Source organism: Sporosarcina thermotolerans (assembly GCF_042658975.1).
GTDB lineage: Bacteria > Bacillota > Bacilli > Bacillales_A > Planococcaceae > Sporosarcina > Sporosarcina thermotolerans.
The window spans coordinates 1-57,671 of the sequence record NZ_JBHSRM010000017.1 but is presented as its reverse complement, the minus strand read 5'-3'; the positions used below and the strand labels follow the sequence as shown (position 1 = coordinate 57,671).

The following is a 57,671-nucleotide window of genomic DNA, read 5'->3' as shown; positions in this document are numbered from 1 at the left end:
GGACTTAAATATAAGCGGATGGCCGATTCCTGGTCATCCGCTTTTTGTTATTACTATTTCTTCTTTGTGGATAAACTCTTAAGTTAGTATGTTTACGACTAGACTTCGGGCGCCAGAGGCTCGGGTCATAAGTCAAATCTGCTATGTGGCAAAAAGCGCCACGTCGCATCTTCGCCTTATGCCCGTCGCCTCTAGGCAGGCGCCCTGCGCTTTTGTTTATTCTTCTCCTACAATCTTTACTTCCAGTTCCAAGTCAACGTCGAATTGCTTCTTCACTTCGGATTTCACCATATTGATCGTAGCAATGTAATCGGATGCCGTTGCACCGTTTTTATTAATGATAAAACCTGCATGTTTCATCGATACTTCTGCACCGCCGCAACCCTTTCCTTGCAATCCGCAATCTTGGATCAACTTCCCAGCAAAGTAGCCTGGTGGCCTTTTGAATACACTTCCTGCAGAAGGGAATTCCAAAGGCTGCTTGGACTCGCGTTGGAAAGTCAGGTCGGCTACTTTCGCAAGTATTGCTTCTTGGTCACCTTCCACCAACTCAAAATCGGCTGATAATACATAGTACCCTTCGCTAACAATGATGCTTTTCCGATAGCCAAGTTCTAGTTCATCCTTGGATAAAACAAGCCGCTCTCCAGATTTCGTCAAGACGGTACATTGGTAGATAATATCTTTGATTTCCCCGCCATAGGCACCAGCATTCATGGCCATTGCACCGCCAATCGAGCCTGGGATTCCACAAGCGAATTCCAAGCCTGTCAAGGATTCTTCCGTTGCCCGCTTCGACACATCGATGATGAGGGCCCCTGCTTCCGCATGTATCCGATTACCGTCCACTCGAATTGCATCCAATTTGGACAAATGGAGAACGATTCCGCGGACTCCTCCATCCCGAACGACCATATTCGACCCGTTTCCTAATAATAAGAGAGGAATTTCATTCTCATATGCATACCGCACAATCGCTTCCGTTTCCTCGATTGTTCCAGGAATGGCAAGTACATCCGCTGCGCCGCCAAGTTTTGTCATCGTATATTTATTTAATGGTTCATCTATCAGTAGAATGCCCTCTGAAATAATTCCGCGTAAATCCTTAAACCACTGATGCTTCGACATCAACATCCAGTCCCTTCAATTCTAATGCGTTGAAACTTACTTCCAATTTCGATGAAAATATAGGCTTCACCATTATATAAGTATGCTGGGTATTGGTTGTTTTGACAAGAAATAATAATCGTGGATTTTTTAAAAGGAAATGAATGACTGTTCATCGAATAGTATATTGGGAGGGATGAAACGTGAAAAGGAAGAGAATGGGGAAGTGGACAAAATTATTGTTATCCGTCTTTGGCGGGATAACAGCAATCCTTGTTATCGGGCTGATTGCCATCAATTTGTACATAGGAAAATCGAAACCGTTTATCGACGGAGAGAGAAATGTAAGTTTCCTTGATAATGACGTTGAAATCGTCAGGGATGTGAATGGTGTGCCTCATATAGAGGCAGGATCGGATGCTGATTTGTATCGAGCCCAGGGCTATGTGCAGGCGCAGGACCGTTTATTCCAAATGGATTTGGCACGTAGGCAGGCAAGTGGTCGACTATCAGAGGTAGTGGGGGCTGCAGCTGTTGACACCGACAAGAATTTTCGGACTTTCAGTTTACGTAATGCCGCTGAAGCATCATACGACGGATATGGGGATGAGGCGAAAAAGGTTTTAGCCTGGTTCGCGGAAGGTGTCAACGCTTTTATCGAGCAGGCTAGGGAAGAGGGGAAGCTGCCATATGAGTTCAAAATTTTTGGCTATGAACCTGAACTATGGACACCGATTGATTCACTAACGATAGGAAAGTATATGGCCTACGACTTAGGAGGCAACTGGCACAGCCTTGCTGTCAGGCATTGGGCGCTGAACAATTTCCCTGAGGAGCAGGCACGTGAATTATTCGTCAGCTATCCGGATAATGCCCCTTCAATCATCGAAGCGAATTTGAAGACGCCAGTTGAAGTGGCGGGCCGCTTCAATTCGGATTTGGTACCGCATGAATTCAACGGGAGCAATAACTGGGTCGTATCTGGTGATAAAACTGCGTCTGGTAGGCCGCTCCTTTCTAATGACCCTCATCTTGGATTAAATACGCCATCCATTTGGTACCAAATGCATTTACAATCGCCTGAGCAAAATGTCGGTGGGGTCATTTTCGCAGGTGTTCCGGGCATCATCCTCGGCCATAACGAGGATATCGCGTGGGGTGTTACGAATGTTGGCCCAGATGTGCAAGATTTGTATATCGAAATTCCGAATCCGGAAAACCCGACACAATTTCGCTATGACGGCAAATGGGAGCAGGCCGAAGTTAGAGATGAGACGATTAAAGTCAAAGGCGATAATGATGTCCCATTTAAAGTAATTGTCACTAGGCATGGACCGATCATGTCGAACATATTATATAAATCGGAGGATCCGGGTGCGCTATTCTCCATGCAATGGACTGCGCTTGAACCGACGAAAGAGCTTGAAGCAATTATTAGGATGAATAAAGCGTCGAATTGGGAAACGTTCGAGGCGGCCTTAGAGGACTTCCATGCACCAGCACAAAACTTTGTGTTTGCAGCGAAGGACGGGACGATTGCTTATAAAGCAAACGGCAGAATCCCGATACGTAAAAAAGGAGATGCTCAACTACCCGTTCCAGGAGACTCATCTGAATATGGGTGGGCGGGTTATGTCCCTTATGATGAACTACCAAGAGTCGTCAACCCGAAGGTGGGATTCATCGCCACGGCAAACAATGAAGTCGTAGATGATTCATACCCGTATCATATAACGAAATACTGGGCACAGCCTTATCGATATATGAGGATTGCTGAAGTCTTGGGTAAGGGAGATAACTTCACGGCGGAAGACATGATGGAACTGCAGATGGATCAAGCGAATTTGTATGCGCGGGAGTTTTTGCAAGACTTGATTGGATCTGTAGAGGCAACGGATAAAGAAGGTAGATATACAGATGTAATTAGCATGTTAAGGGAATGGAATCAGATTGATTCACCTGAAGCGGGAGCGCCGCTCGTTTTCCATAAATTAATGAGGCAATTGCCGAAAACGATGTTAAGTAGTGAAATGCCGGGAGACGTATATAGGCTTATGCCGGGCAAAGGGCAGATTGTCGACCAAATGCTGAGGGATGCATACAGCGGCAAGTTAGGCGTGTGGGTGTCCAACTATGGAGGCGTCGACAAATGGGTCTATGATGCATTCGAGACGTCCATTGCGGAAATTGAAGAGCGGTTCGGGAACGATTCGGCAAAATGGAAGTGGGGAGATTTCCACCAATTAGCTTTCCCGCATTCCCTATCGGCGGCATCACCGATTTTTGCCTATTTCCTAAACCCTGAAAAACAGGCAATAGGCGGCTCGAACGTGACTGTGCAGGCAGCCGCATTCAATGATAATGGAACGGTGTATCACGGGGCTTCATGGCGCTTCGTGGCGGATTTATCCGATTTGTCCACCACGTACCATATTGTTGGACCTGGTCAAAGCGGACATATGAAATCGAAATGGTTCCACGACCAGGCTGAAGATTGGGCAAATGGTATCTACCATGAAACCGTTTTAGACGGTAAGGTGGAAAAAGGCTATACATTGAAATTAAAAGCAAAATAGTAGTAGGAAGCCTTGTAATAGGGAGTCTAATCAGGGAATTGTAAATAAATCGTAAAGATAAATAAATTTTAATTAAACTATCTTGACTTCGAGATAAAAAAGCGTTAGTATCAATATACACTTTGAAATCGAGATAAAAGAAGATTATCTTGATTGAAATAGGGTATAAGGATACGAGGAATAAATAAATTAAAAATAGAAGGGTTGGATTTGACAATGGCAACATGGAAATTAGACGCATCACATACGAGTGTAGGTTTTTCAGTAAAGCATATGATGGTTTCAAAAGTAAAAGGTAGCTTTTCAGGAGTAGAAGGTACACTCGAGGGGAATCCAGAAGACCTAACTGGTGCTTCAATCAATTTCACAATTGATGCATCAACAATCAATACAAACGCTGTAGATCGTGACAACCATTTACGTTCAGCTGATTTCTTTGACGTAGAAAACTTCCCTTCCATCACTTTTGTCTCAACTGACGTCGTGAAAACAGGCGAAGGCGAATACGATATCACAGGTGATATGACAATGAGAGGCGTGACTAAGAAAGTTACGTTTGAAGCAGAGTACGAAGGAACTGGAGTAAACCCATGGGGTGTACAGGTAGCTGCTTTTGAAGTAGAAGGTAAAGTTTCCCGTAAAGAATTCGAACTTACATGGAACCAAGCACTTGAAGCAGGCGGCGTTCTTGTAGGCGACGACATCAAGATCTCAATCGACCTTCAATTTAACCCAGCACAATAACCAAAAGCGAAGGGTGGCGGTAAGCCTCGACAGTAATGGCAAAGACGTGCTCGTAACGCTTCGCTTTTACTCGCAAAAGCCGTTCTTCGTAACGGCTTTGGCTGCCACCCGGAGTCTGGACGAAACCAAATGCGAAGGGCGCCCGCATAGAGGTGCTGGGCATAAGGCGAAGATGCGGCGTGGCATTTTTTGCCACAGAGCAGATTTGACTTATGACCCCGAGCCTCTGGCGCCCGGAGTCTGGACGTAAATAAAAAAAGTGCCACGCATGAATGAAAATTCAAGCGTGGCGTTTTTTCATTTGGGGGGAATCCCAAAATGGCTCATCACTTATTAATATGGCTATTCTAAAACTTTTTAAACACACCTTGCTTAATACTGCAACTGATCACTCAATAAAAGGCCAACGTTCCACAACGCGTTCCTTCCTACCAATTGTTGTTTGTGCGTGGATCATCGACTGGTAAACAGCTTCCTCTGTTGCTTCAATGACAGCCTGGAAAAGCTTATTCATGATTGGTGTGTCGTCACGCAATATCGTATAGCTATTCGTTACCTCTTCACTCCTATGCGAAATGGTATAGGCGTTTGAGAACGCAATGATGATGTCGCCGCTCCCGTTATGTACGGTAGATCCTGTTCGTGCAAGACCAATGGAAGCTCGTTTTGCAAGTCTCTTCAATTGCCTGTCATTTAAAGGTGCATCTGTCGCGACGATGATCATAATCGAGCCATCGGGTTTTTCATGCTCCATTTCCTCGGATGTCGTCAAGTCGTTTTCAACTGTTAACGATTGCTTTGAATTCTTCGCAAGCCATTCATTAATGCGACATTCTTCGGATATTCCGAAATTGGTCAATGTCAACACACCAACAGTAAGTGAACTTTTCCCTTCATCGGAAATCGTTCTTGAAGAGGAACCGATTCCACCTTTCCTGCCAAAACAGATCATTCCTTTCCCTGCACCAACAGCACCTTGTTCGAGTGGGCCGCCTTCTGCGTTCCGTATTGCTTCAACAGCATGATTGGCTCGTACCTTTAACTCACGCATCGAATTCAAATAGCTGTCATTGCATTCACCGACAACGACGTTCAATGAACTTGTGGAGTCTCCGATTGCGGTATTCTCCATAAGCATATGCTGCAAAGTCCCCTCAAGCACAGCCCCTACGCTAAAGGTGTTTGTCAACATGATGGGGGATTCGATGACACCTAATTCCTCCACTTGAATAAGTCCAACTGATTTGCCAAAACCGTTCAAAACAAAACTTGCTGCAGGCACCTTCTCTTCGAATAAATTCCCTCCATGTGGCAATAGAGCTGTTACGCCTGTACAAGCCCTTTCTGGACCGCTTTCTTCGTATAAAGTTACATGGCCCACTTTCACTCCGGGAACATCCGTTATGGCATTATATTTTCCTCGTTGCAATTCAATTTTCCCCTTTCTACTTCATTTGACGATCAAAACGGGTGCAATGACGCGTTTTGCTACTTTATGACTGACGCTTCCTAACAACATCTCTTGAAATGAGTTTAATCCTCTGCTACCAATGACGACAAGGTCGTATTTATTTTCATTTGCGTAAGCGATAATTGTCGGACCAGGTTCGCCATGACGAATCACCAGTTCATGCTTCACTTGATGTTTTATGAAAATGTCCAATATAGGTTCAATCCGTTCCTTACGCCTTAGATGAAGATCGGCGATATCTGCGTCAAGGAGGACATCGGTCCGTGTCCGATCATAATTCAGCACATATAGCGCCGTAATGGATGCGTTTGAGTTAGTGATCGCTAACTTAGCTGCATGAAGGGCTGCACGCTGCGAGTTTTCTGATCCATCGACTGCAATAAGTATTCTTTTGTACAAAGGAACCACCCTTTCTCCACGGCTATATTCATGCAATTCGACTGAAATAGAAGTATTGATATAATCTTCAATAAAAATCCCGAAAACCCTTTATTTTCAAGGCGAAAAATTCATTCAAAGATCTGTTTGAATAACCTTGCATTAGGGGAATAAGATGCATATACTGTACTTACAATCAAACGAGTATTTGAATGAGGTGAGTTCTGTGAAGGTGAAGGATACATGTGAAATAACAGTTGTCCATGAAGAAGTCGTAGAAACAGTACAAAAGAACTTGCCGGATGTCAGCGGAATGGTACAAATATTCAAGGCGCTCGCTGATGAAACTAGATTGAAAATTGCATATGCGTTAACGCTTGAAGAAGAAATGTGCGTCTGCGACGTGGCGGCTGTAATCGGTGCGTCAAATGCCACCGCATCGCATCATCTTCGCTATTTACGTGAACACGCCCTCGCAAAATCGGAACGCAAGGGGAAAATGGTTTACTACTCACTATCGGATTCACATGTGTCCGATCTTGTCAGGATCACCCATGAGCATGCGAATGAAGGGAAGGGAAATGAACATGGCTGAAAAAACAGAGTACAGACTTGAGAATCTAACATGCGCCAATTGCGCGATGAAATTTGAAAGCAATGTAAAAAGCATCCCTTCCGTATCGGAAGCGACCGTAAACTTCGGAGCATCAAAATTATCTTTCACGGGAGATGCGACAGTGGAAGAGCTACAAGCCGCTGGAGCGTTTGATGGCATTAAGGTTGTGCCTCTAACAAAAAGGAATCCAAATCCAAAAATACCTTTTTTCAAAAGAAAAGAGAATATCGTTACACTGTTAGCCCTTATTTTTGTCATTGCGGGTCTTTATTTCACACATCGCGATTTGCCGAACACGACAGTTGCTACAGGTCTTTTCGCAGCTGCCATTTTGGTCGGGGGGCTTGGGATGTTCATTACGGGCGTAAAAAACCTCGTAAGATTTGACTTCGACATGAAAACGTTGATGACAATTGCGATCATTGGGGCAGTTATCATCGGGGAATGGCAAGAGGCGGCTGTCGTTGTCTTTTTATTCGCAGTAAGTGAAGCCCTTGAAGCGTATTCTATGAATAAAGCACGACAATCGATTCGGCAGTTGATGGACATTGCTCCACCGTCTGCAACTGTGCGCCGCAATGGAACCGTAGAAGAACTTCCGACTGAAGATATACAAATCGGTGATATCCTTCTCGTGAAGCCGGGTCAAAAAATAGCAATGGACGGAATTGTGTTAAGCGGTCAATCGACTGTCAATCAAGCACCTATCACAGGGGAATCGGTTCCGGTTTTAAAGAAAAAAGATGATGAGGTTTTTGCAGGGACGTTGAATGAAGAAGGTGCACTTGAAGTGACAGTGACGAAACTTGTCGGAGACACGACAATCGCTAAGATCATTCATCTTGTCGAAGATGCCCAAGCGGAAAAAGCACCATCTCAGAAATTCGTCGATAAGTTTGCAAAGTATTACACGCCAATCATCATCGTGATTGCAATTTTAGTTGCCATCATTCCACCACTTTTCGGTGGGGAATGGCATACATGGATTTACCAAGGGCTTGCAGTCCTTGTAGTTGGCTGTCCTTGCGCCCTCGTTGTCTCCACCCCGGTCGCAATAGTAACGGCGATTGGCAATGCCGCTCGTCAAGGCGTCTTGATCAAAGGCGGAGTCCATCTTGAAGAAATGGGTCGCATCAACGCGGTTGCCTTCGATAAAACAGGGACATTGACGAAAGGATATCCGGAAGTCACGGATTTCATTATGGATAAAACTGCCCGTAATAATATACTTGATGCGGTTGCTGCCGTCGAATCGATGTCCCAACATCCGCTGGCAAGGGCGATTGTCACCTACTCTGAAAGCCAAGGTGTTCAAAAAGTGGACATGGTAAACTTCCAATCGGTCACTGGAAAAGGAGCGTACGGTGAAGTAGGAGGTTCTCTTATCCATGTCGGTAGCCTGAATTGGGCAATGGAACTATCAGAAATCCCTTCAGAATTGAAACAGCGTGCTGAAGCATTGCAAAAAGAAGGGAAATCCGTCATGGCTGTCCTCTTGGATAAGACTTTCCAAGCCTTAATAGCAGTTACTGACCCTTTAAGAGACGAAAGTAAAGATGTGCTTCGTAAATTGAAAGACATCGGTATCCGTCACACGGTTATGCTGACTGGAGACGATCAACGTACCGCTGAAGCAATTGCATCGACTGCGGGTGTAACGGATGTACGTGCTAACTTGATGCCTGAAGACAAATTAACGGCTATAAAAGGTTTAATCGGTGAATACGGTCGTGTCGCTATGGTAGGGGATGGGATAAACGATGCACCGGCACTTGCGGCTTCATCGATTGGAATCGCGATGGGAGGAGCTGGAACGGATGCTGCTTTAGAAACTGCGGATATCGCGTTAATGGCAGATGATTTAAGACAATTGCCATATACGATGAAATTAAGCCGAAAAACGTTGCAGATTATTAAAGAAAATATTATGTTTGCATTAGGCTTAAAAATTGTAGCGCTGCTTTTGATCATCCCAGGATGGTTGACTCTATGGATTGCGATTTTCGCGGATATGGGTGCGACATTATTAGTCGTACTGAACTCCTTGCGATTGATGCGGATTCATAAATAATAACGCAGCCCGAACGGGGGATTTAAAATGAAATTACGTGAGTGGACAATGGAAGAACAGGAACAACTTATCCATTTCTTAACAAATAACACATGGCCCTTTCATGGGAACGCGCATCCTGAACGCGAACTGATCGAGAAGACGATAGAAGAAGGCGGCTATGAATCGGATGAAGTGAAGACGTTTTGGGTGGAAAACGAAGAAGAAGACATTGTGGGAATCGTTAAAATCTACGATTTGCAGGATGAGATACCACTTTTTGATTTGCGGATTGCAGATCGATATAGAGGTTTCGGATATGGCCCAAAAGCGCTTAGACTCATTACCGAATTCGTATTCGGCTTGCCGGAGGAGAAAATCCGTTTAGAGGGTCATACAAGGCAAGACAATTTGGCAATGCGGAAAACATTCGAAAGGGCTGGCTTTGTTAAAGAGGCCCATTTACGGAATGCCTGGTTCTCTCCAAAAGAAATGTCCTATTATGATGCAGTGACATACGGTATGACTCGGGAAGACTTTCTGGCAGGAACAACAACACCAGTCATGTGGGAAGATGAAAAGCAACCGAAAAAAGCGAAGCGTATTCCTAACATACCAAGTGAAATTGAATCCGAACGCTTACTGATTCGCATGCCTGAAGTGGAGGATGCTTTGGACTTGTGGAATGCGAAACGCAATTCGCACGCCTCATTGAAGGAATGGATGCCATGGGCGCAAGAGGAAGCGGAACTTCATTCGACAGAAGAAAATCTTCGTCAGGCAATTGCTGATTTCATAACGAGAAAAGATTTGCGTCTGCATATCTTTTTAAAAGAGACGGGAGAGCTCGTTGGATCTACGGGCCTTCATCGAATCGATTGGTCCATTCCAAAATTTGAAATTGGGTATTGGTTAGATACGAAATTCGAAGGGGCCGGGCTCATGACTGAAACGGTGGAACGATTGACTCGGTTTGCATTCGAAGAGTTAGGCGCCCGCCGTGTTGAGATTCGTTGCGATGAAGAAAATGTCAAAAGCCGATCAGTGGCTGTCCGAACTGGTTATGAACTTGAAGGAGTTTTGAGATCCGATTCATTATCTGCTGACGGTAAACAATTACGAAATACATGTATATATGCTAGGGTGCAATGAGGATTCTATTAGATAACATAAGACAAAAAGGGTGCCGAAAATGGCACCCTTTCTTTAAACCGACCGTCGACCGGTCAACAATTGGACAACAAAGATGATACCGGCAATGACCAATAGAAGATGAATTAGTCCTCCACCGATTTTCATCACAAACCCAAGTAACCAAAAAGCAACCAATGCCACTATGATAAACCAAAGTATTTTACCCATACATTTCACTCCTTTGAAGTGGTATAGTGAATTTACCCATTCGTTGGAAAAAGTAAACAATCCGATGCTACACTTGGGACTAAGACGGTTCAACACCCCGAAAAAGGGGAAAGTACATACTGGAGGTGGAACGTTTGGCAACACCAAGTATGGAGGATTATATTGAACAGATTTATTTGCAACTTGAAGCCAAAGGAGAAGCACGGGTTTCCGATGTTGCGGAAGCATTGTCCGTACTCCCTTCATCCGTTACTAAAATGGCTCAGCGACTCCATCGCGAGGACTATGTAATCTACGAACGGTATAGAGGCCTTGAACTAACTGAAAAGGGGCTCAAGTTCGGAGAGAAGCTTGTACGAAGACATGACCTCCTTGAACAGTTTCTGAGAATAATCGGTGTTGAAGAGCATAATATTTATGGTGATGTAGAAGGCATTGAGCATCATTTGAGCTGGAATGCGATGGATCGCATAACGGATCTTGTAGCAGCGATGAAAGATGACACGGAATTTGTACGAAAATTAAAAGAGCGGCAAGACTTTTGACGGAAGAGGTAGATGAACAAATGACAGAACTAAAACCGGGCTATATTGCCCAGTTGACCGTAAAAGGACAGGAAGGCTCCAGATGGATATTGGATGGAGGAGAGCATGACATTTTTGTCAATGCATCCGAATTCGATGAAACGCCGGAAATCGGGAAGAAAATCGAAGTTTTCCTTTATATGAATAGACGTAGTGAATTGGCTGCTACAGCGCATAAGCCGAAGATGACAATTGGCACATTCGGCTGGGGGCGTGTCATTCGGATTGATGAAAAAGAAGGTGCCTACGTTGACATCGGCTCATCATTCGAAGTGCTTGTGAACAAAGCAGATCTACCTAGAGTAAAAGCGTTATGGCCGAAGATGGATGATGAGCTGTTCATGACATTGCGTACGGATTTAGGTGGCAATATTTTTGCTCGACTCGCAACTGAGGAACGGGTGCTGGAATTGATAGAGGAGGCACCTAAGGATTTATTCAATAAAAAGTTGAATGCTAGGGCATACAGGTTATTGCCGGTAGGGTCGTTCTTTTTGAGCATTCCTGAAAACTACAGAATTTTTGTCCATAATACCGAACGGGAACAGGAACCGCGCCTTGGTGAGGAAGTGGAAGTTCGAGTTATCGACGTACACGATGACGGTACATTGAACGGTTCATTGTTGCCACGAAAAGAAGAGCGCCTTGGTGATGATTCGGAGACAGTTTATCAGTATCTAACAGATGTGGGAGGGAAAATGCCTTTTTCGGATAAATCTACTCCTGACGAAATTAGTGAAATGTTTGGCATGAGTAAAGCGGCGTTCAAACGAGCCCTTGGTAAATTGATGAAAGAGGGCAAGGTAACTCAAAGCGACGGCTGGACTTCTGTGAAATAAAGCAATCATAAGGCATGTATAAGGGGAACTTTTCCGGATTCCATGACGTACTACTTCATAAGATAAGGAGGGGTAAATTATGAAGAAAATGGTGATGGCGATTTGTGTTTTATTGCTTGCTGTTGGAGGATTGCAGCCGACGCTAGCAAAAGCCGATACAGCTATCGACGAAAAGTTAGGACTGCCAATTGTTGTATTGGGCGCTAATCTGACTGATGCAGAAAAGGAAAGTGTGAAAGAAAGCCTGAAAGTCGAAAAGGACACTGAGGTCGAAGAGATAACAGTCGACGGAAACGACCTTACGAAGTATATAAAAGATGGCAATAGCCAGGCAAGAATGTATTCATCCGCTAAAATTACAAGATTGGACAAAGGGAAAGGTCTTGTTATCAAGATTGTTACTCCTGACAATATTACACAAGTCACAAATAGTATGTATGCAACGGCTATGCTGACAGCAGGAATTGAAGATGCGGTTGTTGAAGTGGCGTCGCCAAAACCCGTCACCGGTCATTCAGCCTTGGTGGGCATCTACAAAGCATATGAAGTTTCTGGCGAAACGCTTGATACAGAACGGACGGATGTAGCGAATGACGAATTGAACTTGGCAACAAAGTTCGCGAAAGACTCCGGTATCGACGAGGATAAAGTGGCCGAATTATTGACCGAAATCAAGAAGGCGATTGCGGACAATAAACCTAATACAAAAGAGGAAGTCGAGAAGATTGTAAACGAGCAACTAACAAAAATGAATATCAATCTTAGCGAAGCCGATCGTCAAATGTTGATTGAATTGATGGATCGTATTCGAGGATTGAATATCGATTTTGGGAAGTTGTCTGATCAATTATCCGAAATGGCAACGACGATTAAAGAGAAATTCGGAGAAATTGATCCTAGTTTTTGGGAGAAAGTGAAGCAATTCTTCGAGAACTTAATTGACTCCATTAAGGCATGGTTTAAGTAAGAATGACCTGAAATGTGGTAATATACTGTCAAAGGAGAGGATTTCATGGACTTTGAATTTGTAGAGCTTGGCGGTGACGCATTCGCGTTCCAACATAAACAAGATGGAAAGATGTTGGCTGAAATAACATGGACGCTTCTTGCAGATGTCATGGTAATGGATCATACGTATGTATCCGAAAACCTACGCGGACAAGGCGTAGCAAAGAAATTACTCGATCGTGCAGCAGAATACGCACGTGAAAAAGGATATAAAATGGAAGCTGTCTGCTCATATGTTGTCACAGCATTTGAGCGGTATAAAGAATATGATGATTTAAAAGCTTGATAAAAAATACAAAGGCAATCCCGTTATTTAGTGGGATTGCCTTTGTAAATACTGTGATATTCAATCTAAAGCCCCCATGCTAAAGTTACGACATAGACGAATCCTGTTAATACAGATGCACCTGCGACGGTATAAAGCATGTCTGACGAAGTGAACATTATCTTTTTTCCCATATTTCATGCTCTCCTTTCGCTTCCTACTAATTAATGTTATTAAAAATAGATTACCCTAACTACAATAATTTGAAACTTCGAAAAAATGGTTTAAAAAAATTAAACGAAACTATTGGTTTTCATCTTCGTATACTTGTTATGATAGAAAAAATAGAAAGAGAGAGGTGCTTTTCTTGAAACGTACAGCAGAAAAAGTTTTGTCTGTAATTGCGGTCATTTTGACGGCGATAGGGACAATTATGGGATTCCTTGTTATGGCAGTATTTAATCTCCTTAGAAATGACCCGACCTTTAAACAGCAAATTGAAATGGATTTATTAGCAGACCCTGCGTTGTCTCCAGCGGATGTAGATATGGTTTTATCCCTGTTGAATTCTGCAGGTGGATTTCTTTGGATAGTAATCATCCTAACAATCATCAGTATTATCTTGAATATCATTGGAATCGTAAATATTTGGAAAGATAAAAATGCTAAACTTGCAGGAATCATGTTCATCATCGCAGGCTTATTGGCAGGAATCCTTTCAATACCTTCTATTCTTCTTTATATCGCTGCTATTTTATGCTTCACAAAAAAACAGCCATTGCAAGATGATCTGCAATTCGAAGACCAATCATATAATAGTGATGGAATGAGATCGTTATAATGAATAAAAGACGCTTTCCCTTTTGTTAGGGAATAGCGTCTTTTATTAATAGGCAAGCACAGGTTTAGGAATATAATAGACATATTGTGCGGTTTCAACGGGATACCCTTCAAAGGTTTCTTCAAAGACATCTATCAACTCAAAACCTTGTTTTTCATAAAAGGACCGTCCGACCGTATTTCTGCTATCCACATAAACAAAGAGCTGTTTGGCGTCTTCTAACATACAAATTGATTGATCAAAAAGCTTTTTTCCGAATCCAGAATGTTGGTAAGTTGGCAGTATGTACATAGCCGTCAATTCCGAATCGCCATCCTCGTCTTTTTTAGTGAAATTCAGAAAGCCGATCGGTGTACCTTTTTCACACTCAGCAACAAGCAAATGCGTCTTTTCCATGCGTTTCATCATCATGGCATCGGAATAGGAGCTTTTGATAAAAGCTATTTGAACGTCCTCAGGAATGATTCCTGCATATGTGTCATTCCATGTAACATGGGCAATTTGTTGTATATATCCAATATCTTCGACAGTCATAGGTCTGATCATGATGAATCACCTCCGCTATTGTTATTATAATAGCAAAATCTTTGACATTAAACTATGATTGTCATCATAATGAAATATAAAAAAACGAAATTATCTAAAAAGTGAGTGAGGATTTAATGAATCAACAACTAGAATGGACAACATCGGAATTTCATCAGCTCAGTGGTATCGAAGTATATGAGATGTTGGCGTTAAGGGTAGCAGTGTTTGTCGTCGAACAGAACTGCCCTTACCAGGAAGTCGATGGGCATGACGAAACGGCGCTACATGTATTCGGTAAAGACGAAAATGGGATTATTGCCTACGCGCGACTTCTCCCAGCAGGAGAAAAATACGACTGTCCGTCAATCGGAAGGGTAATTATCAGATCGGATCATAGAGGAAAGGGAGTCGGTCACAATTTAATAGAAAAATGTGTTAGTCTAATAGACGAAAACTGGAAACCAGAACGAATAAAACTGCAAGCACAAGCCCACTTGGAATCATTTTATGCAACACATGGATTTAAAACGGAAAGTGAACCATATGATGAAGATGGGATACCTCATATCGACATGATCCGGTTAACTGGAAGTTTCCAATCATCGCGCAAAGGGTATACTACAGTATAATTAATTCATAAATTAATGGAGGAATGATAGGTATGGCACGTAAACGTGGAAATGGATTACTTCTTGCTACATTAGCTGCAGGGGCATACGCATATTTTAGTAAAAAGGAAAATCGCGATAAGGCAATGGTCGCTGTCAACAATATGAAAACAAAAGTTGATTCCTTCATGACTTCGCAAAAACTGAACCGCTCAGATGATACAAAGGCAGGCCACTCAGATCCGTATGATTTACAGGATAATAAAATGGTGAGTGAAGGCGCACAAACAAGCGTCCATTATTATAATCAAGAAGTCGAAGACAAGACCAAAGGCGAAGACGGCCTTTACCATAAGAAAGAAGTGCCAAGCCAAGCCCCGCAAAACGATAATCAGAAAAGTGAATGATTCAAACGCTTCCCTAACGGAAGCGTTTTATTATGGACCGGAATCCCGATTTTATAGATAAATCCACATAATCGACGAACATTAATTGTAATTGCATAGTGAATTGATGTATACTTTTCAGTAGTTTGAAATAGTGAAGGTGAATCTATTGAAGAAAAAACTTGGCTTATTCACGATATTAATGACCGCCGCAGTTTTTCTGAGCGGTTGTTCGGGAGTTCAGAACAAAGAAGGTACATTCTATAATATTTTCGTAAAACCAATGGAATGGCTACTCCATTATCTTGGAGAGACATTTAACGGAAGTTACGGTTTGGCAATCATTTTGATCACCGTTGCAATCCGTTTGGTCTTGATGCCACTTATGTTGAAAAACTATAAGGCGCAACAAGAAATGAAAGTAAAAATGGATGCCCTGCGCCCAGAAATGGAAGATATCCAAAAACGGATTAAAGCAGCGAAAGAAAAGGAAGACAAAGAAGAACAGATGAAACTCCAACAGGAAATGATGGGCTTGTATTCGAAGCATGGTGTCAATCCTTTGAACATGGGTTGTCTTCCGTTAATCATCCAGATGCCTATTATCATGGGGCTTTACTTTGCAATTCTTTATGCTCCACCGGAAGTAAAAGAGCATCAATTCCTTTGGTTCAAATTAGGTGAACCGGACAAAATCATGATGCTTGTCGCAGGTGCCGTTTACTTTGTCCAAGCACGTGTTTCCCTATGGACAATGCCTGAACAGCAAAAACAACAGATGAAGTTATTCATCTACATGTCACCAATCATGATTATGTTCATCTCCTTCTCGGTTATGGCAGCATTGCCACTCTACTGGGCGGTCGGCGGACTACTGCTTATTTTCCAAACGTATCTTGGACGCAAATTTTACTATAAAGAAGTACAACCAGCGGCTCCAGCTGTAAAAGAAGCCGAAGCGGAAAAGATAGATGAAAAGAAAGTGGAAAAGAATGTAGATATGAAAGTGGATAAAAAAGACGAAAAGTAAGATTGAACAAAGAGATACGATGGGCCGGGGAGCAATCTCTGGCCTTTTTTGGAGGGAAATTATATGAAGCATACAAAAGTATTCGTAATAGGCATCATTTTATTCGCATTAGCGACCCTGATCTTCGTCATTAAAGGCCAGTTAGAGTATGCAGTCCTTATGATGATGGCCCTTTTCACGTTGACAAACGCCTCAAGGTCCAAGGCTTTCAAGGAGCAAGGCCACGAGCGGGAATCCAAATTGATGCGCTATCTATCCATCTTTTTTGCCATTGGGTTCGTCATCGTCTTCTTCCTCATTTTCTTTTGATAAATAAATCTGTTTGATGCCACTTTATTATTTAGGTGAATCCGTTGATTTATCTTCAATTTAAAAAACGCTCCCCGGGAACAGAATCAATCCGGAGAACGTCACTATTTAATAAGCAAACTTTTTTCGTGTCATCAACACAATAATGATTGCTGGCACAGAACAGACGGTCATTCCCAAAAACGCGGTTCCCGGCGAAATTTCATACAGGAAGCCGGCAGGGAACGTCAGAATAGCCGTACTCAAACTCATTGCAAATGCTGCGTAAAACCCTTGCGCTGAAGCAATCTGAGAATGTGGCAGCTTTACAGAAATGTATTGAATGAACGCGTAATGGGCAATTCCAAATGAAGCGGCATGCAACATTTGCGTCCCGATGAACATACTCGCAGTTGGGACAAGGAATACAAGCACCCAACGTACAGTTGACCCGATAGCTGCGATTAGGAACATCGTCGAGATCCTGACTTTTGACAATAAACGATCTGCCTGGGTGAAAAACAAGATTTCGAACAATACGGCGATATTCAAAATGATTCCAATATAAAAACCATTGATATTCAAATCATCAAGGTAAATAAACCCGTAATTATAATAAGAGGCATGGGCCCCTTGCAAAAGTATTGCTAACACCATAACGACAAGGAAGCCCCTTGTTGCGAATAACGTTTTCACCCCTGTTTTTTGAACAGACGATTTTTCCCGATTGGGGATGCTTTGTAAAATACCTGGCGCCGGACGTGAGAAGAAGACAACAGCAATCCCGAGACCAATGATCATGAGATAGAGGATGGCTTGTTCATTCCAAATGGCTGTCGCAGCTCCAACTATAAGAAGTGCAGCCGTATATCCGATTGATCCGAATGAACGACTTTTACCATAATGGACACGTTCCTTTTGCATAAGAACTGATGCACCGCTTTCAACAGCAGGTAGAATGATAGGATATACTGCACTGAAAAGCACAGTTATGATGAATAATACAATGTAAGGCGAATCAGGAATATAAAGGATAGCTAATAAGAGCGATAAAATAGATGTCCATTTAATGACCTGGATATACGAGCTTCTTGCCGTCAAATACGGGAACACAAGAAAGTTCGAGAATGAACGTGCAATCATTCCGACGCCCATTATAATACTTGCTGCAGGGACAGAGAGACCTTTTTCAATCGTCAACCAACCGGTCCAATAGGGAAGAAAAATGCCCCAAGTAAAGAAAAACGTCAAAAAACTAATAGAGAGCCATCTTTGATTATTCATGTCGGATCCTCACAATCATTCATTTACACATTTGAAAATAAATGATAGCATACACAGACTAGAAATAACATACTGATAGTCTTTGTAATACGATTCATTTTATAATAAAACGTTAAGAGATACCTATAGTAGAAGGAAGGCCAACTAAGATGAACCGGAAGCGTAGAAGCACGTACTCGAAAAAATCCAACAAAGCATTGACGATTACACTACTTTTAGTCGGCGCATTACTTACCGCAATCGTAGTGTGGATCGGCTTTAATGATTGGGATGTAAATAAAAGTTTAAACCAGATAGGCATTGAAGGGCCTAAAGAACAACCATTGATCGTCCAAGAACCGGAGGAGCCGGAGACAGATGACGATACTGACATAGTAGAACTGCCGCCAGTCACAGAAGAGCCGGTTGATGAAGAACCTGAGACTGAAGTGAAGGAAGAGCCGAAAGAAATTGAAAAAGACGTTCCGAAAACGACTACACCAAAAGATAAGGACAAATCAGAAGGGACAACCCCTCCTGTAAGCCTAAACAAAAGCGGATATATTGAAGGTCAAAAACTTCCTGATGAACCGACGTATGTGAATGGTATTTTGATAGCTAATAAAAAATACCCATTACCAAAAACGTTTGCCCCGAAGGAAAGCGTAGAGGCGAGAGAGGCATTCGAAGAAATGGTAGCGGAAGCAAAGCTGTCTGGCATCAATCTAACAGCTTTCAGTACATATCGTTCGTATGAATACCAAGTTTCGCTTTACGACCGTTACGTGCAGAAAGACGGCGTGGAGAAGGCTGATCGGTATAGTGCAAGACCTGGTTATTCCGAACATCAAACTGGCCTTGCCTTTGATATCGGTGAAGTGAACTATGAAAAACATTGGGCCTCTACCTCTTTTGGGGAAACTGAGGCGGGGAAATGGGTGGCGGCGAACGCTTACCGCTATGGCTTCATCCTGCGCTATCCGAAAGGCAAGGAAGAAATTACAGGCTATATGCAGGAACCCTGGCACTTCCGTTACGTTGGTAAAGAGGTAGCTGAAGAAATCTTTAAACGTAATGTAACTCTTGAAGAATACCTCGGACTAAATTGAAGAAGCATCCACCTTATTCGAAACACTTCGGCAGGTGGATGCTTTTCTGTTAGTTCTTATAGTATAGGTGACAGCAATCTTGAAACCGATTCTTTGATTTTAATCCAACGGGTCCGGTTTGCGTACATTTCATAAGTTAGTTCAGTAGAAAGCTGCATATCTTGTTCGAATAGCTCGGCGAGTTCATGTGATTTTTCTCGATCATAGATGAAAGCATTGATCTCAAAATTGAGTTTGAAGCTCCGTACATCGATATTTGCCGTTCCGACAGTTGAAAGTTCATCATCCACAACGATTTGCTTTGCATGCATAAATCCATTTTCATAAATATATACCTTTGCGCCGGCCTTCAATAGCTTCCCGACATTTGAATACGTTGCCCAATACACAAACATATGGTCCGGTTTATTCGGAATCATGATTCGAACATCCACGCCTGATAGACAGGCAATTCGTATCGCATCGAGAAAACTAATATCTGGAATGAAGTACGGTGTTTGGATATAAATATATTCCTTCGCTAAGAAGATCATCTTCAAATAGCCATCTTTAATTTGTTCCCATTCGGCGTCAGGACCACTCGATACAATTTGCAAACCGACAGAACCTTTTCGAGGAATTGCGGGGAAGTACCGTTCTGCATATACGATATCATCTCGATCCGAAGCTTGGTTCCAGTCAAGGATGAAACGTGTTTGTAGTGGATGAAGTGCACTTCCTTCAATTCGAAGATGGGTATCGCGCCAATAACCGAACTTCTTATCATGCCCAAGGTATTCATCACCTACGTTGAAGCCGCCGATATAGCCGATTCTTCCATCGACGATGACTATTTTCCGGTGATTCCGGTAGTTAAGTCGCGGGTTGATGAGTGGTAGTACGGCAGGGAAAAACGCTGCTACTTCACCACCGCAATCGATCAGCTCTTTTAAATGTCTAATTCGCAAGCCCCGTGAGCCGATATCGTCGAAAAGGACACGAACTTTGACCCCTTGTTTAGCCTTTTTGATCAGCACATCCAAAATACGATTCCCTAAGGCGTCCAGCCGCAAAATATAATATTGGAAATGGATATGGTCTTTTGCATTTTCAAGATCATGCAGCAACGCGTCAAACTTTGCCACACCATCATTAAACACTTGCACGTCATTGTCTTGTGTAAGTACTGCATGGTTATTGCGAAGATGTAGGTTAATCATATCTTGGTAATGGGCGGTATCGTCCAATCTGAAATCGAATGTTCCCTTTTCGATTGCTTCAATCTGGTAATCGATCAATGTTTCGATACCAATGCGATTTTTACCTTCCCATCTGAATAAATGCCTTTTCCCTAACTTCCTTCCAAATAATAGATAAATGAAGAAGCCGAAAAAAGGAACGAAAAATAGGACAAGTAACCATGCCCATGTTGCAGTGGGATCTCTTCTTTCGAGGAAAATGAGCGCAATCGCTAGAAATATGTTCAATGTAAATATGGCTGTTACCGTAATTGAAATTAAACCCGCCATATACGCCCTCCTTAGTCATTCTTCCTATCAGTATACAGAAAACAACCCCAAAATGAATAGAATACTTCTTTTTAGATAAAACCTACTTGACTGATATGGATTAGGGATTTATAGTCTTTGTAGTAAGTTATACTATTCCGAGGGGGATAATTTGAGTTGGATACATTTCTATTGTTAATCAATATCGTTAGCTTTTTGCTACTGATTGGGCTTCTATATACTATGCACCGAAAAAAGGTTTCGTTTTCAAAAAGAGTATTTACGGGTCTCGGGCTCGGAATACTATTAGGGTTCATATTGAATATTGCGTATGGAGCCGATTCGGAGATTCTTTCTGAATCAGTAAGTTGGTTTAATATCGTTGGTACTGGCTATGTGAAACTTCTTCAAATGATTGTCGTGCCACTCGTTTTCATATCTATTCTTGGTGCCTTTACAAAGGTAACGATTGGTAAGAACTTCGGAAAGATGGCAGGAATGATTTTGGGGATTCTTGTAGGAACGACTGCAATTGCAGCCGTAGTCGGAATCTCTGCTTCATTATTATTCGGTTTGGATGCATCTGAAATTGTCCAAGGAGAAGCAGAAACTGCTAGAGGTCTCTCTATAGAAGAGCGTTCCGCTGGAATGGGAGATAAGGCATTGCCGAATCAAATTCTTGATCTTCTACCAGCAAATCCATTCCTTGACTTCACTGGTGCTCGTCCGACTTCTACTATCGGTGTCGTTATCTTCGCGGCGTTCTTAGGATTTGCATATTTGGCACTTGTTAGACGTGATGAAGAAAATGCGAACTTGGTGAAAAAAGGAATTGACGCTCTATATTCCTTAATTATGGGTGTCGTTAGAATCGTTTTACGTTTGACGCCCTATGGGATTTTGGCAATCATCGCAAGGACTGTCGCAACCTCAGATTTCGCAGCCATATTTAGTCTAGGGAAATTTGTTCTTGCTTCCTATGTTGCGCTGATTATTATGTTCATCATCCATTTAGTGATCGTCGCTATTTCTGGACTCAATCCGATTACGTATGTGAAGAAGACTTCGGAAGCATTGCTATTTGCTTTCTCGTCAAGATCCAGTGCAGGTGCATTACCACTTAACATCAAAACGCAAACCGATCGTCTCGGTGTTCCAGATGGTGTTGCAAACTTCGCGGGCTCATTTGGTCTATCAATCGGACAGAATGGTTGTGCGGGTGTTTACCCTGCGATGCTTGCAATTATGATTGCACCGACGGTTGGGCAAAATCCGCTGGAACCAACTTTCCTTATCACGTTGATTGTCGTTGTTGCGATCAGCTCGTTCGGGGTAGCAGGAGTCGGCGGTGGGGCAACATTCGCTGCGATTCTCGTCCTATCCGCATTGAATCTTCCAATTGCTCTGGCAGGTCTATTGATTTCCGTTGAACCGCTCATCGATATGGGCCGAACTGCACTGAACGTTAGTGGTTCAATGACCGCAGGTGTAGCAACTGCGAGGGCGAATGGAGAATTGGATAAAGATATTTATAACGGTTCAATTGAACATCAATCGATTGAAGCATAATAATAAACGCCGCAAAAGCTTTTACGCTTTTGCGGCGTTTTATTTATTTCCGGATCGACTCATACGTTTTCATAATGAAATCCTTATAAGGCGTGCGCGGCATGCTGGATATATTGTCCACCGCAATCTCAATCGACCGGTGAGCCTCCGCTTTATCCCCTAACTCCAAATAACATAGGGCAGCATAGGCATCTTTTTCGTAGAAGATGGATAGATCGAATGGATGGTGGATGTAATCCGCTATTACAATTTTCCCGAAGCAGGATAGGGCCTCTTCGAATTTGCCAAGGCCATAAAGCACCTTGCCTTTTTCCATGTATGAATATGGGGTATGCCAATTTGAAAGATTATGTTCTTCATAATGGGCATCGATTAGCTCCATTGCCGCCTTATACTCTTTTTTATATGATGTTAAGTAATGAACCTTTGCGAAAATCGTAAAAAACATCACTTCTTTATCATCAGCAAACTCACCATATAGCAAAAGTTTACGTTCATAATATTCCATTGACTCGAGATCCTCGTTCATCATTGCATGGAATGTCGCTAATCTGTACAAATGATCGATGCGATAGAAAACCTGATTCTCCTTCGAAAATTCAATCCCTGCATTCATAACGCGGATCGCCTCATCAGCATCACCTACTGCATAGTGGAGCACCGCCTCCAAATAGTCGAAGTCAAGTCGGGTGAGGGAGTCGATGAACACGCTTCGCTCTTCTATTTCGGATCTCTCCTTCAATAAGATATCAAGCGCGCTTTCGTAATCATGCTCCGTGAATTTTACCATCGATCGGAACATACCAACCGCTGCAAGACGACGAATAATATTCATTTGGTCATATATAGCCCCAGCCTTATTTAAAAGTTCCTGCCAGCCATCCTTCTTCTCATAATAAAGGGCGCGGCTATAAATCTCCAAAAGCCTGGCCGCCTCATATCCCTGCGACAATTTCTCCACATAAGGCTCCACTAATTCAAGAATCTGCTTATATTCATCCTTCAGTTCGTCAACTTCAACAGTGAATAGCTTCTCCACAGTTTTCAACAAATCCCGCAATTCCTGAGGGTTCACTTCCTCCAATAGTTTGGACACTTCAATACCAAGACGCTCCGCGATATAAGAAAGGCTCTCCATCGATGGATTCGCTTTATTGTTTTCGATTAAACTGAGCATCCCTTTTGTAAGCTGCTCTCCCGCCAATGCTTCCAATGTAAGTTTTCGCTGTTTACGCAGCACCCTGATCCGTTCGCCTAATGTTTGCAGGGGGAACACCTCCGATTATGTTATCTAAACGAGAACTCTTTGTGAGTAAATGAGAACTTCCCTTTGATAAAGGAGAATTCTTGCAAGTTAATGAGAACTTGCTGGTGATAAACGAGAACTCTATGCCTTTTAATGAGAACTTTCCAGTAATCAACGAGAACTTCTGAATCATTGCAATGATTCAATTGTCCCCGTTTCATTTCACGCACAGCGTTCATACAATAAATCATTGCCTTTGTTTAATTATATTAAACTTTCTGTTGTAATGGAAGAGGGGGCGTGGTATTATTTGTTTAATCTTATTAAATTGACTGAATGGAGTGACACTTTTGAGCGAAGTTTTAAAATTGAAAAGGGCGACGTATCATCTTTGGACGTTTACAATTAGCAAACTCATTTCATCATTTGGCGCGCAAGTATATGCATTTGCTGTTAGTTTTTACATTTTACAATTGACGGGGTCTGCGACAAGCTTTGCAACAAACTTGATTTGCAGCATTTTGCCCCGAACACTTATGGCACCTTTTGCCGGTTATGTTGCGGATAGGTACTCGAGGAAAACGATTGTCATTACAGCGCAGATAGCCACCACGTTGGCAATCGGAGGTCTTCTTGCTGTGAGCTTGACATCAGGCATCTCTTTACTGGCAATTTATACAACGACTGTCATATTGTCTCTTACGTCCACATTTTCGGGAGTAACTTTCAGCTCTTCCATAACAGGTCTTGTCGATGAAGCAAGGATCCAAAGAGCGATGTCGCTCAATCAAATGTCGATTTCATTCGCGGCAATTGCCAGCCCAGCGGTAGGTGGACTGCTCTACGGCTACGTTACGTTGCCCGTCTTCCTCATCATGTACATGACGGCTTCCGCAATTGCAGTCATCCTTGAGTCGACGATGAATTTTAAGCTGTTTGCAAAACGGAAAAAAGTGGTGGAAGGTGAGAAGAAGGAATCAATGCTTCAAAGTATGAAGGCGGGCCTTTCCTATTTGAAGTTGCAGCCAATTGTAATGGCGATCATCTGGGTCTCACTTGTCATCAATTTTCTTTTTGGAGCTTTCTTGGTCGGCTATTCATTCATCTTGATTGAAAAAATGAAAATGGCCCCACAGCATTTCGGATTCACCGAGGGGGCATTCGCAGTCGGAATGTTGTTGATGTCCATTTATTTATCGGTGAAAAAAGAAGTGAAATACCCAATGTTAGTAGCAAAGAGGGGAGTTCTGGTGATGGGGTTGATCATGGCTGGAATTGGCTTACCTCTATTTTTTGAATTGCCCTACACTGTGATGTTCGCCTATTACGCAACGCTGATGTTCACCTTTGGGGTCACGCAAATTATCGTAAATACGCCAATGATGGTTATGATGCAAAAGATGATCGATGATGATTTCAAAGGACGGGTATTTTCGATTCTTGAAACGATGGCGATGGCATTAATGCCTCTTGGTATGGTAATTTACGGGTTCCTCTACGACATTTTACCTGCGCAATGGATCCTGCTTGTATCAAGTCTTTTGTTAATCGGCACTGTCTTTATCATGATCAGACCTTCTGCCATGCGGATGGCGCATCCGGAGCTGGATAAAACAAAAAACGTAAAATCTGAAATCGTGCAAGAACAGTAGAATGGGGGCTTAGGGAATGGAAACGATCTTTAAAGAAATTATTCAAATCATGCACAACGACTACGCTGGTTGCAATGATAAGCGAGGATGTGACAGACCTGAGCATTTCCTTAAGATGATTAAGGGGGATGCACAGCTGTCGAAGAAGGAATTCAAGGAAATTGTTGAAGAGTACCTGTTAGACTTCAACGATCAACATATCCATTTCATTATGGAAAATGCGGAAGATGAAAAACCAAAAAGTCGTGGTTTCAAAGTACGCCGCTACGGAGATCGATTGTACGTTACGGAAGTCGATTCGGAGGACCGGCTTCAACCTAAAATGAGTTTCGTTTCGATTGGGGGATATAGCATTCCGGAATTGAAGGATCGTCATCACCGGTTGTTGAACGAAAATCATGCTGAACGAGAAAATTGGGCTCCGATCCTCATGCTTTATAGCGAGGGCGAAATTGCAGATGAAAATGAAAGTTGGACTTTACAATTCAACCAGTATGAGAAGAAGCCTTATGTGCCGACCTATTCGGTGGAAGAAAGAGATGGGGTCGCTTTTATTACGATGACCGACTTTGCAAATCCGGATGCCATCGTGAAACTGGTCGAGGAGAATAAGCAGCTCCTTGATATGACGGATAAGTGGATTATTGACGTTCGTGTAAATTATGGTGGTAGCGATTCAAGCTTCCATCCGTTTATTCCATACTTAGTCCCTGAAGAGGGCATCGAGCTCGCGGATCCGGAGAACACAATGCTGTTCAATTGCACGGAAGCGAGTGCAAGTCGAATCCTATCTGAACTGGATGAGGTGCTTGCGAGTACGAAAGGTGAGCAAGGTCAGTGGTTCTTGAATGTCTTCAAGCGGGAATGGGAGAGGAATCGTGGGAAGGGTTTCGTCGAATTCGACTTTGGTGATATTGTAGGCGATACGTTCGTAAAAGGGTCCAAACATCCTTCTTCAGTCATCGTGTTGGCAGATGTCTTCTGTGGCAGTTCAGGTGATTCATTTGTAGAAGGCGTAAAGAAGTCGAGTAAAGTGACCGTCATCGGCAGAGCGACAATGGGGCTGAATGATTACGCGAACTTGGTGACCGCGAGATGGAACGAAGGGTTTGAGCTGATGTATCCGTCGTCGCGCCTTTCCCGAATTGATAAAAGGCAGGGCATGACGGGTGTTGGCATAGCGCCGCATGTCTATATTCCGTGGACACCGGAGCATATTGTTGAGGATATTGATGTAAAAAAGGCTTTTGAGCTTTTAACGAGAAACCGTATCATGGCGAATTAAGGGATATTATAGTGGCCTATTCGTAATGATTAGGCCCTGAATATTTAAAAATGAAACTATTTTCATAACTATTCGTATATCTATATGCATCGTTATTAGAAAAATAGGAACTGGGGGAAAATTATGCTGAACAAAGCGCTTATTGAAGATGTGTTGCAAGCTGCACTTGAAACGGGCGGCGATTTTTCGGAAGTTTTTGTTGAGGATCGGTATACGAATCATATGGTCCTTCAAAATTCTCGTCTGGAGAAAAATTTGTCCGGGCGGGATTTTGGTGTGGGAATCAGGGTGTTCCTTGGGTTACAAAGCGTCTATGCTTACACGAATGACTTCTCAAGAGAGGGACTTTTGAAAGCTGCTCGTACGGCTGCGAAAGCCATTCAAGGGAAGAAGGATGGGAAAACAAGCATTATCCCGCTTTTGAAAGAATCGGTTACAACGCTTCACCCGATAAAAATCATGCCAAATGAAGCAGATAAAATCCGTAAGCTTTCCGTGATGCGGAATGCGAATGAAATCATTAGAAACTACGATTCGGAAATTGTGCAAGCAATCATTAACTTGATTGACGAGGAGCAAAATGTGCTTATTGCCAACTCAGAAGGGAAATTTGTTGAGGATCAGCGGGTAAGAAGCCGGATGTCTATGGTATCCGTCGCTTCAGATGGGACGGATATGCAGACCGGTTTTTATGGCCCTGGCGCATACCAAGGCTTCGAGTTTATCGAAAACCTAGACCTCAATCATTATGCGAAGGAATCTGCTCGGATTGCTAAAACGATGCTACATGCGGATCCGGCACCAAGCGGGAAATTCCCTGTCATTATCGACAATGAATTTGGCGGCGTGATTTTCCATGAAGCATGCGGCCACAGCCTTGAAGCGACTTCAGTAGCAAAAAACGCTTCTGTTTTTGCGAATAAATTAGGACAAAAAGTAGCGTCAGATCTTGTTACATATATTGACGACGGGACACTTGAAAACGAATGGGGCTCACTCAATATTGACGATGAAGGTGAAAAGTCCCGAAAAAATGTACTCATTGAAGACGGTATTCTAAAAGGTTACATGATTGATAAATTAAACGGAAGACGGATGGGAATGGAGTCCACAGGCTCAAGCCGGAGACAATCGTACAGATTTGCACCAACATCACGGATGACTAATACGTATATTGCTCCAGGAAAATCCACGCCTGAAGAAATCATAGCGGACACAGAATACGGCATTTACGCGAAATACATGGGCGGCGGTTCGGTCAATCCTGGAACAGGAGATTTCAACTTTGCAGTCAATGAGGCGTACTTGGTCAAAAACGGAAAAATTGAGAAGCCCATTCGAGGGGCGACTTTGATCGGGAACGGAGCAAAAACGATCCTGAATATCGACCGTGTCGGAAATAATTTAGGCCATGGTGCAGGAATGTGCGGTTCATCAAGTGGTAGTTTACCAGTGAATGTCGGGCAACCGATGGTACGTGTCAGTGAAATCACGGTCGGCGGAAAGGAGGCATAATAAAATGAGCATTGAACAATTGAAAGAACGACTGTTTGCGGAGGGCCAAAATATAGGTTTTACCGATCTTGAACTCTACTATGAGAAAAGAGAGAGTCTTTCGATCGGGTTGTATGAAGGGGAAGTGGATAAATACGACTTTTCCGATGTTCAAGGTGCATCTGTAAGGGGATTGTATAATGGGAAAACGGGTTACGCCTATACGGAAAAGTTTGATGAGGAATCTGTCTCATTCCTACTGAAAAATGCAGCGGAGAATGCAGAACTGATCGAAAATGAACCGGAAGAGTTATTCACAGAAGAAGCGGAGTATGCGGAAACTCAGTTCTACAGTCCGGAATTAGATGCAGTAAAGCCGGAAGATATGATTGGATTCTTACAAGAAGTGGAGAAGAAAATCCTATCGTATGACCACCGTGTAACAAAGGTCACTTCATCCCAAATGCGATACCAGAGATCGGAAAAAGGTCTCTACCATGATAAAGGGCTTGAGTTAAGAGAAGCGAATAACTCTTTATTCTTTTACGTCTCGATTTTCGTCGAGGAAAATGGTGAATTAAAATCCGGATCAGTTTTTAGGATCACAAAAGATTTTAATGAGCTTGATGCAGATGCGATTGTTAAAGAGGTAGTTGAACAAGGCTTAAGCATGTTGGGAGAAAGAAATTATCCGAATAAAAAATACCCGGTTGTATTGAAAAATAAAGCAGCAGCTTCCCTGTTGGCTACGTTCACATCCTCTTTCTCGGCCCAAGCCGTACAGGATAACAGATCCCGACTAAAAGGAAAGTTAGGCGAGAAGATTGCGGCAGATCATGTGAATCTGATTGACAACCCGTTTCTTCCTGAGGGAATCCAAAGTTCGACATTCGATTCGGAAGGGGTACCGACGCGAAAGCTTAGCATTGTTGAGGAAGGAAACTTACAAACCTACTTCCATAACTTGAAAACTGCTAAAAAGGATGGCGTGGAGACTACAGGCCATGCGCATCGCAGTTCTTATAAGGGATCCGTCGAAGTAAGCCCATCCAATTTCTATATTGAACCTGCACCTCAAACCTATGAGCAACTTTACGGGGAGTTTGACGAAGGCATCATCATTACCGGTTTAGCTGGTCTGCATTCTGGAGCGCATCCGATTTCGGGCGACTTTTCATTGGCGGCTGACGGCTATTACGTAAAGGATGGCAAGATTGTCGGCCCGACGAAGCAGATGACGGTAGCCGGGAACTTCTTTGAAGTCCTCCAAGACATTGAGGAAATCGGTAGTGACCTGATCTTCTCACCAATGGGCTCCAGCGGATATATCGGTTCACCATCATTGAAGATTAAGAGCTTGGCGGTTACGGTTGATTAATTGATACTGTAGATATCCTTACCAAAAAACGTAGCGGGGGAATCGGTGGCTTGCTTATTGTCACCGGTAACCCCGTTTCTTTTAAATCATTTTGCACTGTTGGGTTGAAATGTAACGAAATGCCATGAATTTTCGTCTTATTGTTAAAGGGGAAGATTTCATTGAAGAAAATGAGTATGATCATTCTGGTTTTTAGTTTACTGTTACTAACAGGCTGTCGGTCATTACCATTCGGGGGGCAAAGTAGAATTGAATGGGTTGATTTTATTAAGTTGAATGGAAAAGAATACAATGGAATCTATTCTGGGGTTTTGGCTGACGAAGATTATGTAGGAGAACAGATTGGCACGGTTAAATTTAAAGTAGTGGGTAATGTAACGAACCCAAACTATAAAATCAAAAACGGGGATGCGGCTTTCCATGATAAAGGGACCGTGATTTTAAAGATTAAGAATCACTCAGATCTAATAGCTGTGAAGGACACTCACACTATAAATGGCTATAAAGTATATTATTCACGTGAAGATACTGACTACAAATGGCATTTTAAAGATATGCCTATTGAAAAAGTCGACAGAATTGAGATATACCATTCGCATCTACCGGAAGGGGATAAACTTATTTCTGAATTGACGATGGACGACGAAATTAATAGCTTCCTTCAATTATTAGTAAATAGTGAAGAAAATCCAAATTTCCAACGGAACCTAAAAACAGGGGATCCCACATTTTATAAAATGATTTTTTACACAGAAGCACCTATTGCCTATCAATATTATATGCAGTTCGATGGAGACACCTATTTCTGGCATCCATGGGACACTTCAATCATTTCTGATGAAATGAAATTATTTATTATTGGAAATTAAACCTTTATCAATTTATATAAGGACAATGGCAAATACTTTATTGCGGGACCGAAGTCAATGGTTGGTGATATTTCTGACTATCTCCGGAACAATAATATTCCGAAGCGCGCTATTAAGAAGGATGCGTTTTTGGGGTATTTGTAATTATAGTTTAAGAAAAGGCATAACATTGTTTGTTCAATGTTATGCCTTTTCTATTTACACTGACCGCAATGTTTTCGAAGACTTTCTATACATGAAAATGAAGACGATGGAAATAATGGCGAGAGCTGCAGAAATGTAATAGATTTCGCCTGTCATTCTTGTGAATAGCCATGTGAATAAAAGTGGCCCGATGATGCGTCCCATATTGTCCATGGAATACGTCATACCAGCGGCTGTACCGTATTTCCCACCCGATTCCTTAGATGTCAGTGAAACAAGTATTGTCCGTGATAGAGCGTTTCCTGCAGTGAAAACGGCTAATGCGACACCTGCCCAAAATAGGCTACCTGTGAAAGGTATTAATATCAGTCCTGCCGCAGTGACAATCTGGCCACTTAGTATCCATTTGGTTTCCGAACCGTTCTTAACGCGGCGCACAACGCCACCTTGAATGGCCGCGTCGACAAATCCACTCGCCATGAATAGATACCCGACTTGCTTTGGTGTAATTTCGATAGCTGAAATCTGGAACAATTGGAATGTGGACTCAATCCCCGCTAAGATCAATGTCACCATAAAGGAGACTAAAAACAAGTTTCGTATCCGATATTGCCAAAGTGTTGCTCCGCCTTTCGGTAGCCATGTTCGTTTGTTGGCCTCGCCAAGACGTTCAGGCTCTTTCAGGATGGCAACCGTGTAAATAACCAATAGAAGCGTCAATATGCCTGAAGCAAGAAAAGGCAATTGCATGTTAGAGTGACCTAACACACCACCGATTGCTGGTCCGAAAATGAATCCAAGTCCGATAGACATGCCAAGCAGGCCCATGTACTTATTCCGATTTTCCTCTGTCGTCATATCCCCGACAAATCCTGTAACAGCCGTATATAGCGCACCGGAGAAGATACCCCCAACTACCCGTGAAAGGTACAGCATTGTAAGGTTTTCAATGAAGAAGGCGAATAGGAAAAAACTAAGACTGAAACCGATAAGACCTACGATAATTAGTTTCTTACGGCCTGTCCGATCGGAAAATGAACCCCAAAACGGTGCTGTAAAGAATGAAGCGAGCGAATAAACAGTGAGCAATCCACCCACATGAATTTCGGAAAGATTTTGTTGCACAATCACTTCCGGCAAGATTGGTATAATAATGCCAAATCCAAGATAAACGAAAAATTGGACGGACATCAATAGAAGAATCGATTTTTTCATATGACAACCCGCTTTCTGTAACTATCAATACTGCTATTTTACTCATTTATCTTGCCAGGTTCAAAGAGATATGTGTTGGGAAACGACATCCATTGAACAAAGGTTGTCCAAACTTGTCCATATTCTTACGTAGCATGTTGGAAAACCCATCCTTTTTTGTGCGGGAAATAGAGAGTCGGTGATAAAGTGATGAGAGTCGGTGATAAACTCTTGAGAGTCGGTGATAAATTGCCGAGAGTCGGTGATAACCTCCCGAGAGTCGGTGATAACCTCCCGAGAGTCGGTGATAACCTCCCGAGAGTCGGTTATAAACCCACGAGTCGGTGATAACCCCCTGAGAGTCGGTGATAACAACCAAAAACCCCCTCCGCCATCGTGGCAAAGGGGGCGTACGATACACACACTTATCTCAACTTCACTCTTTGCAAACGCAATGCATTCAACACAACTGACACCGAACTGAAAGCCATTGCTGCTCCTGCAACCCATGGTGCGAGGAAGCCCACTGCGGCAATCGGGATGCCGACCGTGTTATAGGCGAGCGCCCAAAACAGGTTTTGCTTAATATTGCGTACAGTCAACCGGCTCATGCGGATCGTATCAGCTACACGTAACAAATCACCGTGCATCAATGTAACATCCGCAGCCTCCATTGCAACCGCAGTTCCTGTTCCCATTGCCATTCCAATGTCGGCAACAGCCAAAGCAGGTGCATCGTTAATGCCGTCACCGACCATAGCTACACGCTTTCCTTCCGCCTGAAGCGAAGCGACGACTTCAGCTTTGCGTTCCGGCAGGACACCAGCAATAACATGGTCAATTCCGGCCTCCGCCGCAATCGCTTTCGCAGTTCGTTCCTGGTCGCCAGTAAGCATGATGACGTCAAGACCCATATCGCGAAGTTCAAGAATCGCTTGTTTGGATGTCTCTTTCAAAGTATCAGCTACTGCGATCGTCGCTACATGCTTGCCATCCACTGCCATATACATGACTGTCTTTCCTTCGTTTTCGAGTTTTTCAACTTCGGCTATATCCACATTTAGATCAATACCTTGATCAGCAAGCAATTTCCGCGTACCCATTAAAACGGTCGAACCTTCGATAACACTTCGAATGCCGTGTCCTGGAATCGCCTCAAATTGCTCATCAGCAGGCAGTTTTTCAACTTCATTCAAACCAAATGATGTAATTGCCTTTGCAACTGGATGCTCAGAATCACTTTCCGCTGCAGCTGCATAGGCTATTAGTTGTTGTCGATCTGCGTCTTCAGAGACAAGAAAATCTGTCACTTCAGGAATGCCTTTTGTAATCGTTCCGGTCTTATCCAACACGACCGTGTCGACCGCTTTTGTCTGCTCCATCGCTTCAGCAGTTTTGAATAAAACCCCTTGCTCCGCTGCACGTCCTGATCCTGCCATAATCGAAGTTGGAGTTGCAAGTCCAAGGGCACAAGGACAGGCGATAACGAGAACAGCAATCATAGCAGTTAATGCTTCCGCAAAATTGCCTGGTGAAGCGATGAAATACCATATCAAAAATGTAACAACGGCTATGCCTACAACGATGGGTACGAAAATACCGGAAATCTGATCAGCGAGCCGCTGGATAGGGGCTTTCGAACCTTGTGCCTCTTCCACGACGCGGATGATGTTCGAAAGTACAGTGTCCTTGCCGATTTTCTTCGCACGGACTCGTAAAGAACCATTTGAATTCACGGTGGCCGCAAATACATCGTCACCGACCTTTTTATCGACTGGTAAACTTTCACCGGTCAACATAGACTCATCAACTGCAGATTCCCCAGCAATCACTTCGGCATCAACAGGAATGGATGAGCCAGGGCGAATGACAAGGACATCTCCGATTTGGACGTCACCAATTGGGATTTCAGTAATCTCGCCGTCTTTTTCAACAATCGCCATTGTAGGCTGCAAGCCCATCAATTTCTTAATGGCATCCGAAGAACGTCCTTTTGCACGTGCTTCAAATACTTTACCAAGTAAAATAAGCGTAATTAATACAGCACTTGTTTCGAAATAAAGTCCGTGATCGGAACCGATCAATACTAGATAGACCGAATAGAAATAAGCGGCGGACGTTCCGAGTGCAACGAGGACATCCATATTTGCGCTTTTATTGCGAAGGGCATAGAAAGCCCCTTTGTAAAACATCCAACCAATGACGAATTGAACCGGTGTCGCAAGTAACCATTGCACATACGGGTTCATCAGCCAAGCAGGAACAGGCATCCATGATGTGAATGAAAAATGAGAGAACATCGTCCAAAGAAGCGGGAAGGAGAGAGCCGCAGAAATATAAAACAGCCTTGTTTTATGTCGGATCTCTTTCTGACGATGATCTTCGGTACCTTCAGGAATTTCGCTTTTTAATTCAGCGTCATACCCCATGTTTTTAATCTTGGCAATCAGGTCGGAAGGGTTGATGACAGAAGGGTCATATTCAACTTTCCCTGTTTCAAGCGCTAAGTTGACAGTCGCTAACTGGACACCTTCCATGCGCGATAATCCTTTTTCGATTCGTGCGGAACACGCGGCGCATGTCATTCCGGAAATTTGTAAGTCTGCCTCTTCTTTGACAGTGTCATATCCTAATGATTTTATTTTTTCCTGGATTGCTTGGATATCAACCTTTTCATTATCAAATGAAACGGCTGCCTTTTCGGTGGCGAAGTTCACAGTCGCAGAGCCAATGCCGTCCATTCGTTGTAGACCTTTCTCTACACGATTAGCACAAGCGGCGCATGTCATACCGGTAATGGAAATATCCCTTTTCACTTCACTCATTTCAATGCACCTTCTTTATTATTTATTACCCTCGGGGGGTATATAAAATTCCAAAAGAAACTGCGGAAATCCGCAGTTAGACAACGTCATATCCTTGATCTTCAATTGTTTCAGTAATATGTTGCACACTTGTTTGGGAGCTTTCAAAATCAACAGCAACAGTAGCTGCTTTTAAATCGACGCTAACTGCATTTACTCCAGCCATTTTGCCGACACTTTCTTCTACTGCCTTTACGCAATGTCCGCAAGACATGCCTTTAACATTTAAAACTGCTTTATCTGCCATGATTTGTTCCTCCTTATTTTCGCATTAATTTTGAGATGGTAACGCTCAGTTCTTCAAGCACTTCATCATCACCTTCAGCGAGCCGATCTTTGACACAGCCTTTCAAATGACCGTCCAACAGTATTCTTGCGACGCTATTTAAAGCCGATTGGGTGGCCGATAATTGTGTAATGATATCATCACAGTAAGTATCCGCTTCAATCATTCCCTTAATGCCGCGAATTTGGCCCTCAATCCGATTTAACCGGTGGACCATATTCGTCTTAACACTTTCAGGATGATGGCTTTTCCTTTTTCCGCAAGAAGGTTCAGATTGCTCGTCAGCCACATCATTTATCAAGTCCTTAGTCAATGTACCGCCTCCTTCTATATTCATATTACGGTACCCGCGTAGGGTATGTCAAATAGATGACTATTTTTTGTGAAATTAGTGTGAAGCAAGCTTTATTTTCAATACATGTATAAAGTATTTACAAAAAGCGAACAATCTGTAACATAATTGAAAGATTTAAAAGTGGACAGGAGTGGTATGATGTGTATAGATGATAATTGGCATGAATTTCATGTTGATGAAACTTACCAAAGCAACGACACGTCAACATTATATAGAAAGGTCGAGGTGGAAAAGATGGCGAAAGAAAAAGTTGATTTGAAAAAAATCATCTCCAACTTGGCGAAGTTGGGTGTTTCGGCAACAGCTACGAAATCCCGTTTGGAAATGCTGAAAGCCCTCGCGCCACCTGCAAATGACCCGCAAATACAGTCATAACAAAAATCTCCCGCATACTTGCTATGCGGGAGATTTTTTTGTGGCGTTATTGTCCAGCTGCAGGCGCCAGATGCTCGGGTCATAAGTCAAAGCCGCTGCGTGGCAAAGACCGCCACTCTGCATCTTCGCCTTATGCCTGTCGCATCTAAGCAGGCGCCTTCCGCTTTTCGATGTCCAGCTGCAACGACCAGGCCCTCGGGTCATAAGCCGTATTGACTGTGCGGCAAAGAGCGCCGCTTCGTCAATCCATCTTATGCCTGTCGGGCCTAACCGGTCGTTTCCGCTTTTCGTTATTCGTCATCATCGGAACTAAACATATACGTCCTATGATGGAACTTCATACTGAACACAAGTCCGATTGCGAGCATGTTACCCATCAACGAACTACCCCCGTAACTGATGAACGGCAATGGGATACCTGTGATTGGCAGAAGTTGTGTCGTCATGCCGATATTTTCGAATACATGGAATGTAATCATCGCGATGATGCCTGCGCAAATATATGTGCTGAATGGATCTTTCAGTTCAAGTGTAATTTTGGTCATATGATAAATCAGGAAGAAGTAGAGACAAATGACGAGACTTGCTCCGATAAATCCCCAATCCTCGCCAATTACGCTGAAAATGAAATCGGTATGACTTTCTGCAACGTATACTTCTCGCCCTTTGAATCCTTTACCAAAAACTTCTCCTGACCCGATCGCATTCAAAGATGTAATAAGATGACGGCCTTCATTGGATGCATACGAGTAGGGGTCAATCCACGAGTAAATCCGCTCGAAGTGATAAGGTTTGAATCCAAACTTCGCCAAAAATTCCTGGGCGTATAGTGCCATCCAGAGTAGGGTTAGACCAAGAGTTGCGGCCCCGACAAAAATCGGAAGAATGATCTTCCATGTAATGCCGGCAACAATGATCAAAGCAACAGTAATGGCGATGAAAACGAGTCCTGTTCCCAAGTCAGGTTGCAACATGATGAAGATAAATGGAATTATAAAAACTGCGCCGATTTTGCCAAGTAATAGAAAATCCGATTGCAATGTCTTTTCCAAATACCGCTCATGGTGTTTTGTGATTGTGCGTGCCATGCCGATGATGAAAAATGTCTTCATGAATTCGGCTGGCTGGATGCTCCCGATGCCTGGGAGGTGAAACCAGCTCTTTGCCCCGTTTCGACGGTGTACAAGCTCCATGCTTTCAGGCAAAATGTAGAGTATTGCCAATAGGAGTATACCACCGCCATAGATGATCCATGCCGCTTTCTTGTATTGCTCCGGCTCCAAATACATCGTCATTGCAATAATAATTGAACCTATGACATACCATTGAATTTGGGATGGGATGAAGTTTATATTGTATTGTCCCGTTGTTTGAGCAGAAGAGATGGCGATAATGCTTATAGTACCAAACAGAAGAAGAATGAATGCCAGTGGCCAATCGAAACGATCTACGGGTTTTTTATCTATTTTCACTAAGTTCACCTTATATTTTAATTTATTTGCTTGAAAACCAGAATTAAGTATAACGGAAAATTGCTCATTTGCACGCATTATTTAATTGTAAAATGTTGACTCGGCAAACGCCCGTGCATACATATATACTAATAGGATCTATCAACTCAAGTGGTGCAGCCTTCGTAAAGTGGCGAAACGGTCAGAGGCCTATTTTGTAAACCGAAAGAAATTACTTTTTCTGTTTAACTACCAAAGTTATATATAAAGTATAACGTATCGAGCAGACTAAATCATGTTCTTCAAAGGACGTACGGCAGTGTAGTAAGTTCCAGATAGAAAAAGGTCCTTCTGGATTATGTGTTTTTTTAATCGGTTTACTGTTTTCGTGGTAAACTATAATAACGAAATCTAACGGTTAGTGAGGGAGATTTATGAAAAAGAAATTGGGTATTGTGTACGGTGGGAAATCCGCGGAGCATGAAGTATCCCTATCTACTGCCAGAGCAGTGACAAATGCAATTGACTTTGAAAAATACGAAGTAATACCTGTCTATATAACATATAAAGGCGAATGGAGGAAAGGGGAGCCGCTTCTTGCACCCGTGGAATCTATTGACCAACTGCGTTTTAAAAAGGATGTAGAAAAGCCGGATTGCATCGATAGTTTTTTAAATGGAAATGAAACGCCGGATATCATCCTCCCACTATTGCATGGTACGAATGGGGAAGACGGAACGGTTCAAGGACTTTTTGAGGTGATGAACATTCCATACGCGGGGAATGGTGTACTTGCATCTTCAGCCGGTATGGATAAGGTCGTCATGAAACAACTTTTCGCCCATGTCGGATTAAAGCAAGTTCCTTACGTCCATTTTATCCGTTCGGAATGGAAGAAAGACCAAGTGCACTGGATTAAAAAAATGGAGAGCGAATTGACATTTCCGATGTTCGTAAAGCCTGCCAATTTAGGTTCAAGTGTCGGGATTAGTAAGGCTGTCGATCATGAAAGCCTACTTGCAGCGGTTGAGTTCGCCTTAAAATTCGACCGTAAAATTATTGTTGAGCAAGGAGTCACAGCGCGTGAAATTGAAGTCGCCGTTCTTGGTAACGATGATCCGAAATGTTCGGTCCTTGGGGAGATTAAACCTGTTGCTGCGTTCTATGATTATGAAGCGAAGTACCAGGATGGCAATACGGAATTGCTTATCCCTGCACCTGTTACGAATGTTGTCGAAACAACATTGAAGGATATGGCAATCCGTGCATTCAAAGTCCTTGATTGCTCAGGACTCGTTCGCGCCGACTTCTTTGTAACGGATCGGGATGAAGTACTTATTAATGAAGTAAATACAATGCCAGGCTTCACTCCGACAAGCATGTTCCCATTATTATGGCAACACGCGGGCATATCGTATCCGGAATTGATTGATCAACTGATTGAGCTTGCATTGGAACGTCATGAAGAAAAGAAACAGATACAATATACAATGGATTGAGTGTGATAGATTGTGAAAAGACAATTGACTGAACTTGCAGGATGGCTGAAAGCTGACGGTCAGAATATGGAAAATACAATTGTTACAGGGGCTTCGATTGATACGCGGACATTGTCGAAAGGCGACTTATTCATCCCGTTCCGTGGAGAACAGGTGAATGGACACCAATATGTCCAACAGGCCTTCGATAAAGGGGCGGCTGCTTCTCTTTGGCTGAAAGATGAACCGGGAGCACCCGCAGATTTGCCACTCATTTTTGTTGATGATTCTGAGCTGGCACTTCAGCAGCTGGCGCGCGCCTATCGTAATGAACTAACATGCAAATTTATCGGTGTCACAGGATCAAACGGGAAGACATCGACTAAAGATTTAATCACGAGTGTATTGGCACCACATTTTAAAGTCCGTAAAACAGAAGGGAACTTCAATAATCAGTTAGGATTGCCTTTAACGATTTTGACACTTGAAGACGATACGGATATCGCTGTCCTTGAGATGGGGATGAGCGATTTCGGTGAAATTTCCTTCTTATCGGAAGTGGCAAAACCGCATTTCGCAGTCATTTCGAATATCGGAGAAGCACATATGCAGAATCTTGGCTCGCGTGAAGGGATTGCAAAGGCTAAATTTGAAATCATCGATGGATTGAAGGATGACGGAAAGCTTTTCTATGACGGAGATGAGCCGCTACTGAGGAATCTTGTCGGATTGCATCCCGGCCTACAGACAGTATCATTTGGTTATTCGGAAACGGCAGATCTAAAGCTTGTGAAGATGGAATCAGGTGATGAAGGAAGTAATTATAAAGTTACCGGAATAGTGGAAGGTGACTTTACGATTCCCGTCTTCGGTGCCCATCAAGTGAAAAACTCACTAACTGCAATTTTGATCGCTGATGAATTGGGGCTGAGTCAAGAAGAAATTCGTTCTGCACTATTAGACGCGAGTCTTACAGATATGAGGATGCAGCCCGTCATTTCAAAAAGCGGTGCCTTATTTATCAATGATGCCTTCAACGCCGCTCCGACATCGATGAATGCTGCACTTTCATTCTTGCGTGAGACTGGACTTCGAAAAGAAAAATGGGCTGTATTGGGAGATATGTTGGAACTTGGTGATAATGAACGGACTTACCATGAATCGATTGCTCATCAGCTCAACAAAATACAATTGAAGGGGATCCTATTATTTGGACCGCGAATGAAATGGCTTTACGATGAGCTGAAGAAAACTGGGAACGGATCTGAAATTATTTGGTCGGAAGACAATTACGAACCACTTATTCAAGAGCTTCTGGCTTATAGCGACAAAGATTCCATCATTTTATTGAAAGGGTCAAGAGGCATGGCCCTTGAAAAAATCATGAACGGCGTAATGGAAGCGTGAAAACGGGCGTATTGTTTCTTCACGGATTTACAGGTGGTCCATTTGAAGTCCGTCCTCTCATCGACTATTTGAAGAAGAAGACGGACTGGATCATTACTACACCGGTCTTGCCAGGGCACGACTTCCCGATGGATTTGGGCAAATCATCAGCGGAAGCTTGGATGATGGAGGCTGAGCTAAGCCTGAATCGATTGAGGAAAGAGGTTGACCGGGTCATAGTTGTCGGCTTTTCGATGGGCGGGATTATTGCATTATATTTAGCCTTGCGCTACCCGATTGATAAGCTTGTATTGCTGAGTGCCGCGGCTAAGTACATCAGTCCGCGGATCCTTCTTGAGGACATGGCAATTATGATGTCGGACTCGGTGACGAAAAACTATCCTCCGAACACGTTCTATCATTTGTATGATTATAAATTACGAAACACCCCTCTACACGCGATGAAAGAGTTTTTACGTGTCGTCAAAATGGTGGAGCCGTATTACGGTAACATTTCAACACCTGTCTGTGTGGTTCAAGGGAAAAGAGATGGTATCGTTCCATTTTCCACTGGAGAACATTTGCTGCGCTCCCTTGGCTCCGTGCAAAAGCAATTGATTGTTTCGGAAAAAGGGAAGCATCATATTTGCTATAGCGATGATTGCCGTGAATGGTTTCCGCAGGTTTATGAATTCATGAGAAAAGATCAAAGCGAAATCTGATTATTACTTTATAATGCGGATTGATTGCGGATAGTTCTCGACCGTGATAAACTACTATGAGTATTGGATACATTTACACGAGACTCTTCCGGTGGCGAAGAGTACTTTTTTTTGAATAAAACGGTTTATAGTCACTTGCCCGTTTTTAAAAATAAACCGTCGGCAAAGACCAGCTTTCCTTTTCACTATTGCCTCTGAAATTTAGAAGTTCAAGCCCCTTTGAACTTTTGCCCACTACAGAGAATCATAAAATATCGGAAACGTTCCCATAGAAGTTTAAGGCTCGAATTTGCCGTGCTTTCATTTGCAAATGTAACCAATTGCTAAATGAAGAAATCAAAGGAGATTGAGAAGTTTGACGAAATTTTCAGAACTTAACATCAGCGAATCCACACAAAATGCATTGCTGCGCATGGGATTTGAAGAAGCAACACCGATTCAAGAAGGCACGATCACATACGGCATGGAAGGCCGTGATGTAATCGGTCAAGCGCAGACAGGTACAGGTAAAACAGCTGCATTCGGGATTCCTATGATCGAAAAAATCGATGTGAACAACCCATCAGTGCAAGCCCTTGTTATCGCACCGACACGTGAATTGGCAATCCAAGTATCCGAGGAAATCTATAAAATCGGTTACGGAAGGCGCGCACGTGTATTGACTGTGTACGGCGGCCAAGAAATCGGACGACAAATTCGAGCTTTACGCAACAATCCACAAATTGTTGTCGGAACTCCGGGACGAATCCTTGACCATATCAACCGTAGAACATTGAAATTAAACAATGTACAGACGCTTGTTCTTGACGAAGCAGATGAAATGTTGAACATGGGCTTCATCGAAGACATCAACACAATTTTGGCAGCCGTACCAGCAGAACGCCAAACACTTCTGTTTTCTGCAACAATGCCTCCTGCAATCCGTAAGATTGCGGAAACATTCATGAAAGAGCCGGAAATGGTGAAGATCAAATCAAAAGAAATGACAGTTGAAAACATCGACCAATTCTTCGTAAAAGCGCAAGAAAGAGAAAAATTCGATGTCCTTTCACGCTTATTGAACGTTCACCAACCTGAACTTGCAATCATCTTCGGACGTACAAAGCGCCGTGTTGATGAACTTTCTCACGCATTAAGCATCCGCGGATACCTTGCTGAAGGAATCCACGGCGACTTGACGCAAGCGAAGCGTATGTCAGTTCTTCGCCAATTTAAGGAAAATAAAATCGATATCCTTGTCGCAACAGACGTTGCAGCACGTGGATTGGATATTTCAGGTGTTTCGCATGTATACAACTTCGATATTCCACAAGACCCTGAAAGCTATGTACACCGTATCGGACGTACAGGACGCGCAGGAAAAAGTGGTGTCGCAGTTACATTCGTAACTCCACGTGAAATGAGTTATCTCCGTGTTGTTGAAGAAACGACTAAAAAGCGGATGACTCCATTAGAGCCGCCGACTGAGGATGAAGCATTAGTTGGTCAACAACGCCTTGCAATGGAACAGTTGGAAGAAATCATTGCGAAAAACGAGTTGAACGATTACTTGCCTCTTGCATCTGAACTTCTTGAGAAGCATGATGCGAAAACAATCGTTGCAGCCGCAATTAGATCATTAACAAAAGAACCGGATGACACACCTGTGAAAATCACGGAAGAGCGCCCATTGCCTTCACGCAAAACGCAATCCCGTGACCGTGGCGGCTACAAAGGCAGCCGTGGCGGCGGACGTTCATTTGGGGGCGGACGTGGATATGGTGGCGGCGGTGGATCACGCCGTAGTAGTAGTAGTAGTAACCGTGATCGCGATGGCCGCAGAGATCGTTCAAAAGGCAAATCTGATAGATAATAAAACAAAACCTCCGTTGATGAACCATCATCTTCGGAGGTTTTTTTCTTTAAATGAAACATTTTCGTAAGATGAACGTATAAAATAGGAAGATAGAAAGAGGTGTTTGGGGAATGAGATCTCAACCGGCTAATCGGATTTCAAAAAAAGGTTTAAGAGTATGGAGATTGTATGGCATGATTCAAACGATTATCCTTGCGGTGTTAGCAATTGGCGGCGGAGTGCTTACCTATTTTTTGGAGGGGCCGTGGTGGATTTATGCTGTTGAAACCGTGCTTCTCTTGATAATCGGTTATTTACTTATTATTTTATTCCCGAAAGTCCGATGGATGCGGTGGCGTTATGAGGTGAGGGACTCTGAAATTGAGTTGCAACATGGGATATTCATCGTAAAACGAACGTTGATCCCGATGGTGCGGGTCCAGCATGTCGATACATCACAAGGACCGATTCTAAGGAAATATGGGCTGGCGGAAATCTCGATTTCTACAGCTGCCACAGTTCATACAATTCCTGCATTGATAATGGCGGAAGCGGATGAACTACGTGGAAGGATTTCGGTACTTGCAAGGGTGGCGGAAGATGATGTCTGAACAACAACGTTATAAATTACATTGGATAACTGCTATTATTGAAATGTTAAAAACGATGAAAGAGGCAATTCTTCCCCTGGTCGTCCTTGTATTCGCGAATGGCTGGAAAGGCGGAGGAACGGGACCGTGGTATTTTGAGTATTTGTCTTTTATCATCTTTGGAGTATTGATCATAAGTTTATTCGTAAGTGGAATTATTAAGTGGAAACGATTCGAGTATTGGTTCGAAGATGACGAGCTTCGGATTGAATCGGGTTTATTCGTCAAAAAGAAACGTTATATCCCTTTTGATAGAATTCAAAGCCTTGATTATACTGAAGGGATTTTCCACAGACCGTTTGGGCTTGTCAAGGTGAAGGTGGAAACAGCGGGTGGTTCCTCGATGAAGAAGGCGGAAGGTGAATTGACTGCCATTACGAAGGTAGCCGCTGAACGGATTAAAATCGAGCTTGCAGAGGCAAAAAAACGGAAAAAGGAAAAACCGGTTGTTGAAGGGGAAGAGACTCTTCTTGCTGATGACAGTTGGGAAGTTCCAGTTGAAGAGACGGTTTCACTGCGAAAGATCTTCTCGATGTCGACAAAAGATTTATTGATACTCGCAACGACATCAGGCGGTATAGGGGTCATTCTATCGGGGGTCGCCATCTTTATGTCCCAATTCGCGGATCTAATACCGTTTGAATGGATGTATGAGGAGATTTCCGCATTTATCAAATTTGGTGTATTAATCGTCGCGATAGCAGTGTTTCTTGGATTGTTTGGTGTTTGGATTTTATCCGTAGGGATGACCTTCCTTTCCCATTATAATTTCACAGTTTCCTTGGACAAGGAAGATATAATCATTACAAGAGGCTTACTCGAGAAGAAAAGGGTGACCGTCCCGTTGAAACGGATCCAAAGCGTAGTTCTCATCGAAAACCCATTCCGGAAAGTATTCGGTTATGCTTCCGTGAAAATTCATAGTGCGGGTGGGGGAGTTGGAGAAAGCTCTAGGATTAATTTATTCCCACTCGTCAAAAGAAGTGAAGTGGAAACATATTTAAGCGAAATCTTCCCTGAATTATATTTAGAAGAACCCTCAAAAAAGCCAACATCAAAAGGACGTCCTTATTATTACCGTATCGATTTCCTGTGGATGTTACCTGTAATCGGGGCACTAATTTATTTCTTTTTCCCTTATGGACTATTTTCACTAACTATCATACCTGTCATCGTAGCGTACGGTATATGGCAACATCGTTCCGCGGCATATGAAATTGTTGATCATCAACTGATTATGCGTTTCAGAGCGTTTAGCTTGCAGACAGCCTACACGATGAAAAAAAGGATACAGTCAATGGAGATGAAACAAAGCTACTTCCATCGACGTAAAGGGGTCGCGACTATTTTAGTTAATGTGAAATCCGGCATGGGCAGCTACCAAGCCACTGTTCAGCACATGGATGTTGAGGATGCAGAGATGATTTTGGATTGGTACGAGAAGGGTAAGAGGCCAGATCCGTTTTCATTCGACGAAGATGAAGTAGAAAAAGGCCTGCGATGACCTCGCAGGCTTTTGTTATCATCCAGCTCCGGGCGGCAGGAATGTGCCTTAATTTCTGCAAAACCGCAGAAATACGGCAAATCGAACCCTTCGCTGTTCGATTGGCTCGGGGTCATAAGTCAAAGCAGCTCTGTGGCAAAAACCGCCACTCCGCATCTTTGCCTTATGCCTGTCGCCTCTAAGCGGCCGCCCTCCGCTTTTGTTATCGCCAACTAATAATCCTCTTTGGATGAAAGTAACTTAACCCGATAATAAACCCAACAATCAGACCCGCAATATGTCCGATAACATTGACACCAGGTTGAAGGAACGTCATGATGACGCTAATAACGATAATCGGTAAAATGATTTGGCGCAGCTGTGGGAATGCCTTTTTCGTATAATACACAAGAGCCCCAAACGCACCGAAAATACCGAAAATCGCGCCGCTCGCCCCTACATGGGAGAAATCCCATCCACCAAGAAAGAAAGAGGCCACATTTGCAAAAAGCCCAGCTAAAAGATAAATCGTCAAGAATCTCGCCTTGCCTGCAACCCGTTCAAGCTCCGGACCGAAGATGAACAATGAGAACATATTGAATAGAAGATGCATTAATCCTGCATGTAAAAACATCGGCGTAATAAGTCGCCACCATTCACCATCCGAAATCAGGTAATTGATCCCTACCCCCGAATAATACAACTCTCTACTCGCTTGAATCGGCAAACCTGTTACGATATAAACAAGGATGTTTATCGCAAGCAATGCAGTTACAAATGGATATAGACGAATATATTGGGAAAAGCTTTCTGTTCTGATAAACATTTTTTCACCTTACCTTTGAATTCATTATACATAGTTTGCAATCGGATAAGAAGTCTTAAGTACCAACAATGCACATCGAAAGGGGATATAAAGTTGATAGAAGGAATCGGTTTGGATATCGTGGAATTGGATCGAATAACCCGCTTAAATGAGTCGTCGGATAAATTCCGCATACGAATCCTGTCCAATCGGGAACAAGAAGTATATGAAGCACTTCCGTCGTCGGGGCGGCGAACCGAGTTTTTGGCAGGGCGATTTGCGGCAAAGGAAGCATTTGCCAAAGCACGAGGCACGGGAATCGGTAAAGATTGCCGATTTGAACAGATTGAAATTTTACCGGCCCCTTCCGGAAAACCTGTTTTATACTTCAAAGATATTGAAGTAACGGGATTTGTATCAATAACACATACGCGATCAGTAGCAGCTGCACAAGTAATTTTATTGAAAGTATAAATACAAATTGAACAAGCTCGCATAAATGACTGTCCACTCTCATAAGATGACCTACCCGATTGAAATGAGAAAGGATGAACTGAATGCGCAGCCGAATTTTTGTTTTAATGTTAGTTGCAGTCATGGTACTTCTTGCAGCATGTGGATCGCCATCGAAAGAGGATGTCATGAAAAAGTTAGGCAGTAAATGGAACGAGGCAAAAGGATACGAGTTGGAAGCAACAATGGAAATCAAGACAGGGTCGGAGCCACGGGTTTATGATGTTGTAGTTTGGCATTCCAAGCCTGATTTTTACAAAGTCAATGTTACGCAAGCGGGTAGCACAGAATCACAAATGATCGTCAGGAATGAAGAAGGGGTATTCGTTATTACGCCATCCCTTGGGAAAACATATAAATTCCAAAGCGATTGGCCAACACAAAACAGCATGCCGTATTTAATCGGCACATTATCCGATGACATAAATGCGGATAAGAACGCCACGATGGAAGAAAAGGATAAGACGTATATATTCGAAACAGCTTCAAGAAATAATCATAAGAAAGTACTTCCGGTTCAACAGATTCACATTGATAAGAAAACCTTGCTTCCGAAATTCGTATCTGTAATGGACGAAAACAAGGATGAAAAAATCCGTGTAACATTTAAAAAGATAACGCTTGGTGTTGAGCACAAAGCGTCAGACTATCATGTAGACATGGAAGAAATCAAATCTGATAAAAAGCCTCAGTCGACCGAAAATGGTCAAACAGGCATGAAGTATTATCCAAATCTTGACTGGAATGGAACTGTTCTTGAAGAGGAATCAGTAGAGGTTGAAAATGGTACGAGAACTTTCATGACATATGGCGGTGGGGATAAGGAATTTGTTGTTGTCCAAGAGCCGGCTTCTCCTCCAAACGATCTCGTGGCGGTGTCGGTCGAAGGGGACCCTGTGGACCTTGGGTTTGCAATTGCTGCATTAACGGAAAACTCGATCCGTTGGGAGCAAGATGGAGTCGCGTTTTTCGTAGCATCCTCCACATTAACACCGGATGAACTCATAACAGTTGCTTCATCTATGCATCCGGAAAATAGCAAATAAGTTTAATTGACGGAGGTACCCCCCTAGATTGATAATAGATAGAAACATTAACCTATAATCGAGGGGACACTATGGAAAATTACCGTCCAACAAAGGCAATCGTCGATTTACAGGCAATCAGGGATAATATTAAGAATCTTAGACAGTATTTACCAAACAGCACATCGGTCATAGCCGTCGTGAAAGCGGACGGCTATGGCCACGGTGTGTTAGAAGTGGCTCGTACAGCAATTGAGGCCGGTTCTATAATGTTAGCGGTTGCTACGCTGGAAGAAGCTGTTCATCTGAGGGATTGCGGAATAACCGCGGATATACTTGTAATGGGGCCCTCACCCGTAGTTGTAGCTGAAAAAGCAGCTGCACTTGGAATTCATATTACGGTTTCAGATGCTGAATGGCTGCGTCAGGCTGTTCCGAAAATAGGTTCAGGTTTTTCCTTAAAAGTGCATGTTAAAATTGACACTGGAATGGGTAGAATTGGGCTTAGGGATGAAAAATCCCTAAACGATATTGTAGACGTGATTCAGGGCACATCTGCTTTTAGTCTTGAGGGGGCCTTTACTCATTTTGCTTGTGCGGATGAAGAGGATCCCAAAAAGTCGGAAATACAATTCAAGCGGTTTATGGATTTGGTGGCTGCATTTCCGGAAAGACCAAGGCTTGTTCATGCGTCAAATAGCGCAGCTGCCTTGTTGTATCCGGAATATGCGCTCGATGCTGTGCGATTTGGCATTAGCATGTACGGCATTCCACCATCTCGGTATGTAGAAACGAAATTACCTTTCCAGTTGAAAAGGGCTTTCACTTTGCAAACGGAGCTTGCTTATGTGAAGTTGCTTGAAAAGGGCAGTGGAGTCGGATATGGCGGGACGTATGAAACGGAACAGAGCGAATGGATTGGAACTCTGCCAATCGGATATGCGGATGGACTAAAACGCGGACTCCGAAATCAGGAAATTCTCATTGCCGGTGAAAGGATGCCGATTGTTGGCTCAATTTGCATGGATCAGTGCATGGTGAAACTACCACGCGAACTACCAGTTGGAGAAAAAGTGACATTGATCGGTCGCGAGGGCAATGAAGAAATACAAATGGAAGAATGGGCGGATCGTCTTGGGACGATTCCCTACGAAATCGCAGTTACAATTGCAAGACGTGTTCCGAGAATATATCATTCCTCGCATGGATAAGATAATACTGTTCCGGCTTTCGACAAATGACCACATTATTTGAAGATTCTTGTCAGTAAAAAGCCTACTTTGTCTTCTCATTGTCGAACTTCAATGGTAAGATAGACTTGAATAGAATCGATCGAGGGAACGGGGTCTGTCGGAGGTGCTAGTAGTGCGAGAAAAAAACGTCAAAATCATAAAAGTTCCGAGAAGGAATATAAATGAAAATGAACATACGGCCGTTCATCAGCAGCCGGAGCGTGGAGAATTCGTTTATGTTTCAACAAAGCGGTATGTGACTGATCGTGAGGCGGATACAATCCGGGAAGCGATGATGGTCGGCTACGTTGAAATGTCGCAAATCAACTTAAGAATCGCCAAAGAATGCTTGCATGCGGAACTCGAAGCCCAGCGTACGATGGAACGTCTCGTAAGCGGAGGATGAAAAGTTGGCAATAAAACGTGGAGACGTCTTTTTTGCAGACCTGTCACCCGTCGTAGGTTCCGAACAGGGAGGGACGAGACCGGTGCTTGTCATCCAGAATGACATTGGCAACCGGTTCAGCCCCACAGTGATTGTTGCAGCGATTACTGCGCAAATCCAGAAAGCAAAATTGCCGACACATGTAGAGATTAAAGCGGAACGTTATGGATTCGAGCGGGATTCTGTCATCCTGCTCGAACAAGTCCGCACAATCGACAAGTCAAGGCTCACGGATAAGATCACCCATTTGGACGAAATCGTGATGGAGCAGGTTGATGAAGCACTTGAAATAAGTTTTGGATTGGTCAAGTTTTAGAATACATATAAGAAAACACTCTGGATTCTTGTAATCCGGAGTGTTTTTTATTTTCCTCTACATCGGTAATTGGGGTTCTTAGATGCATATATTGCAAAGCAAATAAATGCCTATCGCCACATTTTTCTGTACAATAGGGAAAAGGCATTTTTAATTAGTCTGGGAGGCTTGCAAGGATATGAACAAAATTACCGTAGAAGGCATCCGTCAAAACATGGACGAAATCATTGAACGCTGGATAAAAGTGATGAAGGAAGAAAAGGGAGAACGATTTTTCCACTTCATGCCCGACCATCTTATCGAAAAGACAAGCAGAGAATTTGCGGAATTGATGACTTCGAATATAGATGAATCACATGCAGCCAATGCTGAAAAAATTAATGATTTCACTGAGAAAGTCGTACGATTCGGATGGGCGATTAAGTTCGTGAACAAGGCAATCGATAATTTTTCGGATATCGTATTTGAATTACTTGAAGAAAAGGAAGTTATTAATGATGCAAACTTCAAGTCTTTCAATCAACTATTCAAAAACTGGATTAACCCACTAAGAGAAAGCATTATAGATGCGTATTCTACTGAATGGGAGAGAACGGTTAGCTTACAGAAAATAGCGTTGCAGGAACTATCGGCTTCTTTAATACCGGTATTTGATAAGATATCAGTTATGCCACTTGTCGGAACGATTGATACTGAACGGGCTAAATTAATAATGGAAAATCTTCTAGAAGGTGTCGTCGACCAACGGGCAGAAGTTGTGCTGCTTGATATTACTGGAGTGCCCGTCGTGGATACGATGGTAGCGCATCATATCATTCAGGCGGCGGATGCAGTTCGTTTAGTTGGAGCGAAATGTATGCTTGTTGGTATTCGTCCTGAAATAGCGCAGACAATCGTAGCACTTGGCATCAACCTAAATGAATTCACAACGAAGAGTACTTTGCAGAAGGGAATGCAAGCAGCCTTAGGTCTCACGAATCGGAGAATCGTGGAGGTGGAAAACTAATGAAAACACGTATTCCAATTTTGAAGTTAAATGAAGTTCTTATCGTGTCAATCCAATGGGAATTGGACGATCAGACGGCAATTCAATTCCAAGAGGATTTATTGAATAAAATGCATGAAACCGCGGCCCTCGGTGTAGTAATAGATTTGACGCCAATAGATTTCATTGATTCCTTTATTGCGAAAGTATTGGGGGATGTTATCAATATGACTGGTTTAATGGGCGCAAAGGTCGTAATTACAGGGATTCAACCTGCAGTTGCCATTACATTGATAGAATTAGGGATTCGTTTAAATAATGTAATGACAGCATTGGATTTAGAAAACGGGTTGGATAAACTTAATAAAGAATTGGAGGCCTGAAAATGAATAGGTCTTCTGTAGAAATAATCACGGAATGGGATATTGTTGCTGCAAGGCAGTTGGGGAGAAACGAAGCAAAGAAAGTGGGGTTTGGCACAGTTGACCAAGCCCGAATTACAACCGCAATTAGCGAATTGGCAAGGAACATTTATCTATACGCTGGAAAAGGGAAAATCGAGATTGAAAGGGTGACGGATGGTGAGGTATGTGGCATTAAAGTCTTAGCATCCGATGATGGTCCGGGAATCCCTGATTTACGAAAAGTGATGGAAGATGGATACTCGACATCGGGAGGGTTAGGTGCGGGGATGCCAGGAGTCAAAAGACTAATGGATGAATTCAAAGTCATTTCCGAACTTGGAAGTGGTACTACAGTAACGGCAACTAAATGGCTCCACTAAGGAGGTGATAGGGAATGCCACAGGTAGTTGGAAGGCAGTACAAAGAGATTTTGAAAAAGTATTTGGAAAGCCATAGTGAAGAGGACCTTTATGTAGGACAACAATTCAGTAGGCGTTTTATCGAAAAGGAAATAGCGCCTGAAGATGTCATTAGCATCCATAAATCAGCGCTTCTTGAACTTCATCCTGAATTGCAAGATGAAGTATGGGATTCCCTGGACTTTCTTATCGAAATGATGATCCATTATGGATTTACATTGCGTGAACGTCAAAGTTTAATCCGAAAACAAGAAGTCATTCAAATGGAAATGAATGTTGCTACAAAAGTACAAAATACCCTTTTGAAAACCGAAAGCCCTATTGTCGAGGGATTAGATGTCGGTTGGATTTCGGAGCCAGCCAGACAGATGAACGGGGATTACGTCCATTTCCTGAATCGTGAGCATGAATCGAGCGTAGCGGTGGCTGATGTTATGGGGAAGGGTATTCCCGCAGCACTTTGCATGTCGATGATCAAATTCGGAATGGACGGCTTGCCGGGTGAAAATTCAAGTCCCGGAAATGCGTTGTCCATTATCAATCGCATTGTAGAGAAAAGCGTAGATGATTCAATGTTCATATCTATGTTCTATGGAAAATACGATTCAAAAGAACGAATCTTTTCTTATGCATCCGCGGGTCATGAGCCAGCGTGGCATTTCAATAGTGATACAGAGACTTTTTCGGAATTGGATGCGAAAGGGTTACTCTTAGGCGTCAAGGTGGATTCGGCTTATGAAGAGCGGTCGGTTTCTATGCAACAAGGTGATTTCATCGTGATGATGACGGATGGTGTAACTGAATCGAGAACAGAAGAAGGCTTCGTCGAGATGAAAACAATTCAAAATCTCCTTGTTGAAGTGAAAGATAAATCTGCAAGGGAAATTGCTGAATATGTTTACAAAAGCCTTGCGGAAATTCAAAACTATAAACTGAGCGACGACTTCACAATTGTTATCTTCAAAAAGAACTAAAATAGGTTTAGTTCTTGAATATGGGGGTATTAAATAAGTTAGTAATTTATTTACTATGAAATAAGAGAGTCGGGGTGTAGAAATGAATTTACAAGTTAATATTCTAGAAGACAACAGTGTTCAATATTTCAAGGTGGTCGGTGAAATAGACGCATTTACAGCACCTGTCCTGAAGGAAAGACTTTCAACTGTGCAAGGCATGCCAGGACTTAAGGCAGAACTTGATTTATCGGAAGTAGAATATATGGATAGTACGGGACTTGGCGTGTTTGTCGGATTTTATAAGGCGGTCACGGCCAAAGGAGGCCACGTGAAAATTACCGGTTTGAACAGGCGGTTGAACCGACTTTTCGAGATTACCGGATTGAGTGAAATTATCGATACTGAGATGATGGAAAGTGAGGACAATGATGGCACAATATGATTATATAGAAATCAAAATTCCCGCCAAAGCCCAATATGTTGGCGTCGCACGGCTAATGATCTCTGGAATCGCAAGCCGTCTTGGATTTACATACGATGACATCGAAGATTTGAAGATTGCTTCCAGTGAAGCGATTACGAATGCAGTCCAACATGCTTACGGTGGCAGTGGAGACGGGGAAATTGTTGTCGGATGCGCTATGTATGAAGAACGGTTGGAAATCATGATTGCAGATCACGGGTCAAGTTTCGATTTTGAAGAAACCAAAAAACATATCGGGCCATATAGCGCCGCTTCAGAAGAACGGTTCCAGCGTGAGGGGGGACTAGGACTTTATTTAATGGAGACGCTTATGGATGAAGTTAAAATTCATCATGAGGAGGGCGTGACGGTCTTTATGACTAAATATCTCGGCAGAGAGCGGGGCGAAGAAGATGTCAAACGATCAGCCAACTCATAAGCCAGATACGAAAGAGAAAGTTCTGGAGTGGATTAGGCAATACCAAGAAACGAATGATGATGAAGCACAGACGAACCTTGTCCTTCATTACGAACGACTCGTTCATTCCATCGCACGAAAGTATTCAAACGGAAAACCATATCACGAAGATATCGTGCAAGTTGGCATGCTTGGACTCTTAGGTGCGATTAGGCGATATGATCCGGAATTGGGCCGTAGTTTTGAAGCTTTTGCCGTACCAACAATCGTAGGGGAAATCAAACGGTTCTTGCGTGACAAGACATGGGCTGTCCACGTGCCAAGGCGTATAAAAGAACTTGGCCCGAAGATTAAGGCTGCGGTAGAAACGTTAACAACTGAGATGCAACGTTCTCCACTTGTGAGTGAAATAGCGGAATACCTCGAAACGGATGAAGAAATAGTACTCGAAGCGATGGAAATGGGAAGAAGCTATCAAGCGCTTTCGATGGATCATACGCTTGAAGCCGATTCTGAAGGCGGCACAGTAACATTATTTGACATTATTGGCGAATCTGATGACGGTTTTGAGAGAACGGATCATAGACTTGTCGTGGCAAATGCACTAAGTGTATTGTCTGAACGTGAAAGGCAGATCATTCAGTACACATACATTGAACAGCTAAGCCAAAAAGAGGCTGGAGAACGCCTTGGTATTTCTCAGATGCATGTTTCAAGACTGCAAAGAAAAGCAATAAAAAAATTGCAAGAGGCCATATTGGCTGCTGGCGGTGCTTCGTAGTGAAGGTTTTCAAAAATGAATATGTCGAGGCCTATATCTATAATGCTGCGAAACATGGAAATATCGAATCCGGGGATATGTATTTCATCCATTCGGAAAAGGACTACTTCATCTGCGCAATCGCAGATGGGTTGGGAAATGGAGTAGTTGCGAGGCAATCTGCCGAGGTCATACCTAAAACCCTTGAGCACTATCACCATGAATCGCTTGACGATCTTATGAATCGTTGCAATGAACTAATGATACAGAAACGTGGTGCGGCGGTTGCAATAGTCAGGGTGAATTTTGCTGAAGGTACCATTGAGTACAGTTGCATAGGCAACGTTCGCCTTTATATATTGCACGGTAGGGAACAGATGATTTATCCATTGCCAGTCAGTGGATTTCTTTCGGGAAAACCTCAAAAGATGAATAGTCAAAAATACAAATATAGCATTGGGGACCTCTTCTTCCTTCATTCAGATGGGGTATTGTTGAAGAGTCCGAAAGCAACTATGAAAAGTAGTTCGAATGCTTTGGAATTGTATAACCTTGTCAAAGACTCGGCCGCTGGCACTTCCGGTGACGACGCGACCTTTATAGCCTGTAGCCTGCTTCAATAATGGCGCAGGTTTTTTCTTTTGTTCATTTTTCCAGCTCGGTTGGAGTAGATAAGGCTGAAAAATGGTAAACTGTAAACAATGAAGAAAGGGTGGAAATGAATGACGAACACTATTATAGAAGCAACTGCAAAAAGAGCGGGCTTAAACGCAAAGCAAACATCCAATGTCATCTCACTACTTGACGAAGGCAATACGGTCCCTTTCATTGCGCGTTATCGGAAAGAAGCGACCGGCTCCCTCGATGAAGTGCAAATCAAAGCAATAGAAGATGCTTATCATTATGAAAAAGGTCTTGAGCAACGTAAAGAGGAAGTCATCCGTTTAATAGAAGAACAAGGGAAATTGAATGATGATCTTAGAAAAGAAATAGAAAAGGCTACTGTCCTTCAACGTGTGGAAGATTTGTACAGGCCGTATAAACAAAAGCGGCGGACAAGAGCGATGATCGCGATTGAAAGTGGGCTTGAACCACTTGCGGACAGCCTAATGAAATTCAGTCAGGAAAAACCTGAGGATCTTGCTGTACCATTTGTGGATGAAGAGAAGAATGTCGCATCTGTCGAAGAAGCATTGGCGGGGGCGCGTGATATTATTGCGGAAAGAATTGCGGACGACGCAGCCCTTCGCGAAAGTGTGCGGAAACTTACCTGGTCTGACGGACAAATCGTTTCGGCATTGAAAAAAGGGGCCGAGGACGACCGTAGTGTCTATGAAATGTATTATGAATACGAAGAGCCACTGAAAAAAGTTGTTCCGCACCGTGTACTTGCCTTAAACCGGGGAGAGAAGGAGGAAGTGCTTCGGGTCAGTGTCTCTTTCCCGACAGAACGGATCATAACTAACCTTGAACGAGCGTTGATCAAAAAACAACATTCACCATCAGCCGTACAAGTTATTGAAGCAACTGAGGATGCCTTCAAACGTCTAATCGCTCCTTCGGTTGAGCGGGAAATTAGAACAGCTTTAACGGAAAAAGCGGAAGCCCAAGCAATCCATGTATTCTCGGAAAATCTTAAAAGCCTACTATTACAACCTCCGTTAAAAGGAAGAATGGTTTTAGGTGTCGACCCTGCCTTCCGTACAGGATGTAAACTTGCAGTCATCGATGAAACAGGAAAAATGCTTGAGGTATCAGTCATTTATCCTCACCAGCCAAAGCCAGATAAAGAAGGCTCCAAGAAAACAATTTTAGCGTTACTTAAGAAATATAATATCCCGATAATTGCAATTGGGAATGGCACCGCCTCAAGGGAAACCGAAAAGTTCATAGCCGACTGCATTAGGGAATACGCAGGGTTAGTTTCATATGTCATTGTCAATGAAGCGGGGGCGAGTGTGTATTCTGCATCAGCCCAAGCCCGTGAGGAATTCCCTGATCTACAGGTGGAACAAAGAAGTGCTGTTTCAATCGCCAGAAGGTTGCAAGATCCGTTGTCTGAGCTTGTTAAAATCGACCCGGAGTCGATTGGAGTAGGACAGTACCAACATGATGTAGCGAGGAAAAAGCTTTCGGAATCCTTATCATTTGTCGTCGAAACAGCAGTGAACCGAGTCGGCGTGAACGTGAATACCGCTTCTTCCTCCTTATTGCAATACGTGGCGGGACTCTCCAAAACTGTTGCGGAAAACATCGTGAAAGCTCGTGAAGAAGTGGGCCACTTTGAAAAACGGACTCAACTTAAAAAGGTACCACGTCTTGGTGCGAAGACATATGAACAGGCAATCGGTTTCCTTCGCATACCCGAAGCGAAGGATCGCTTCGACTCGACGGGACTTCATCCGGAAAGTTATTCAGTAGCTGAACAAGTGATGGCCGAAGCGGGTATAGATAAAAACATGTTTGGAAAACAAGAGGCCGTAGATGCCCTTGCGAGTTTGGATGTTAAGGAGTTGGCCGGAAAATTAGGTGTTGGTGAAGTAACATTGCGTGATATCATTGACACATTACAGCGTCCGAATCGAGATCCTCGTGACGAATATCCGCAACCGTTATTGAAAGCGGATGTCCTCGACATGAAAGATTTATATGAAGGACTTGAAATGCAAGGAACTGTCCGTAACGTCGTCGACTTCGGTGCGTTTGTTGATATCGGTGTACATGAGGATGGACTTGTCCATATTTCAAAACTAAAAAAAGGATTTGTCAAACATCCATTGGACGTAGTCGCTTCAGGTGATATTGTGACTGTATGGGTGGATAGTGTAGATAAAAACAAAGGAAGAATCTCCTTGACGATGATCCCGCCAGCAGGGAAATGAATTGCCGGGGTGAACGGATAAATGAAACAACAGGAACTGCAGCAACTTGTCCAGCAACTATCAATTGAGTTTTTCGGCAAGCCATTTAGGCACATCTCTTCCTTTAACCCAAGGCTTCGAACAACCGGCGGAAGATATAAATTACAGGACGGTTCTATTGAGATAAACCCTACTGTCCTTGAATTATATGACGCAGATGAATTGATAGGGATCATAAAACATGAACTTTGCCATTACCATCTACATCAAGAAGGGAAAGGCTATCGCCACGGCGACACCGATTTCAAAGAGTTGTTAAGGAAAACAGATTCACCAAGATATTGCAAACCGTTGGCAACAGAAAATCGTAAACCAAGAAAGATCCATCTATATAGATGTAAATCATGCGGCCTGGAATATAAGCGCTTGAGAAGAATGGATGTAAAGAAATATAGATGTGGAAGATGCAATGGCAACATTATAAGTATCCCTTATTAACAACCTCGCCAAGCCTGTAGTATCATGGCTTGGCGAGGTTGTTTAATATTCTTTTTAAAAAAACTTGGATAAAACTGTTGACGAATTGGATATAGGTGTCTATAATAGGAAAAGTCGATAAGGCGCCGCGGACAAAACAGTTTCGAAGTCCTTATCAAATTTTAAAAAACGGCCCCTTGGTCAAGCGGTTAAGACACCGCCCTTTCACGGCGGTAACACGGGTTCGAATCCCGTAGGGGTCACCAATTATTTCATGTATAACTTCCATGTTTATGTTCATAGTAAAAAGGGTAAACGAAATAAGTACCTTGGTTGAACGACATGATAGTTAATTAAATTATTGGGGTATAGCCAAGCGGTAAGGCAACGGACTTTGACTCCGTCATTCGTTGGTTCGAATCCAGCTACCCCAGCCAATCTTTTTAAACGAGAAGCGTTTAAAAAGATTTGCGAGTAACACCGTAGGTGTTAGGAGCAAAAGATTTTAATGCCCAAAGCATTCCTGGTTTCGAAAAGAGAGCAAAAAGGTTTTAATGCCAAATGCATTCCTGGTAACACAAGAGAAGCAAAAAGGTTTAATACCAAAAGAATTCCGTTTATCACAGCACGAGCCATTAGCTCAGTTGGTAGAGCATCTGACTTTTAATCAGAGGGTCGCAGGTTCGAATCCTGCATGGCTCACCATTTTAACTTTTCTTTTTAAAAAAAGTTATTGACATATTAAATATAAGTTGTATAATAAACTATGTCGCAGAAAACGCGGTAGTGGCGGAATGGCAGACGCGCTAGGTTGAGGGCCTAGTGGGGGTTTCCCCGTGGAGGTTCAAGTCCTCTTTACCGCACCAACTTCTATTTAAACAATGAGCGCCCGTAGCTCAATTGGATAGAGCGTCTGACTACGGATCAGAAGGTTGTGGGTTCGACTCCTGCCGGGCGCGCCATACTATAATATAATACGCGGGTGTAGTTTAGTGGTAAAACCTCAGCCTTCCAAGCTGATGATGAGGGTTCGATTCCCTTCACCCGCTCCAATTAATTTTTAAAAATAACACTTGACTCAAAAGACGATAGATGTTATATTAGTAAAGTTCCTGTTTAACAGGACAACTACTAAATGAACCTTGAAAACTGAACAGCAAAACGTCAACAAATAAAGTTCTGGAGCCGACCTCGTCGGTGAAAAGAACAAAACGAATCTTCGGATTCGAAATTGACATCTTAAATGATGCCAGCAAGAATTGAGCATATCAATTTCTTCTATTATGGAGAGTTTGATCCTGGCTCAGGACGAACGCTGGCGGCGTGCCTAATACATG

57 protein-coding genes and 6 tRNA genes are annotated in these 57,671 nt (G+C 43.0%); 49 read left to right on the top strand and 14 right to left on the bottom strand.

Going from position 1 to position 57,671, the window contains the following annotated elements; genetic code table 11:
* Positions 1 to 216 precede the first annotated feature (216 nt).
* Positions 217 to 1,128 (bottom strand): UDP-N-acetylmuramate dehydrogenase, encoded by a 912-nt coding sequence (gene murB / locus ACFPZG_RS14160; protein ID WP_283734569.1) that lies wholly within the window; start codon positions 1,126 to 1,128, stop codon positions 217 to 219.
* A 197-nt stretch (positions 1,129 to 1,325) separates the two neighbouring features.
* Here murB and ACFPZG_RS14155 point away from each other — a divergent pair, with 197 nt between their 5' ends.
* Positions 1,326 to 3,683, top strand: a complete 2,358-nt coding sequence (locus tag ACFPZG_RS14155) for a penicillin acylase family protein (RefSeq protein WP_317941108.1) — start codon at positions 1,326 to 1,328, stop codon at positions 3,681 to 3,683.
* Between the two features lie 216 nt (positions 3,684 to 3,899).
* Positions 3,900 to 4,427, top strand: coding sequence for a YceI family protein (locus tag ACFPZG_RS14150; protein ID WP_283734570.1), 528 nt, complete (start codon positions 3,900 to 3,902; stop codon positions 4,425 to 4,427).
* A 388-nt stretch (positions 4,428 to 4,815) separates the two neighbouring features.
* On the opposite strand, the gene ACFPZG_RS14145 is transcribed toward ACFPZG_RS14150, so the two are convergent.
* Positions 4,816 to 5,856 (bottom strand): DmpA family aminopeptidase, encoded by a 1,041-nt coding sequence (locus ACFPZG_RS14145; RefSeq protein WP_317941067.1) that lies wholly within the window; start codon positions 5,854 to 5,856, stop codon positions 4,816 to 4,818.
* Positions 5,857 to 5,877: 21 nt separating this feature from the next.
* Positions 5,878 to 6,297 (bottom strand): universal stress protein, encoded by a 420-nt coding sequence (locus ACFPZG_RS14140; RefSeq protein WP_283733795.1) that lies wholly within the window; start codon positions 6,295 to 6,297, stop codon positions 5,878 to 5,880.
* A gap of 154 nt (positions 6,298 to 6,451) precedes the next feature.
* Here ACFPZG_RS14140 and ACFPZG_RS14135 point away from each other — a divergent pair, with 154 nt between their 5' ends.
* From ACFPZG_RS14135 to ACFPZG_RS14125, 3 genes are read left to right on the top strand one after another with little or no spacing between them, the layout of a single operon-like run.
* On the top strand, positions 6,452 to 6,871 hold the full coding sequence (locus ACFPZG_RS14135) for an ArsR/SmtB family transcription factor (protein WP_283733796.1): 420 nt from the start codon (positions 6,452 to 6,454) through the stop codon (positions 6,869 to 6,871).
* Positions 6,858 to 8,963, top strand: a complete 2,106-nt coding sequence (locus tag ACFPZG_RS14130) for a heavy metal translocating P-type ATPase (protein WP_381427677.1) — start codon at positions 6,858 to 6,860, stop codon at positions 8,961 to 8,963. Before ACFPZG_RS14135 ends, ACFPZG_RS14130 begins: the two co-directional genes overlap by 14 nt.
* Before the next feature lie 27 nt (positions 8,964 to 8,990).
* Positions 8,991 to 10,094: a GNAT family N-acetyltransferase gene (locus ACFPZG_RS14125; protein WP_283733797.1), complete on the top strand. Its 1,104-nt coding sequence runs from the start codon at positions 8,991 to 8,993 to the stop codon at positions 10,092 to 10,094.
* A gap of 54 nt (positions 10,095 to 10,148) precedes the next feature.
* Here the strand turns inward: ACFPZG_RS14125 and ACFPZG_RS14120 are convergent, their stop codons facing one another.
* Positions 10,149 to 10,304 (bottom strand): lmo0937 family membrane protein, encoded by a 156-nt coding sequence (locus ACFPZG_RS14120; RefSeq protein ID WP_283733798.1) that lies wholly within the window; start codon positions 10,302 to 10,304, stop codon positions 10,149 to 10,151.
* A gap of 134 nt (positions 10,305 to 10,438) precedes the next feature.
* Here ACFPZG_RS14120 and mntR point away from each other — a divergent pair, with 134 nt between their 5' ends.
* The 5 genes from mntR to ACFPZG_RS14095 all read left to right on the top strand — a co-directional run bounded on the left by mntR (position 10,439) and on the right by ACFPZG_RS14095 (position 13,841).
* Positions 10,439 to 10,849: a transcriptional regulator MntR gene (mntR, locus tag ACFPZG_RS14115; protein WP_283733799.1), complete on the top strand. Its 411-nt coding sequence runs from the start codon at positions 10,439 to 10,441 to the stop codon at positions 10,847 to 10,849.
* A gap of 20 nt (positions 10,850 to 10,869) precedes the next feature.
* Positions 10,870 to 11,727 carry a CvfB family protein gene (locus ACFPZG_RS14110; protein ID WP_283734571.1) on the top strand — a complete coding sequence of 286 codons (858 nt, stop codon included), beginning with the start codon at positions 10,870 to 10,872 and terminating at the stop codon, positions 11,725 to 11,727.
* 79 nt (positions 11,728 to 11,806) lie between these two features.
* Positions 11,807 to 12,694, top strand: coding sequence for a DUF1002 domain-containing protein (locus ACFPZG_RS14105; protein WP_317941071.1), 888 nt, complete (start codon positions 11,807 to 11,809; stop codon positions 12,692 to 12,694).
* Positions 12,695 to 12,739: 45 nt separating this feature from the next.
* Positions 12,740 to 13,021, top strand: a complete 282-nt coding sequence (locus ACFPZG_RS14100; protein ID WP_283733800.1) for a GNAT family N-acetyltransferase — start codon at positions 12,740 to 12,742, stop codon at positions 13,019 to 13,021.
* A 346-nt stretch (positions 13,022 to 13,367) separates the two neighbouring features.
* Complete coding sequence (locus tag ACFPZG_RS14095) at positions 13,368 to 13,841, top strand: DUF4064 domain-containing protein (RefSeq protein ID WP_283733801.1); 474 nt, start codon at positions 13,368 to 13,370, stop codon at positions 13,839 to 13,841.
* 45 nt (positions 13,842 to 13,886) lie between these two features.
* Here ACFPZG_RS14095 and ACFPZG_RS14090 read toward each other — a convergent pair whose 3' ends face one another.
* Positions 13,887 to 14,387: a GNAT family N-acetyltransferase gene (locus ACFPZG_RS14090; RefSeq protein ID WP_283733802.1), complete on the bottom strand. Its 501-nt coding sequence runs from the start codon at positions 14,385 to 14,387 to the stop codon at positions 13,887 to 13,889.
* Positions 14,388 to 14,503: 116 nt separating this feature from the next.
* Here ACFPZG_RS14090 and ACFPZG_RS14085 point away from each other — a divergent pair, with 116 nt between their 5' ends.
* From ACFPZG_RS14085 to ACFPZG_RS14070, 4 genes are all read left to right on the top strand, one after another.
* Positions 14,504 to 14,998: a GNAT family N-acetyltransferase gene (locus ACFPZG_RS14085; RefSeq protein WP_283733803.1), complete on the top strand. Its 495-nt coding sequence runs from the start codon at positions 14,504 to 14,506 to the stop codon at positions 14,996 to 14,998.
* Positions 14,999 to 15,030: 32 nt separating this feature from the next.
* The gene (locus tag ACFPZG_RS14080; RefSeq protein WP_283733804.1) at positions 15,031 to 15,384 is read left to right on the top strand and encodes a hypothetical protein; all 354 of its coding nucleotides are present in this window, start codon (positions 15,031 to 15,033) and stop codon (positions 15,382 to 15,384) included.
* 148 nt (positions 15,385 to 15,532) lie between these two features.
* Positions 15,533 to 16,393, top strand: a complete 861-nt coding sequence (gene yidC, locus ACFPZG_RS14075) for a membrane protein insertase YidC (protein ID WP_283733805.1) — start codon at positions 15,533 to 15,535, stop codon at positions 16,391 to 16,393.
* A gap of 63 nt (positions 16,394 to 16,456) precedes the next feature.
* Positions 16,457 to 16,702, top strand: coding sequence for a hypothetical protein (locus ACFPZG_RS14070; protein ID WP_283733806.1), 246 nt, complete (start codon positions 16,457 to 16,459; stop codon positions 16,700 to 16,702).
* Between the two features lie 108 nt (positions 16,703 to 16,810).
* Here ACFPZG_RS14070 and ACFPZG_RS14065 read toward each other — a convergent pair whose 3' ends face one another.
* Positions 16,811 to 17,965, bottom strand: coding sequence for an MFS transporter (locus ACFPZG_RS14065; protein ID WP_283733807.1), 1,155 nt, complete (start codon positions 17,963 to 17,965; stop codon positions 16,811 to 16,813).
* Positions 17,966 to 18,114: 149 nt separating this feature from the next.
* On the opposite strand from ACFPZG_RS14065, the gene ACFPZG_RS14060 reads away from it, so the two are divergent.
* Positions 18,115 to 19,053, top strand: coding sequence for a M15 family metallopeptidase (locus tag ACFPZG_RS14060; protein WP_283733808.1), 939 nt, complete (start codon positions 18,115 to 18,117; stop codon positions 19,051 to 19,053).
* A 56-nt stretch (positions 19,054 to 19,109) separates the two neighbouring features.
* Here the strand turns inward: ACFPZG_RS14060 and cls are convergent, their stop codons facing one another.
* Positions 19,110 to 20,561, bottom strand: a complete 1,452-nt coding sequence (gene cls / locus ACFPZG_RS14055; RefSeq protein WP_283733809.1) for a cardiolipin synthase — start codon at positions 20,559 to 20,561, stop codon at positions 19,110 to 19,112.
* Between the two features lie 222 nt (positions 20,562 to 20,783).
* On the opposite strand from cls, the gene ACFPZG_RS14050 reads away from it, so the two are divergent.
* Positions 20,784 to 22,109, top strand: coding sequence for an L-cystine transporter (locus ACFPZG_RS14050; RefSeq protein WP_283734572.1), 1,326 nt, complete (start codon positions 20,784 to 20,786; stop codon positions 22,107 to 22,109).
* A 43-nt stretch (positions 22,110 to 22,152) separates the two neighbouring features.
* Here the strand turns inward: ACFPZG_RS14050 and ACFPZG_RS14045 are convergent, their stop codons facing one another.
* Positions 22,153 to 23,385: a helix-turn-helix transcriptional regulator gene (locus ACFPZG_RS14045; RefSeq protein ID WP_317941076.1), complete on the bottom strand. Its 1,233-nt coding sequence runs from the start codon at positions 23,383 to 23,385 to the stop codon at positions 22,153 to 22,155.
* Between the two features lie 320 nt (positions 23,386 to 23,705).
* Between ACFPZG_RS14045 and ACFPZG_RS14040 the strand changes: the two genes are divergently transcribed.
* The 5 genes from ACFPZG_RS14040 (at position 23,706) to ACFPZG_RS14020 (ending at position 30,033) form a co-directional block, all read left to right on the top strand.
* The gene (locus tag ACFPZG_RS14040) at positions 23,706 to 25,007 is read left to right on the top strand and encodes an MFS transporter (protein ID WP_317941078.1); all 1,302 of its coding nucleotides are present in this window, start codon (positions 23,706 to 23,708) and stop codon (positions 25,005 to 25,007) included.
* 16 nt (positions 25,008 to 25,023) lie between these two features.
* Complete coding sequence (locus ACFPZG_RS14035) at positions 25,024 to 26,292, top strand: S41 family peptidase (protein ID WP_317941080.1); 1,269 nt, start codon at positions 25,024 to 25,026, stop codon at positions 26,290 to 26,292.
* 123 nt (positions 26,293 to 26,415) lie between these two features.
* Entirely contained in the window at positions 26,416 to 27,807 is a 1,392-nt protein-coding gene (locus ACFPZG_RS14030; RefSeq protein ID WP_283733813.1) for a TldD/PmbA family protein, read from the top strand.
* Positions 27,808 to 27,811: 4 nt separating this feature from the next.
* Positions 27,812 to 29,164: a TldD/PmbA family protein gene (locus ACFPZG_RS14025; RefSeq protein ID WP_317941082.1), complete on the top strand. Its 1,353-nt coding sequence runs from the start codon at positions 27,812 to 27,814 to the stop codon at positions 29,162 to 29,164.
* A 161-nt stretch (positions 29,165 to 29,325) separates the two neighbouring features.
* Positions 29,326 to 30,033, top strand: a complete 708-nt coding sequence (locus ACFPZG_RS14020; RefSeq protein WP_283733814.1) for a hypothetical protein — start codon at positions 29,326 to 29,328, stop codon at positions 30,031 to 30,033.
* Positions 30,034 to 30,231: 198 nt separating this feature from the next.
* Here ACFPZG_RS14020 and ACFPZG_RS14015 read toward each other — a convergent pair whose 3' ends face one another.
* The 4 genes from ACFPZG_RS14015 to ACFPZG_RS14000 form a co-directional block, all read right to left on the bottom strand.
* On the bottom strand, positions 30,232 to 31,392 hold the full coding sequence (locus ACFPZG_RS14015; RefSeq protein ID WP_283733815.1) for an MFS transporter: 1,161 nt from the start codon (positions 31,390 to 31,392) through the stop codon (positions 30,232 to 30,234).
* Positions 31,393 to 31,796: 404 nt separating this feature from the next.
* A complete protein-coding gene (locus tag ACFPZG_RS14010; protein WP_317941085.1) occupies positions 31,797 to 34,196 on the bottom strand; it encodes a heavy metal translocating P-type ATPase in 2,400 nt (799 codons plus the stop codon).
* Between the two features lie 76 nt (positions 34,197 to 34,272).
* Positions 34,273 to 34,482: a copper chaperone CopZ gene (gene copZ / locus ACFPZG_RS14005; protein WP_283733816.1), complete on the bottom strand. Its 210-nt coding sequence runs from the start codon at positions 34,480 to 34,482 to the stop codon at positions 34,273 to 34,275.
* 13 nt (positions 34,483 to 34,495) lie between these two features.
* A complete protein-coding gene (locus ACFPZG_RS14000; RefSeq protein WP_283734573.1) occupies positions 34,496 to 34,738 on the bottom strand; it encodes a metal-sensitive transcriptional regulator in 243 nt (80 codons plus the stop codon).
* Between the two features lie 372 nt (positions 34,739 to 35,110).
* Here ACFPZG_RS14000 and ACFPZG_RS13995 point away from each other — a divergent pair, with 372 nt between their 5' ends.
* On the top strand, positions 35,111 to 35,251 hold the full coding sequence (locus ACFPZG_RS13995; protein WP_283733817.1) for an Lmo0850 family protein: 141 nt from the start codon (positions 35,111 to 35,113) through the stop codon (positions 35,249 to 35,251).
* Positions 35,252 to 35,541: 290 nt separating this feature from the next.
* On the opposite strand, the gene ACFPZG_RS13990 is transcribed toward ACFPZG_RS13995, so the two are convergent.
* On the bottom strand, positions 35,542 to 36,723 hold the full coding sequence (locus tag ACFPZG_RS13990) for an FtsW/RodA/SpoVE family cell cycle protein (RefSeq protein WP_283733818.1): 1,182 nt from the start codon (positions 36,721 to 36,723) through the stop codon (positions 35,542 to 35,544).
* A gap of 413 nt (positions 36,724 to 37,136) precedes the next feature.
* Between ACFPZG_RS13990 and ACFPZG_RS13985 the strand changes: the two genes are divergently transcribed.
* From ACFPZG_RS13985 to ACFPZG_RS13960, 6 genes are all read left to right on the top strand, one after another.
* Positions 37,137 to 38,201: a D-alanine--D-alanine ligase gene (locus ACFPZG_RS13985; protein WP_317941086.1), complete on the top strand. Its 1,065-nt coding sequence runs from the start codon at positions 37,137 to 37,139 to the stop codon at positions 38,199 to 38,201.
* A 12-nt stretch (positions 38,202 to 38,213) separates the two neighbouring features.
* Positions 38,214 to 39,587, top strand: coding sequence for a UDP-N-acetylmuramoyl-tripeptide--D-alanyl-D-alanine ligase (locus ACFPZG_RS13980; protein ID WP_283733819.1), 1,374 nt, complete (start codon positions 38,214 to 38,216; stop codon positions 39,585 to 39,587).
* Entirely contained in the window at positions 39,584 to 40,288 is a 705-nt protein-coding gene (locus ACFPZG_RS13975; protein WP_283733820.1) for an alpha/beta hydrolase, read from the top strand. The genes ACFPZG_RS13980 and ACFPZG_RS13975 overlap by 4 nt, the downstream gene beginning before the upstream one ends.
* A 355-nt stretch (positions 40,289 to 40,643) precedes the next feature.
* A complete protein-coding gene (locus ACFPZG_RS13970) occupies positions 40,644 to 42,140 on the top strand; it encodes a DEAD/DEAH box helicase (protein WP_283733821.1) in 1,497 nt (498 codons plus the stop codon).
* A gap of 113 nt (positions 42,141 to 42,253) precedes the next feature.
* Positions 42,254 to 42,733, top strand: coding sequence for a PH domain-containing protein (locus ACFPZG_RS13965; RefSeq protein ID WP_283733822.1), 480 nt, complete (start codon positions 42,254 to 42,256; stop codon positions 42,731 to 42,733).
* Positions 42,726 to 44,276, top strand: a complete 1,551-nt coding sequence (locus tag ACFPZG_RS13960) for a PH domain-containing protein (protein WP_317941087.1) — start codon at positions 42,726 to 42,728, stop codon at positions 44,274 to 44,276. Before ACFPZG_RS13965 ends, ACFPZG_RS13960 begins: the two co-directional genes overlap by 8 nt.
* Positions 44,277 to 44,478: 202 nt before the next feature.
* On the opposite strand, the gene ACFPZG_RS13955 is transcribed toward ACFPZG_RS13960, so the two are convergent.
* The gene (locus tag ACFPZG_RS13955; protein ID WP_283733825.1) at positions 44,479 to 45,081 is read right to left on the bottom strand and encodes a rhomboid family intramembrane serine protease; all 603 of its coding nucleotides are present in this window, start codon (positions 45,079 to 45,081) and stop codon (positions 44,479 to 44,481) included.
* Between the two features lie 93 nt (positions 45,082 to 45,174).
* Here ACFPZG_RS13955 and acpS point away from each other — a divergent pair, with 93 nt between their 5' ends.
* The 21 genes from acpS to ACFPZG_RS13850 all read left to right on the top strand — a co-directional run bounded on the left by acpS (position 45,175) and on the right by ACFPZG_RS13850 (position 57,386).
* Positions 45,175 to 45,534 carry a holo-ACP synthase gene (acpS, locus tag ACFPZG_RS13950; RefSeq protein ID WP_317941089.1) on the top strand — a complete coding sequence of 120 codons (360 nt, stop codon included), beginning with the start codon at positions 45,175 to 45,177 and terminating at the stop codon, positions 45,532 to 45,534.
* Between the two features lie 83 nt (positions 45,535 to 45,617).
* Positions 45,618 to 46,619 carry a LolA family protein gene (locus tag ACFPZG_RS13945; RefSeq protein WP_283733826.1) on the top strand — a complete coding sequence of 334 codons (1,002 nt, stop codon included), beginning with the start codon at positions 45,618 to 45,620 and terminating at the stop codon, positions 46,617 to 46,619.
* 71 nt (positions 46,620 to 46,690) lie between these two features.
* Entirely contained in the window at positions 46,691 to 47,809 is a 1,119-nt protein-coding gene (gene alr, locus ACFPZG_RS13940; RefSeq protein WP_317941090.1) for an alanine racemase, read from the top strand.
* A gap of 154 nt (positions 47,810 to 47,963) precedes the next feature.
* Entirely contained in the window at positions 47,964 to 48,236 is a 273-nt protein-coding gene (locus ACFPZG_RS13935) for a transcriptional regulator (RefSeq protein WP_283733827.1), read from the top strand.
* Positions 48,237 to 48,240: 4 nt separating this feature from the next.
* The gene (locus ACFPZG_RS13930) at positions 48,241 to 48,591 is read left to right on the top strand and encodes a type II toxin-antitoxin system PemK/MazF family toxin (RefSeq protein ID WP_283733828.1); all 351 of its coding nucleotides are present in this window, start codon (positions 48,241 to 48,243) and stop codon (positions 48,589 to 48,591) included.
* A gap of 178 nt (positions 48,592 to 48,769) precedes the next feature.
* Positions 48,770 to 49,597, top strand: a complete 828-nt coding sequence (locus ACFPZG_RS13925) for an RsbT co-antagonist protein RsbRA (RefSeq protein WP_283733829.1) — start codon at positions 48,770 to 48,772, stop codon at positions 49,595 to 49,597.
* Entirely contained in the window at positions 49,597 to 49,959 is a 363-nt protein-coding gene (locus ACFPZG_RS13920) for an STAS domain-containing protein (RefSeq protein WP_317941092.1), read from the top strand. Before ACFPZG_RS13925 ends, ACFPZG_RS13920 begins: the two co-directional genes overlap by 1 nt.
* A 2-nt stretch (positions 49,960 to 49,961) precedes the next feature.
* Positions 49,962 to 50,360, top strand: a complete 399-nt coding sequence (locus ACFPZG_RS13915; protein ID WP_283733830.1) for an anti-sigma regulatory factor — start codon at positions 49,962 to 49,964, stop codon at positions 50,358 to 50,360.
* A gap of 14 nt (positions 50,361 to 50,374) precedes the next feature.
* On the top strand, positions 50,375 to 51,373 hold the full coding sequence (locus ACFPZG_RS13910; RefSeq protein ID WP_283733831.1) for a PP2C family protein-serine/threonine phosphatase: 999 nt from the start codon (positions 50,375 to 50,377) through the stop codon (positions 51,371 to 51,373).
* Between the two features lie 82 nt (positions 51,374 to 51,455).
* Positions 51,456 to 51,797 carry an STAS domain-containing protein gene (locus ACFPZG_RS13905; protein WP_317941094.1) on the top strand — a complete coding sequence of 114 codons (342 nt, stop codon included), beginning with the start codon at positions 51,456 to 51,458 and terminating at the stop codon, positions 51,795 to 51,797.
* The gene (gene rsbW, locus ACFPZG_RS13900) at positions 51,784 to 52,257 is read left to right on the top strand and encodes an anti-sigma B factor RsbW (RefSeq protein ID WP_317941095.1); all 474 of its coding nucleotides are present in this window, start codon (positions 51,784 to 51,786) and stop codon (positions 52,255 to 52,257) included. The genes ACFPZG_RS13905 and rsbW overlap by 14 nt, the downstream gene beginning before the upstream one ends.
* Complete coding sequence (gene sigB, locus ACFPZG_RS13895; RefSeq protein ID WP_317941097.1) at positions 52,232 to 53,017, top strand: RNA polymerase sigma factor SigB; 786 nt, start codon at positions 52,232 to 52,234, stop codon at positions 53,015 to 53,017. Before rsbW ends, sigB begins: the two co-directional genes overlap by 26 nt.
* Positions 53,017 to 53,619: a PP2C family serine/threonine-protein phosphatase gene (locus tag ACFPZG_RS13890; protein ID WP_283733833.1), complete on the top strand. Its 603-nt coding sequence runs from the start codon at positions 53,017 to 53,019 to the stop codon at positions 53,617 to 53,619. The genes sigB and ACFPZG_RS13890 overlap by 1 nt, the downstream gene beginning before the upstream one ends.
* A gap of 99 nt (positions 53,620 to 53,718) precedes the next feature.
* Positions 53,719 to 55,878 (top strand): Tex family protein, encoded by a 2,160-nt coding sequence (locus tag ACFPZG_RS13885; RefSeq protein ID WP_317941100.1) that lies wholly within the window; start codon positions 53,719 to 53,721, stop codon positions 55,876 to 55,878.
* Positions 55,879 to 55,899: 21 nt separating this feature from the next.
* Positions 55,900 to 56,355, top strand: a complete 456-nt coding sequence (locus ACFPZG_RS13880) for a SprT family protein (RefSeq protein WP_283733834.1) — start codon at positions 55,900 to 55,902, stop codon at positions 56,353 to 56,355.
* 170 nt (positions 56,356 to 56,525) lie between these two features.
* Positions 56,526 to 56,600 (top strand) — tRNA-Glu (locus ACFPZG_RS13875).
* Between the two features lie 96 nt (positions 56,601 to 56,696).
* Positions 56,697 to 56,771: transfer RNA gene (locus ACFPZG_RS13870), tRNA-Gln, on the top strand.
* Positions 56,772 to 56,963: 192 nt separating this feature from the next.
* A tRNA-Lys gene (locus tag ACFPZG_RS13865) sits at positions 56,964 to 57,039 on the top strand.
* A gap of 75 nt (positions 57,040 to 57,114) precedes the next feature.
* Positions 57,115 to 57,200 (top strand) — tRNA-Leu (locus ACFPZG_RS13860).
* A gap of 19 nt (positions 57,201 to 57,219) precedes the next feature.
* Positions 57,220 to 57,296: transfer RNA gene (locus ACFPZG_RS13855), tRNA-Arg, on the top strand.
* Positions 57,297 to 57,312: 16 nt separating this feature from the next.
* A tRNA-Gly gene (locus tag ACFPZG_RS13850) sits at positions 57,313 to 57,386 on the top strand.
* Positions 57,387 to 57,671 lie beyond the last annotated feature (285 nt).

Bases quoted from the DNA above. Each gene is read 5' to 3' on its own strand.
- murB (WP_283734569.1), bottom strand. From the start codon at position 1,128: ATGTCGAAGCATCAGTGGTTTAAGGATTTACGCGGAATTATTTCAGAG.
- ACFPZG_RS14155 (WP_317941108.1), top strand. From the start codon at position 1,326: ATGGGGAAGTGGACAAAATTATTGTTATCCGTCTTTGGCGGGATAACA.
- ACFPZG_RS14150 (WP_283734570.1), top strand. From the start codon at position 3,900: ATGGCAACATGGAAATTAGACGCATCACATACGAGTGTAGGTTTTTCA.
- ACFPZG_RS14135 (WP_283733796.1), top strand. From the start codon at position 6,452: ATGCATATACTGTACTTACAATCAAACGAGTATTTGAATGAGGTGAGT.
- ACFPZG_RS14130 (WP_381427677.1), top strand. From the start codon at position 6,858: ATGAACATGGCTGAAAAAACAGAGTACAGACTTGAGAATCTAACATGC.
- ACFPZG_RS14125 (WP_283733797.1), top strand. From the start codon at position 8,991: ATGAAATTACGTGAGTGGACAATGGAAGAACAGGAACAACTTATCCAT.
- ACFPZG_RS14120 (WP_283733798.1), bottom strand. From the start codon at position 10,304: ATGGGTAAAATACTTTGGTTTATCATAGTGGCATTGGTTGCTTTTTGG.
- ACFPZG_RS14110 (WP_283734571.1), top strand. From the start codon at position 10,870: ATGACAGAACTAAAACCGGGCTATATTGCCCAGTTGACCGTAAAAGGA.
- ACFPZG_RS14105 (WP_317941071.1), top strand. From the start codon at position 11,807: ATGAAGAAAATGGTGATGGCGATTTGTGTTTTATTGCTTGCTGTTGGA.
- ACFPZG_RS14100 (WP_283733800.1), top strand. From the start codon at position 12,740: ATGGACTTTGAATTTGTAGAGCTTGGCGGTGACGCATTCGCGTTCCAA.
- ACFPZG_RS14090 (WP_283733802.1), bottom strand. From the start codon at position 14,387: ATGATCAGACCTATGACTGTCGAAGATATTGGATATATACAACAAATT.
- ACFPZG_RS14085 (WP_283733803.1), top strand. From the start codon at position 14,504: ATGAATCAACAACTAGAATGGACAACATCGGAATTTCATCAGCTCAGT.
- ACFPZG_RS14080 (WP_283733804.1), top strand. From the start codon at position 15,031: ATGGCACGTAAACGTGGAAATGGATTACTTCTTGCTACATTAGCTGCA.
- ACFPZG_RS14070 (WP_283733806.1), top strand. From the start codon at position 16,457: ATGAAGCATACAAAAGTATTCGTAATAGGCATCATTTTATTCGCATTA.
- ACFPZG_RS14065 (WP_283733807.1), bottom strand. From the start codon at position 17,965: ATGAATAATCAAAGATGGCTCTCTATTAGTTTTTTGACGTTTTTCTTT.
- ACFPZG_RS14060 (WP_283733808.1), top strand. From the start codon at position 18,115: ATGAACCGGAAGCGTAGAAGCACGTACTCGAAAAAATCCAACAAAGCA.
- cls (WP_283733809.1), bottom strand. From the start codon at position 20,561: ATGGCGGGTTTAATTTCAATTACGGTAACAGCCATATTTACATTGAAC.
- ACFPZG_RS14050 (WP_283734572.1), top strand. From the start codon at position 20,784: ATGCACCGAAAAAAGGTTTCGTTTTCAAAAAGAGTATTTACGGGTCTC.
- ACFPZG_RS14035 (WP_317941080.1), top strand. From the start codon at position 25,024: ATGGAAACGATCTTTAAAGAAATTATTCAAATCATGCACAACGACTAC.
- ACFPZG_RS14030 (WP_283733813.1), top strand. From the start codon at position 26,416: ATGCTGAACAAAGCGCTTATTGAAGATGTGTTGCAAGCTGCACTTGAA.
- ACFPZG_RS14025 (WP_317941082.1), top strand. From the start codon at position 27,812: ATGAGCATTGAACAATTGAAAGAACGACTGTTTGCGGAGGGCCAAAAT.
- ACFPZG_RS14015 (WP_283733815.1), bottom strand. From the start codon at position 31,392: ATGAAAAAATCGATTCTTCTATTGATGTCCGTCCAATTTTTCGTTTAT.
- ACFPZG_RS14010 (WP_317941085.1), bottom strand. From the start codon at position 34,196: ATGAGTGAAGTGAAAAGGGATATTTCCATTACCGGTATGACATGCGCC.
- copZ (WP_283733816.1), bottom strand. From the start codon at position 34,482: ATGGCAGATAAAGCAGTTTTAAATGTTAAAGGCATGTCTTGCGGACAT.
- ACFPZG_RS14000 (WP_283734573.1), bottom strand. From the start codon at position 34,738: ATGGTCCACCGGTTAAATCGGATTGAGGGCCAAATTCGCGGCATTAAG.
- ACFPZG_RS13995 (WP_283733817.1), top strand. From the start codon at position 35,111: ATGGCGAAAGAAAAAGTTGATTTGAAAAAAATCATCTCCAACTTGGCG.
- ACFPZG_RS13985 (WP_317941086.1), top strand. From the start codon at position 37,137: ATGAAAAAGAAATTGGGTATTGTGTACGGTGGGAAATCCGCGGAGCAT.
- ACFPZG_RS13965 (WP_283733822.1), top strand. From the start codon at position 42,254: ATGAGATCTCAACCGGCTAATCGGATTTCAAAAAAAGGTTTAAGAGTA.
- ACFPZG_RS13960 (WP_317941087.1), top strand. From the start codon at position 42,726: ATGTCTGAACAACAACGTTATAAATTACATTGGATAACTGCTATTATT.
- ACFPZG_RS13955 (WP_283733825.1), bottom strand. From the start codon at position 45,081: ATGTTTATCAGAACAGAAAGCTTTTCCCAATATATTCGTCTATATCCA.
- ACFPZG_RS13945 (WP_283733826.1), top strand. From the start codon at position 45,618: ATGCGCAGCCGAATTTTTGTTTTAATGTTAGTTGCAGTCATGGTACTT.
- alr (WP_317941090.1), top strand. From the start codon at position 46,691: ATGGAAAATTACCGTCCAACAAAGGCAATCGTCGATTTACAGGCAATC.
- ACFPZG_RS13925 (WP_283733829.1), top strand. From the start codon at position 48,770: ATGAACAAAATTACCGTAGAAGGCATCCGTCAAAACATGGACGAAATC.
- ACFPZG_RS13920 (WP_317941092.1), top strand. From the start codon at position 49,597: ATGAAAACACGTATTCCAATTTTGAAGTTAAATGAAGTTCTTATCGTG.
- ACFPZG_RS13915 (WP_283733830.1), top strand. From the start codon at position 49,962: ATGAATAGGTCTTCTGTAGAAATAATCACGGAATGGGATATTGTTGCT.
- ACFPZG_RS13910 (WP_283733831.1), top strand. From the start codon at position 50,375: ATGCCACAGGTAGTTGGAAGGCAGTACAAAGAGATTTTGAAAAAGTAT.
- ACFPZG_RS13905 (WP_317941094.1), top strand. From the start codon at position 51,456: ATGAATTTACAAGTTAATATTCTAGAAGACAACAGTGTTCAATATTTC.
- rsbW (WP_317941095.1), top strand. From the start codon at position 51,784: ATGGCACAATATGATTATATAGAAATCAAAATTCCCGCCAAAGCCCAA.
- sigB (WP_317941097.1), top strand. From the start codon at position 52,232: ATGTCAAACGATCAGCCAACTCATAAGCCAGATACGAAAGAGAAAGTT.
- ACFPZG_RS13885 (WP_317941100.1), top strand. From the start codon at position 53,719: ATGACGAACACTATTATAGAAGCAACTGCAAAAAGAGCGGGCTTAAAC.
- ACFPZG_RS13880 (WP_283733834.1), top strand. From the start codon at position 55,900: ATGAAACAACAGGAACTGCAGCAACTTGTCCAGCAACTATCAATTGAG.